Source organism: Eubacterium sp. 14-2 (assembly GCF_000403845.2).
Lineage (GTDB): Bacteria > Bacillota > Clostridia > Lachnospirales > Lachnospiraceae > Petralouisia.
The window spans coordinates 51,081-108,751 of the sequence record NZ_KE159567.1 but is presented as its reverse complement, the minus strand read 5'-3'; the positions used below and the strand labels follow the sequence as shown (position 1 = coordinate 108,751).

Annotated in this window: 62 protein-coding genes and 1 pseudogene (1 of these 63 only partly in view); 10 read left to right on the top strand and 53 right to left on the bottom strand. The window is 44.7% G+C overall.

From position 1 onward, the window contains the following. Positions 1–2,865, bottom strand: partial view of a glycoside hydrolase family 2 TIM barrel-domain containing protein gene (locus C805_RS07825; RefSeq protein WP_016213259.1) — the 5' portion only. It extends 174 nt beyond the left edge of the window; 2,865 of the gene's 3,039 nt are visible here — the first part of the coding sequence; it begins with the start codon at positions 2,863–2,865; the stop codon falls past the left edge of the window. Between the two features lie 199 nt (positions 2,866–3,064). Between C805_RS07825 and C805_RS07820 the strand changes: the two genes are divergently transcribed. Then, positions 3,065–3,928, top strand: coding sequence for an AraC family transcriptional regulator (locus C805_RS07820; RefSeq protein ID WP_016213258.1), 864 nt, complete (start codon positions 3,065–3,067; stop codon positions 3,926–3,928). Positions 3,929–4,018: 90 nt separating this feature from the next. Here C805_RS07820 and C805_RS07815 read toward each other — a convergent pair whose 3' ends face one another. From C805_RS07815 to C805_RS24950, 11 genes and pseudogenes are all read right to left on the bottom strand, one after another. Then, positions 4,019–4,915 (bottom strand): helix-turn-helix domain-containing protein, encoded by an 897-nt coding sequence (locus C805_RS07815; RefSeq protein WP_016213257.1) that lies wholly within the window; start codon positions 4,913–4,915, stop codon positions 4,019–4,021. Positions 4,916–5,065: 150 nt separating this feature from the next. Continuing rightward, positions 5,066–5,599 (bottom strand): DUF1284 domain-containing protein, encoded by a 534-nt coding sequence (locus C805_RS07810; protein ID WP_016213256.1) that lies wholly within the window; start codon positions 5,597–5,599, stop codon positions 5,066–5,068. 338 nt (positions 5,600–5,937) lie between these two features. Continuing rightward, positions 5,938–6,327 (bottom strand): DNA-directed RNA polymerase subunit alpha C-terminal domain-containing protein, encoded by a 390-nt coding sequence (locus C805_RS26890; RefSeq protein ID WP_004058743.1) that lies wholly within the window; start codon positions 6,325–6,327, stop codon positions 5,938–5,940. A gap of 20 nt (positions 6,328–6,347) precedes the next feature. After that, the gene (locus C805_RS07800; protein WP_004058741.1) at positions 6,348–6,872 is read right to left on the bottom strand and encodes an O-acetyl-ADP-ribose deacetylase; all 525 of its coding nucleotides are present in this window, start codon (positions 6,870–6,872) and stop codon (positions 6,348–6,350) included. 3 nt (positions 6,873–6,875) lie between these two features. Beyond that, entirely contained in the window at positions 6,876–7,094 is a 219-nt protein-coding gene (locus tag C805_RS07795; RefSeq protein WP_004058740.1) for a hypothetical protein, read from the bottom strand. Beyond that, positions 7,081–7,476 (bottom strand): annotated as a pseudogene (locus C805_RS07790) (DUF188 domain-containing protein); the annotation flags it as partial. The pseudogene C805_RS07790 and the gene C805_RS07795, both read right to left, overlap by 14 nt. Next, entirely contained in the window at positions 7,466–7,678 is a 213-nt protein-coding gene (locus C805_RS27440) for a DUF4186 family protein (protein WP_371197576.1), read from the bottom strand. The pseudogene C805_RS07790 and the gene C805_RS27440, both read right to left, overlap by 11 nt. 115 nt (positions 7,679–7,793) lie before the next feature. Then, positions 7,794–9,131: a radical SAM protein gene (locus C805_RS27435; RefSeq protein ID WP_016213254.1), complete on the bottom strand. Its 1,338-nt coding sequence runs from the start codon at positions 9,129–9,131 to the stop codon at positions 7,794–7,796. Beyond that, complete coding sequence (locus C805_RS07785) at positions 9,128–9,757, bottom strand: nitroreductase family protein (protein ID WP_016213253.1); 630 nt, start codon at positions 9,755–9,757, stop codon at positions 9,128–9,130. Before C805_RS07785 ends, C805_RS27435 begins: the two co-directional genes overlap by 4 nt. Further along, the gene (locus C805_RS07780) at positions 9,758–10,336 is read right to left on the bottom strand and encodes a MarR family winged helix-turn-helix transcriptional regulator (RefSeq protein WP_016213252.1); all 579 of its coding nucleotides are present in this window, start codon (positions 10,334–10,336) and stop codon (positions 9,758–9,760) included. Positions 10,337–10,490: 154 nt separating this feature from the next. Beyond that, on the bottom strand, positions 10,491–11,561 hold the full coding sequence (locus C805_RS24950) for a hypothetical protein (RefSeq protein ID WP_016213251.1): 1,071 nt from the start codon (positions 11,559–11,561) through the stop codon (positions 10,491–10,493). A 368-nt stretch (positions 11,562–11,929) separates the two neighbouring features. Here C805_RS24950 and C805_RS07775 point away from each other — a divergent pair, with 368 nt between their 5' ends. Beyond that, positions 11,930–12,376: a PH domain-containing protein gene (locus tag C805_RS07775; RefSeq protein WP_155957600.1), complete on the top strand. Its 447-nt coding sequence runs from the start codon at positions 11,930–11,932 to the stop codon at positions 12,374–12,376. 94 nt (positions 12,377–12,470) lie between these two features. On the opposite strand, the gene hydG is transcribed toward C805_RS07775, so the two are convergent. From hydG to C805_RS24945, 11 genes are all read right to left on the bottom strand, one after another. Continuing rightward, a complete protein-coding gene (hydG, locus tag C805_RS07770; RefSeq protein ID WP_016213249.1) occupies positions 12,471–13,889 on the bottom strand; it encodes a [FeFe] hydrogenase H-cluster radical SAM maturase HydG in 1,419 nt (472 codons plus the stop codon). An 18-nt stretch (positions 13,890–13,907) separates the two neighbouring features. Further along, positions 13,908–14,960 (bottom strand): [FeFe] hydrogenase H-cluster radical SAM maturase HydE, encoded by a 1,053-nt coding sequence (gene hydE / locus C805_RS07765; protein ID WP_016213248.1) that lies wholly within the window; start codon positions 14,958–14,960, stop codon positions 13,908–13,910. Positions 14,961–15,319: 359 nt separating this feature from the next. Further along, positions 15,320–17,275 (bottom strand): bifunctional metallophosphatase/5'-nucleotidase, encoded by a 1,956-nt coding sequence (locus tag C805_RS07760; protein WP_016213247.1) that lies wholly within the window; start codon positions 17,273–17,275, stop codon positions 15,320–15,322. Positions 17,276–17,295: 20 nt separating this feature from the next. Next, positions 17,296–18,411, bottom strand: a complete 1,116-nt coding sequence (locus C805_RS07755) for a DUF362 domain-containing protein (RefSeq protein WP_016213246.1) — start codon at positions 18,409–18,411, stop codon at positions 17,296–17,298. 491 nt (positions 18,412–18,902) lie between these two features. Further along, on the bottom strand, positions 18,903–20,075 hold the full coding sequence (locus tag C805_RS07750; RefSeq protein WP_016213245.1) for an amidohydrolase: 1,173 nt from the start codon (positions 20,073–20,075) through the stop codon (positions 18,903–18,905). A gap of 99 nt (positions 20,076–20,174) precedes the next feature. Then, the gene (bioD, locus tag C805_RS07745; RefSeq protein ID WP_016213244.1) at positions 20,175–20,861 is read right to left on the bottom strand and encodes a dethiobiotin synthase; all 687 of its coding nucleotides are present in this window, start codon (positions 20,859–20,861) and stop codon (positions 20,175–20,177) included. Beyond that, a complete protein-coding gene (gene bioB / locus C805_RS07740) occupies positions 20,858–21,826 on the bottom strand; it encodes a biotin synthase BioB (RefSeq protein WP_016213243.1) in 969 nt (322 codons plus the stop codon). Before bioB ends, bioD begins: the two co-directional genes overlap by 4 nt. Positions 21,827–21,875: 49 nt before the next feature. Next, positions 21,876–22,448, bottom strand: a complete 573-nt coding sequence (locus C805_RS07735; RefSeq protein WP_016213242.1) for a biotin transporter BioY — start codon at positions 22,446–22,448, stop codon at positions 21,876–21,878. A gap of 80 nt (positions 22,449–22,528) precedes the next feature. Further along, the gene (locus C805_RS07730; RefSeq protein WP_016213241.1) at positions 22,529–23,320 is read right to left on the bottom strand and encodes an anti-sigma-I factor RsgI family protein; all 792 of its coding nucleotides are present in this window, start codon (positions 23,318–23,320) and stop codon (positions 22,529–22,531) included. Beyond that, on the bottom strand, positions 23,313–23,795 hold the full coding sequence (locus C805_RS07725; RefSeq protein WP_016213240.1) for an RNA polymerase sigma factor: 483 nt from the start codon (positions 23,793–23,795) through the stop codon (positions 23,313–23,315). Before C805_RS07725 ends, C805_RS07730 begins: the two co-directional genes overlap by 8 nt. A 21-nt stretch (positions 23,796–23,816) precedes the next feature. Beyond that, the gene (locus C805_RS24945; RefSeq protein ID WP_016213239.1) at positions 23,817–24,503 is read right to left on the bottom strand and encodes a hypothetical protein; all 687 of its coding nucleotides are present in this window, start codon (positions 24,501–24,503) and stop codon (positions 23,817–23,819) included. Between the two features lie 332 nt (positions 24,504–24,835). Here C805_RS24945 and C805_RS07715 point away from each other — a divergent pair, with 332 nt between their 5' ends. Both C805_RS07715 and C805_RS07710 read left to right on the top strand, forming a co-directional pair. Further along, a complete protein-coding gene (locus C805_RS07715; protein WP_016213238.1) occupies positions 24,836–26,551 on the top strand; it encodes a hybrid sensor histidine kinase/response regulator in 1,716 nt (571 codons plus the stop codon). 47 nt (positions 26,552–26,598) lie between these two features. Then, the gene (locus C805_RS07710; protein ID WP_016213237.1) at positions 26,599–28,446 is read left to right on the top strand and encodes an HD-GYP domain-containing protein; all 1,848 of its coding nucleotides are present in this window, start codon (positions 26,599–26,601) and stop codon (positions 28,444–28,446) included. A gap of 140 nt (positions 28,447–28,586) precedes the next feature. On the opposite strand, the gene C805_RS07705 is transcribed toward C805_RS07710, so the two are convergent. The 25 genes from C805_RS07705 to C805_RS07580 form a co-directional block, all read right to left on the bottom strand. Then, positions 28,587–29,354 (bottom strand): hypothetical protein, encoded by a 768-nt coding sequence (locus C805_RS07705; protein WP_016213236.1) that lies wholly within the window; start codon positions 29,352–29,354, stop codon positions 28,587–28,589. A 315-nt stretch (positions 29,355–29,669) separates the two neighbouring features. Beyond that, positions 29,670–30,077 carry an ATP synthase F1 subunit epsilon gene (gene atpC, locus C805_RS07700; RefSeq protein WP_016213235.1) on the bottom strand — a complete coding sequence of 136 codons (408 nt, stop codon included), beginning with the start codon at positions 30,075–30,077 and terminating at the stop codon, positions 29,670–29,672. An 11-nt stretch (positions 30,078–30,088) separates the two neighbouring features. Next, entirely contained in the window at positions 30,089–31,480 is a 1,392-nt protein-coding gene (gene atpD / locus C805_RS07695) for a F0F1 ATP synthase subunit beta (protein ID WP_016213234.1), read from the bottom strand. Positions 31,481–31,874: 394 nt separating this feature from the next. Further along, positions 31,875–32,732, bottom strand: a complete 858-nt coding sequence (gene atpG / locus C805_RS07690; RefSeq protein WP_016213233.1) for an ATP synthase F1 subunit gamma — start codon at positions 32,730–32,732, stop codon at positions 31,875–31,877. 17 nt (positions 32,733–32,749) lie between these two features. Beyond that, complete coding sequence (atpA, locus tag C805_RS07685) at positions 32,750–34,255, bottom strand: F0F1 ATP synthase subunit alpha (protein WP_016213232.1); 1,506 nt, start codon at positions 34,253–34,255, stop codon at positions 32,750–32,752. Next, entirely contained in the window at positions 34,252–34,818 is a 567-nt protein-coding gene (gene atpH / locus C805_RS07680; RefSeq protein WP_016213231.1) for an ATP synthase F1 subunit delta, read from the bottom strand. The genes atpA and atpH overlap by 4 nt, the downstream gene beginning before the upstream one ends. Beyond that, entirely contained in the window at positions 34,806–35,321 is a 516-nt protein-coding gene (gene atpF, locus C805_RS07675; RefSeq protein WP_016213230.1) for a F0F1 ATP synthase subunit B, read from the bottom strand. The genes atpH and atpF overlap by 13 nt, the downstream gene beginning before the upstream one ends. Before the next feature lie 157 nt (positions 35,322–35,478). Beyond that, positions 35,479–35,736 (bottom strand): ATP synthase F0 subunit C, encoded by a 258-nt coding sequence (gene atpE, locus C805_RS07670; RefSeq protein WP_016213229.1) that lies wholly within the window; start codon positions 35,734–35,736, stop codon positions 35,479–35,481. 169 nt (positions 35,737–35,905) lie between these two features. Further along, positions 35,906–36,640, bottom strand: a complete 735-nt coding sequence (gene atpB / locus C805_RS07665; RefSeq protein WP_016213228.1) for a F0F1 ATP synthase subunit A — start codon at positions 36,638–36,640, stop codon at positions 35,906–35,908. 98 nt (positions 36,641–36,738) lie between these two features. Beyond that, entirely contained in the window at positions 36,739–37,164 is a 426-nt protein-coding gene (locus tag C805_RS07660; RefSeq protein ID WP_016213227.1) for a hypothetical protein, read from the bottom strand. Then, on the bottom strand, positions 37,148–37,441 hold the full coding sequence (locus tag C805_RS07655; RefSeq protein WP_016213226.1) for an AtpZ/AtpI family protein: 294 nt from the start codon (positions 37,439–37,441) through the stop codon (positions 37,148–37,150). The genes C805_RS07660 and C805_RS07655 overlap by 17 nt, the downstream gene beginning before the upstream one ends. A 92-nt stretch (positions 37,442–37,533) precedes the next feature. Further along, positions 37,534–38,019 (bottom strand): deoxycytidylate deaminase, encoded by a 486-nt coding sequence (locus tag C805_RS07650; RefSeq protein WP_016213225.1) that lies wholly within the window; start codon positions 38,017–38,019, stop codon positions 37,534–37,536. Positions 38,020–38,075: 56 nt separating this feature from the next. Next, positions 38,076–38,705, bottom strand: coding sequence for a uracil phosphoribosyltransferase (upp, locus tag C805_RS07645; RefSeq protein WP_016213224.1), 630 nt, complete (start codon positions 38,703–38,705; stop codon positions 38,076–38,078). Next, positions 38,662–39,168: an arsenate reductase/protein-tyrosine-phosphatase family protein gene (locus C805_RS07640; RefSeq protein WP_016213223.1), complete on the bottom strand. Its 507-nt coding sequence runs from the start codon at positions 39,166–39,168 to the stop codon at positions 38,662–38,664. Before C805_RS07640 ends, upp begins: the two co-directional genes overlap by 44 nt. A gap of 25 nt (positions 39,169–39,193) precedes the next feature. Beyond that, positions 39,194–40,255, bottom strand: coding sequence for an L-threonylcarbamoyladenylate synthase (locus C805_RS07635; RefSeq protein WP_016213222.1), 1,062 nt, complete (start codon positions 40,253–40,255; stop codon positions 39,194–39,196). Between the two features lie 152 nt (positions 40,256–40,407). After that, the gene (locus C805_RS07630) at positions 40,408–41,148 is read right to left on the bottom strand and encodes an N-acetylmuramoyl-L-alanine amidase (protein ID WP_016213221.1); all 741 of its coding nucleotides are present in this window, start codon (positions 41,146–41,148) and stop codon (positions 40,408–40,410) included. A gap of 83 nt (positions 41,149–41,231) precedes the next feature. Then, positions 41,232–41,669 (bottom strand): DUF3021 family protein, encoded by a 438-nt coding sequence (locus C805_RS07625; RefSeq protein WP_016213220.1) that lies wholly within the window; start codon positions 41,667–41,669, stop codon positions 41,232–41,234. A 12-nt stretch (positions 41,670–41,681) separates the two neighbouring features. Beyond that, complete coding sequence (locus C805_RS07620; protein WP_016213219.1) at positions 41,682–42,119, bottom strand: LytTR family DNA-binding domain-containing protein; 438 nt, start codon at positions 42,117–42,119, stop codon at positions 41,682–41,684. Positions 42,120–42,121: 2 nt separating this feature from the next. Continuing rightward, a complete protein-coding gene (locus tag C805_RS07615; RefSeq protein WP_016213218.1) occupies positions 42,122–43,036 on the bottom strand; it encodes an ABC transporter permease in 915 nt (304 codons plus the stop codon). Then, positions 43,033–43,989 carry an ABC transporter ATP-binding protein gene (locus C805_RS07610; protein ID WP_016213217.1) on the bottom strand — a complete coding sequence of 319 codons (957 nt, stop codon included), beginning with the start codon at positions 43,987–43,989 and terminating at the stop codon, positions 43,033–43,035. Before C805_RS07610 ends, C805_RS07615 begins: the two co-directional genes overlap by 4 nt. A gap of 160 nt (positions 43,990–44,149) precedes the next feature. After that, positions 44,150–44,800: a flagellar filament capping protein FliD gene (fliD, locus tag C805_RS07605; RefSeq protein WP_016213216.1), complete on the bottom strand. Its 651-nt coding sequence runs from the start codon at positions 44,798–44,800 to the stop codon at positions 44,150–44,152. A gap of 2 nt (positions 44,801–44,802) precedes the next feature. Next, on the bottom strand, positions 44,803–46,215 hold the full coding sequence (locus tag C805_RS07600; RefSeq protein ID WP_016213215.1) for a sensor histidine kinase: 1,413 nt from the start codon (positions 46,213–46,215) through the stop codon (positions 44,803–44,805). Beyond that, on the bottom strand, positions 46,212–46,955 hold the full coding sequence (locus C805_RS07595) for a LytR/AlgR family response regulator transcription factor (RefSeq protein ID WP_051135818.1): 744 nt from the start codon (positions 46,953–46,955) through the stop codon (positions 46,212–46,214). Before C805_RS07595 ends, C805_RS07600 begins: the two co-directional genes overlap by 4 nt. A gap of 356 nt (positions 46,956–47,311) precedes the next feature. Then, on the bottom strand, positions 47,312–49,183 hold the full coding sequence (locus C805_RS07585; RefSeq protein WP_016213212.1) for a glycosyl hydrolase family 18 protein: 1,872 nt from the start codon (positions 49,181–49,183) through the stop codon (positions 47,312–47,314). 51 nt (positions 49,184–49,234) lie between these two features. Beyond that, a complete protein-coding gene (locus C805_RS07580) occupies positions 49,235–50,023 on the bottom strand; it encodes an adaptor protein MecA (RefSeq protein WP_016213211.1) in 789 nt (262 codons plus the stop codon). Between the two features lie 548 nt (positions 50,024–50,571). On the opposite strand from C805_RS07580, the gene C805_RS0103970 reads away from it, so the two are divergent. Further along, on the top strand, positions 50,572–50,760 hold the full coding sequence (locus C805_RS0103970) for a hypothetical protein (protein WP_022750834.1): 189 nt from the start codon (positions 50,572–50,574) through the stop codon (positions 50,758–50,760). Between the two features lie 480 nt (positions 50,761–51,240). Here the strand turns inward: C805_RS0103970 and C805_RS07575 are convergent, their stop codons facing one another. The 4 genes from C805_RS07575 to C805_RS07560 all read right to left on the bottom strand — a co-directional run bounded on the left by C805_RS07575 (position 51,241) and on the right by C805_RS07560 (position 54,080). Next, the gene (locus C805_RS07575) at positions 51,241–51,441 is read right to left on the bottom strand and encodes a DUF1858 domain-containing protein (RefSeq protein WP_016213210.1); all 201 of its coding nucleotides are present in this window, start codon (positions 51,439–51,441) and stop codon (positions 51,241–51,243) included. A 210-nt stretch (positions 51,442–51,651) separates the two neighbouring features. Then, positions 51,652–52,800, bottom strand: a complete 1,149-nt coding sequence (gene fucO, locus C805_RS07570; RefSeq protein ID WP_016213209.1) for a lactaldehyde reductase — start codon at positions 52,798–52,800, stop codon at positions 51,652–51,654. Positions 52,801–52,904: 104 nt separating this feature from the next. Then, positions 52,905–53,357 (bottom strand): GNAT family N-acetyltransferase, encoded by a 453-nt coding sequence (locus C805_RS07565; protein ID WP_016213208.1) that lies wholly within the window; start codon positions 53,355–53,357, stop codon positions 52,905–52,907. A gap of 15 nt (positions 53,358–53,372) precedes the next feature. Next, entirely contained in the window at positions 53,373–54,080 is a 708-nt protein-coding gene (locus tag C805_RS07560) for a fibronectin type III domain-containing protein (protein WP_155957599.1), read from the bottom strand. Positions 54,081–54,304: 224 nt separating this feature from the next. On the opposite strand from C805_RS07560, the gene C805_RS07555 reads away from it, so the two are divergent. The 5 genes from C805_RS07555 to C805_RS07535 all read left to right on the top strand — a co-directional run bounded on the left by C805_RS07555 (position 54,305) and on the right by C805_RS07535 (position 56,718). Next, complete coding sequence (locus C805_RS07555; RefSeq protein WP_016213206.1) at positions 54,305–54,619, top strand: helix-turn-helix transcriptional regulator; 315 nt, start codon at positions 54,305–54,307, stop codon at positions 54,617–54,619. A gap of 451 nt (positions 54,620–55,070) precedes the next feature. Beyond that, complete coding sequence (locus C805_RS07550; RefSeq protein ID WP_016213205.1) at positions 55,071–55,541, top strand: hypothetical protein; 471 nt, start codon at positions 55,071–55,073, stop codon at positions 55,539–55,541. Positions 55,542–55,760: 219 nt separating this feature from the next. Then, positions 55,761–56,123, top strand: a complete 363-nt coding sequence (locus C805_RS07545; protein WP_016213204.1) for a hypothetical protein — start codon at positions 55,761–55,763, stop codon at positions 56,121–56,123. 1 nt (position 56,124) lies between these two features. Then, entirely contained in the window at positions 56,125–56,421 is a 297-nt protein-coding gene (locus C805_RS07540; RefSeq protein WP_016213203.1) for a hypothetical protein, read from the top strand. A gap of 15 nt (positions 56,422–56,436) precedes the next feature. Next, positions 56,437–56,718 (top strand): hypothetical protein, encoded by a 282-nt coding sequence (locus C805_RS07535; protein ID WP_016213202.1) that lies wholly within the window; start codon positions 56,437–56,439, stop codon positions 56,716–56,718. 32 nt (positions 56,719–56,750) lie between these two features. Here C805_RS07535 and C805_RS0103945 read toward each other — a convergent pair. After that, on the bottom strand, positions 56,751–57,671 hold a 921-nt coding region (locus tag C805_RS0103945), incomplete at its 5' end, for an N-acetylmuramoyl-L-alanine amidase (protein ID WP_016213201.1).

Sequence of the window (57,671 nt, the reverse complement as noted above, 5' to 3'; positions counted from 1 at the left end):
CTCAAGTTCTTCCTGTGTATAATAAGAAGCATTGAATGAAAATGCCTTTTCTGCGGATGCCACAATTCCATATCGGCTGTTGTTAAGCTCTACATATTCACAATCATAATGGCTTCCATTTTCCTGTGGACGGATATAGTCCTCATGTAAATCCCCTACATCTGCCCGGTACAAACCGTGGCTCGCAGCCTGATGTTTATCACAATAACTTTCCTGTGGTCCCATTCCAAAGTATCTTACAGCTGAAAGTTTTTTATCCAGGAACATCCTCACACCAAATCTCGGAAGATCCGGGAATTCATCGTCTTTTGTTACTGCAATATCTGCATCAATCTTTCCAGCAGCTTCTATTTTCCATGTAATCGTCACATCAAGAATCTTCTGTACTGTCTCTGCCACAACGGAAGCATGGCTTGTAATCTTCACACCATGTTTTCCCTGCACAACCTCTGTCGTATAGGCTCTTGTGTAAGCCTTATCATAGTGGGCTTTCTTCCATTCAGACTTGATGTACATATCGTTATCTGTTGGAGCTCTCCAAATATTTAATTCCATCGGATGGTTCAAGTATTCCCGCCCTGCGAATTTCATCTCTGTAAAGAGTGCAGTACGTTTGTCTATGGTATAAGCAAATTCACGCCCCTTGATATGAATCTGTGTATCATTTTCATTTACCTGTAATTCAGAGTCCACTACTGTTTTTGGTATCCATTTCTCTGCAAGTTTACATTTTGTATCCTCTTTACTTACCTCAATTTCATCAAATCCAAGAATATGGTCTTCATCCAACAGTGGCAATTCTTTTTTCAGATGGTAAATAAGTTTTAAATAACATTTCCCATTCTCTGGAACATTGATCTTCAGGTTTGTTTTTCCTTCCCCGTGTGGTGCCACAGAAAACTCCGGAAGTATGCCTTTGCTGATCACAAGACCATCCTGTGTCAGCTCATAACTAATCTTCACATAATCTTTCAAGTCATCAAAATCCATGTAGTTATGAAGCACCAGTTCTCCGCTTTCTTTGTTATAGGAAATAACTCTTGCCGGGCGATAAACATTCTTGTATTCGAAAAGTCCTGTATGTACCGTTCTGTCCGGATATACTAATCCATCCATACAGAAGTTGCCATCATGAATTTCTTCGCCATGGTCGCCCCCATAAGCATATATAGTCTTTCCATTCTCAGCAGTTCCATGAGCAATCGCATGGTCACACCATTCCCAGACAAAGCCGCCGCACATTTTATCATTATCCTGAATCATCTGGAAGTAATCTTCAAAATCTCCAGGTCCGTTTCCCATGCTGTGACAGTACTCTACCAAAAGGAAGGGTTTGCTTCCATCTTTATCCAGATATTCCTGAATTTCGGAAAGCGCTGGGTACATCCGGCTGTACACATCCAGATTGCTGTAATCATATGTTTCATCATAATTACGGTATCTTGCACTCTCATATTGTGTGATACGGTCTGGATCAAAATTCTTTGTCCATTCCAGTGCTTTTTCAAAGTTGCAGCCATAAGCACTCTCATTTCCCATTGACCACATAACAATACAGAAACGGTTTTTGTCACGTTCCACCATGAGTTTTACGCGATCAACGATTGCCTCTTCCCATACCGGATCATCTGCAATCTTCTCATTCCATCGTTTGAACCGATTGTAATCAGTGTCTTCTTTTCTGTAGATCATAAATGGACCATGAGCTTCAATATCTGCTTCATCTATTACCATGAATCCATACTTGTCACACATTTCATAGAAAAATGGTGCGTTCGGATAGTGGCTGGAACGGATCGCATTAAAATTATGCTGCTTCATTAACGTAAGATCGGTTGTAATCTGTTCCGGATTGATTGTAAATCCAGTAACCGGATCAGAATCATGTCGATTGACACCACGGAATTTAATCTTCTGTCCATTTAAATAAATAACCTGGTCTTTAATCTCTATCTTTCTTAATGCAATGTGATCTACAATTACTTCATTCTCTGTTTCAAGAATCAGTTTATATAGATATGGATTTTCTGTATTCCAAAGTTCCGGACTTGCGATTTCTAATACAGCTGTTCCTTCTTCAGCAATACTTCCTAGTGCTACAACTGCTCCGTTTCTATCTTCAATCGAAATTTTTACATTTAACGGAGAGTAGAATTTCATTTCAATTTCTACTTTCGCAAGCATATCCTCAATTCTTGTTTTAATATGATAATCACTGATTGCCTGTTTTGGGCGTTTCAAAATGTACACATCCCGGAAAATACCACTCATACGGAATTTGTCCTGATCTTCCAAATAGGAACCATCACACCACTTCATTACCAACACTGCCACCGTATTCGTTCCATCCTGAAGTACATCGGTAACATCAAACTCACTGGTCATATGCGAAACCTGGCTGTATCCTATGTAAGAGCCATTGATCCATACGTAAAAGCAACTGTCTACTCCTTCAAAGTTCAAAAAAGATTTTGGCGCTTTCTCATCTCTACTGTACTCAAAAGTATGTACATAGGCTCCACACGGAATGTCCTGTGGCATATATGGTGGATCAAACGGAAATGGATACCGGATGTTTGTATACTGGTGTGTATCATATCCAGCCATCTGCCATACACTTGGAACCTGAATCTCATCAAAATTTTCTGTATCATAATTCTTCTCAAAGAAAGAATCCTTAATGTCATAGATGCTGTTAAAATACTGGAATTTCCAAGTTCCATTCAATAACTGCATACGATCTGACTCTTCTCTGTGTTCCACCAAGTTATCCATTCTTCTGGATGCCGGAATATAATAGGCTCTGGCTGGCATTGTGTTTTCGTGCAGTACGCTTAGATTTTCATAATAACGTGGTACGATCATAAATAGCTCTCCTCCAATACATATACTTTTTTGTTCTTTGTTTTCCTAAAGCAAACCTTATACTTTACTTTTTGTTTACGTTCCTTAGTTATGCTATATATAGCTTATCCTAATTCGCAAAATATGTCTATGAATTGGATTAGACAAAATATGCACTAAATGATACAATGATAAAAAGTACGAAAAGAGGTGCTGTCCTATGCATTTGAACACCGGTTATTTGAACCACTCACATATGGATTTCAAAGACAAAAGTCGTCCGCTGATTGTCGGTAGCTGTGGTACTTACCGTCTTTCCAGACATCCCAAACTTCCGTCCTACCGTCCAAGGGGTCGTCTGGATTATCAGATTATATATATCACTGCTGGTTGTGGGCATTTTCATTTTGATAATGTAAATAATGAAACGATTGTTCCAGCCGGCAACATTGTACTGTACAGACCGAAAGAACTCCAAAAATATGAATATTACGGAGAAGATAAGACAGAAGTATACTGGATTCACTTCACAGGAAGCAATGTGAAAAATATCTTACGTCAATATGGGTTTCCGGATAAAGAACGTGTCTTTCAAGTGGGTACATCTAATGAATATGAACAAATTTTCAAACGTATCATTATCGAGCTCCAACGCTGTCAAGACAATTATGAGGAAATGCTTGTCCTTTTGCTACGTCATCTTCTGATCAGTTTCCACCGGGAACTGACAAGAGAGCACATATTAAAAAATGAATATCTTGATCATGAGATGGATAATGCTGTTACCTTTTTCAGTGAAAACTACAATCAAAATATCAATATTGATGATTATGCTGCCTCACGAGGCATGAGTGTCAGCTGGTTTATCCGAAATTTCAAAAAATATACCGGTTCTACACCAATGCAATTCATTGTGGGAATCCGTATCAACAATGCTCAGATGTTACTTGAAACAACAACTTATTCCATCAATGAGATTTCTAAGATTGTCGGATATGATAACCAGCTTTATTTCAGCCGGCTTTTTCACAAGCTGAAAGGATATTCGCCAAGAGAATACAGAAAAATAAGAAATAAGTTATGAAATCTATAATGCCCGTAAAAAACCAAATGCCAAAAAAGGATGCCACCGAATCAAAGCAGATTACGTGACATCCTCTTCTTTTTATTAGTGCTATTTTATGAATTCAACCGAATAGTAATACATGTACTCATTATCGGTATCTATATGCTCCCCTGTAATATCCTGTATTGGCAACGAACTTAACCCCTTTTCTCCATAAATCAGTGCCGCTAATCCTTGCTCTGTTCCATACTCTATCTTGCATTTGTTTTCAATAGACGTTGCTGATCTTCCATAATATTCCCTGTTTGTAACTCCCTCCAAAATTGGTATTTCTGTCATATATTTTGAATATTTATCTGCTGCGATGAGCTTTGCAGTAAAATTATCAAAATCCGGTGTAATGACAATCAATCCATTTGTGGAAGATTTCACATCTTCATAGGAAAGTTCCAAAACTTTTTTATGTGAAACTCGTTGTCCAAGCTGATATTCTGACAAATAAATAGATAACGTTTTAAATGTATCCCTTGAATTGTATCGAAACATCATTGTTCCATCAATTCCTGATAACAATTCAGCAGTTTTCATTCCTATACTATCTGAATCTACTGCTTCAATATAGTTTTGTGGTTGTCGCAATTTATTACATACGATGGATCCAAAAGTAACCATAGATATTCCCACTACAATAAGAAGCACTATAATGATTCTCTTTAAGTATCGTTGTTTGCGGCCACTGTCCTTTGTTATCTGTATCAATGTATCTTCTGATTTTTTTTCAATATTATCTATTTCAATATCTTCACCAGCCAAGAACTCATTAAGACTAATACCTAATATTCCGCATAATTCTAAGTATACTGATACATCCGGCAAACAGATTCCTCTCTCCCATTTAGAAACAGACTTATCACTCATACCTAATTTTTCTGCCAGTTGCTTTTGCGTCATCCCCAATGACTTTCTCTTACCTGCAATGTATTTTCCAATTTTGATAAGATCCATCCATCTACCTCCTTTTTTATATTGATCGTACTCTTTTTTAGAGAAAAAACATACCCCTCGAAGGTAGAATATGATTTTTAAGCCTGTCTAGTTTGCCAGATAAACGAAAGAGCTTATATAGCGGATTCATATATAACCTTACAGTTTTTATTACTGTATCCTATATATTCCATACACTGCAAGCAAGAAGCATCGAAGCTCGTCTCTGTCTGTAAATTCCTTTTGCACAAATCCTTCTTCTTGGTGGAAAGACAATATTTTATCTTGTTCATTAATCCAACATATTAGCTTTTTATTTTTTCTTTCATTTATGTAACAAATTTCGCTCCATTCACAATCACCACAAATTATTTCACACTTTTTACAAGACAAAATATTATCATGAATAGCTTGTTTAAATTCAGAATACGGAAGTAGCATTCCTTCTTTCCATCCACATAATTCAAGAATCTTTTGATCATATTCTCGAACCTTATCAGCAACACTACAGCTTCCATCTTGTAATCTACTGGAACATCCCTCACAAAAAATATCTAACTGCAATGTGACACAAACAATTGAAGTGTTTTCTAATTCAGCTATTATTTTCTTTATATATTCTTTATATTTTTCATTATACTTTTTCACTGAGAAAAAGGAGATACACAATCCGTGATGTGGACGAAGTTTGTACTGGTATTCCATTTTATTCTCCTTTATGCCAAATAGGCGTTTCTTCCTCCCAATCCTTTGAGGTGGTTAAAGTGAACAATCTGCTCAACGGGTAAATGCCACTCCTCTGAAGGAAGCCGGATGAGTTTTGTCTGCATATAATTAATCTCTGTTTTCTCGCTTATTATGAATCTTCCTTGATTTTGGATCAATAAAATTGGATTTATAGATTTTTATCCCTTTTCTTTTTTGCCATTACAAATCCAAACATTAAAATCAAATTTACAAACAGTACAACTATACTACCTTCAATTTTACAGTTGCCACCCGACAAAATTGAGTTTCCACTAATTATCATGTTAAACATAAGATTACCCCTGTATTGTTTTCAACTTCTTTAATCTTACAAACAACCTTTTATCCTTCGGGCACATATTTTCAAGTTCCTCAAGACTATATCTTCTCAAATCATCTTTGCTTTTTATCCCCATTCTAAACGCATCCATGCATAAAAAGTCATCAAATCTGACTCCATGCTCCATATCATTCAGATCTTCTATACTACGCAGTTTTATCCCCTGATTCTCACAAATCGTATACAGCTCCTGCAATGTTGTTGGTCCCATATTACGAAACTTTATAAAATGTTCCTTTGGATATTCTCCCAATCCTTCCAATGACTCAAATCCATTTCTTCTGAGAATATTCCGTAACCTGCTCGACATTTCAATATCATCATAATCTGTTTTTTCAGCGTACATAAAAGCTCCCTTTTGTCATTTTATTTATCGTATAATTTATCAACCTCAGCTTCATACACCGATTCAGTATGAGTATCAAATAGCACCCACTCCACCAGATCAAAACAATCCGGATTATCCTGCAAGAACCTATTTACTGTATGTATTGCAATCTTTGCTGCCAACTCAACCGGGAAACTATATACTCCCGTTGATATAGAAGGAAATGCAATAGACCTAATTCCATTATCCATTGCCAGTTGCATAGAATTAAAATAGCAGTTAGCAAGAAGTTCCTCTTCTCTATTCCTTCCTGCATTCCATATCGGTCCTACAGTATGTATCACATAATCACATGGCAGATTATAGGCTTTTGTTATCTTTGCTTCTCCAGTCTCACATCCGTTAAGTGTCCTGCACTCCGCCAGAAATTCCGATCCTGCTGCTCTGTGAATTGCACCATCTACACCGCCTCCACCAAGAAGTGAATTGTTAGCCGCATTTACGATTGTCTGCACATCTGTTACTTTTGTTATGTCACCTTTTATCGTCTTAATCAAATACATTGTTTAATATTCCTTCTCTATCTCTTCATCTATTGCATACATTTTCTTGAATGCATCAAGGTCTGCTTGATTTTTAATCAGCATGACCTCTTCTATCTTACCTGTATGAATGTCCTTAAAGCCTGCAACCTGCTCGCCATTACATATGCTCGCTTTGATTACTGGTTTCTTATTTTCTTTATCATATGTCTTTGTAACTATCTTTTTCTTAAATAGTCCCACTCTGAGCACCTTCTTTTGACTTTGCCATCAGTATGAGTTTTTCAAAGGACTGTGCAAAGCGTACATCATCATCTTCTGTACGCTTTCTCGGTCCTTTCATATGATTCTTATGAGAGCTGCGTCTTGCCTTCTTGTTAAGATGTCGCTCCATAAGCATCTGATCTATGTTCTCATTCGTGTACCACTTGCCTGATTGGTGAATAGCATATACACCTTTCCCAAGTGCCATAGCAGCGACACCATAATCCTGCGATACTACTACATCCCCTTTATGACAAATGCTGATCAGTTTATAATCTACTGCATCTGCATCTACAAATATCTGCACTAACCTCTCTCCATTTCTCGTTGAATCCATGTCATAATTACATCTACAAGATAATCCGCTGCACCTGACTTAGTTCCTTTCCCGGTTGCATTTTATGCCACTTTCGGATACACTCCCTACAGCATGTTGCCGTTGCATGTTGGGCAATAAATACCGGATGACCACGCATTGGTGTCTGTTTGCCTTCATTTGCTATATATGACGGAGCTTCTCTTTTTGTAATGAAATCCTTTGCATGTTGTCTGATTGTGTCCAACCCTTTTTCATTTATGTAATCAATATCTTTCTGCTTCAGATGGAAACTGCTTCAGAACTTGGAATTATCCAGCCGCTCAAATAACCGCCTGTACCATTCATCCTTAGTCATATCATCACCACAAATCATATAGTTTCATGGTTTCTGAATTTCGATATTCATGTTTCTCATAATATCCTATCAGCTTACCCTCGTCTCTGAGTGCCACCATGTAAACATCTTTATTCTGTTTCTCATTGTGAAAAATATAGACGATATTATGGCTTTCATCTGCTGCAAACCAGTCCACAACCTGCTGTATTTTATCCCTGGATTCTGGATTATGGCAATCTAACAGACTTCTTCCAATAAGTTTATCGCCACCTCTCTTTGCATAGCTGATAACAGCTGCCGGATTCATGTAAATAATCTCATGCTTGAGATTGCATATAACAACGGATGCCCTATCCTGATCAACAATGCTCTTATAAAAACTGACATAGGATTTAAACTTAATCACCTTTTCATTATCCAGCCTCTTTTGAAGTTGTGGTTTCTTTCTTCGATAATAATCGTATATTTCTCCATCAGGTATCCAGATTTGTGCCTCATTTATCTTATCAAGTACAGCTTCAACAATCTGTTCATCTGCCAGTAAATCAGGGGCTTTATCATGCTCTGTTACATACTTTTTGTATTCTTCATACACCCTGTCTTTTACTTGTGTAATCTCATACTTTCTGCCATCTTCCCATGTTATCTCTTTGGGAATGAGCAGTCCGTCCTTTGAAAACTCTGCAAGTACATCAACATATACCTTATTGCTCAATATAATCACCTTCCTCGTATAACTGCCACGGAGATTGAGGTTTTCCAGCCAAATCAAATTACAGTATTCTTTTGCCTGTCCAATAATCGCTTTTACATCAGTAATCATCGGGAAAACAGGCGAGATAAAACAGGTAGTACGAACACCGGCTCTGTGAAACGCTTTCATAGCAGCAAAACGACGTTCAACAGACACCGCCTTATCCATATCATCTTTGAAAGTTTCATCAAGTGTATTGATTGACCATGATACACGAACATCGGGAAAATCCTTTATCAAATCTAAATCACGCATAATCAGGTCTGATTTTGTTGCGATAGAGAGTTTTGCTCCGCTGCCTTTCAGTTCAGTCAGCAAAGTTCTTGTGCGCCCATAGACTTCTTCCTGGGGATTATATGGGTCTGTAACAGAGCCGATAAACAATTCCCTGCCCGCATACTTTTTCGGGTTTTTTATTTTATCCCAATACTTTACGTCAAGAAACTCGCCCCACGGTTCGGGATGGTTTGTAAAGCGTTTCATAAAAGAAGCATAACAGTATTTGCAAGCGTGAGTACAACCCACATAGGGGTTGACCGCATACTCACAGACGGGCAGATTTGATTTTGATATAATACTTTTTGCCGTAATTTCTTTTATAATCATTTCCATCTCCCAAAGCGGATTTGTTTCTCTATATCAGGATTATATTGCTCTAATTGCACTTCATCGGGATTTGCGTAGCCAATACCGATAAACACGGGTATCATATAGGTCGGCGGCACTTTCAGTTTTTTCTTAACAATATCGTGTTCTTTATTCAGCGGTATACGCATGGAGCAGGACAGTCCTTCTGCTGTTGCCGCTAAAAAGATATTTTCTATCACACACCAAATAGTAGCAAAAGGATTTAATTTGGAAACATACTCGCCATTCAATTCCTTTGACTTGAATAATGGTATAATCACATACGGTGCTTCTTTCAGCATGGTATATTGTTTGGGCATGGCATAACCGTACATTTTTTGCCCCAATGTAATCTGATAAGGTCTGGGCATATTCAGATACCTGTGGGCATCGAATTTATCCGCAATCGCTTTGGCTTCGGAAAAAGCATATTCTTTTTCTTCATCGGTTCTTAAAATGATAAACTGCCAGTTACGGTTATGATCCCAGGTGGGAGCTTTGTTTCCTGCTTCCAAAATTCTTTTAATGACCTCAAAATCAACTTCTGTATCTAAAAATTCCCTCGTCGTTTTCCTTCTGTTCATTGCTTCGTAAAGTTCCATCATTTAATCCTCCGTTTCCCGATTGATAAGTTCTGTCAGATTTTTTGTAAACGTCCGTGAAAGGTCAATTAATTGTTTTTGCTCCTCCTGTGTAAACATGGACATTGCCGTATCTTCTGCCCATGTGATGTGGCGGACGACTTTTTCACAGTAAGCCTTGCCCGCTTCGGTTATCCGCACTAATTTCTCCCGTTTATTTTCTTTTCGCTCTTCAACCGTTACATATGCCTCACTTAAAAGATTTCGTATAATCAGATTGACTGTCTGTTTAGACTGAAAGGTGCGCCTGCAAATCTCCGTCTGTGTTACGCCGCCCCTGCCATAGAAATCATCATAAAATAAAACATTAACTACTAACAGTGTTTTCATCAGCATTCCGTGACGTTTCGCGTACTCATCATACAATGCAAGCTGCTCATCCCGAAATTTGCAATACAGATATGCGTTTTTCCTGGTTTCCTTTGTTATACCATCCACCTCCTGTAAAGTCAATTGCAGTATAGTCAATTTATTGACTATTGTTAGCGTAACAAATCTTATGCTGCCTGTCAAGACTGCAAATCCATCAAATTTGAAGTTCATTTTCTGCTGCCCAAATTCAAAAAACTGGTTCTGATAATTATGTTTTTACAGGGATAATTACAGGGAGGCATGTGACTCATCGAGTCACATGCCTCCCTGTTCATGGCTGTCTGTTAGCCGACAGTCCCTGGCATTATACGGGTACTGCTCTTTTTCAGGACTTCCTTCCAAACAGAAAATGCCGCTCCTTTTTTTCCTGGGGCGGCTGTTCTTCCCCTGCCTTCCATTTAAAATACTCGGCGTCCAGATCCACATGTATTTCCGGCAGCAGCTGTTTCCCATCCGTCTCTCCTTCAGAAACAGATTCCGGTGTTTCTTCCGTTTTCTCCTGGGCCACGGCTGCTTTCAGCTCTTTCAGTTCTGCTTCTGCCAGTGCTGCCAGCCCGGCTCCCGCCTGGGCCAGAATGTCCTGTATGCCTGCCTCTTTCGAATCCCTGGCGTCCGTCCCGGAATCCGGCTCCTGAGACATATCTTCCACTTCCAGCCCTTTTTCCCGGCTTCTGGCTGCTCTGCGGCGCAGATTTTCTGCAAATTCTTTTCCGGTTATCCGTATCATGCTGTCAGAGGTATCTTTTTTGCTGTCGGATTCCTCCCGGTCCAAATCGTAAGTTTTGCCTGTACGCTCAAAATAGGCCTGGTTGATTTTGATTTCCGGTTTCACAGCGGAATAGGATTTTCCTTCATTCTGAATCCGTTTTTCCTTTTTCCCTTCCATTTCCCGGCGGTGTTCCCGCTCCAGCTCCTTATTTACTTCCTGAATCAGCTTTACATATTTATCCGTATCGGCAAAATCCCTGAGCTGCCCCGTAAGTTCCAGCTGATTGCGCCGCACCCGCTCCCGGTGTTCTTCCATCTCCGCGTTCATTTTATGATATATGTCCCGGACCGCATGGCTGGCATCGTCCATAATATAGCAGATTCGATTAATTGCATCGTCGGTATACATAATAGAAGCCGCATAAATATCATCTGCATGCCTGCTGGCCTTCTGAATAATTTCCTCACCGCGCTTCTCACAGCGCCGCTCTGCCAGCTCATGTTTCTGAGATGTGACCTCATACTGGTCCATGGCTTCATAAACAGCCAGATTCAGCTGCTCCAGCAAATCAAAAACCGCCTTTTTTTCCACAATTATTTTATCGCTGTTTTCTCCGTAGGAAGGGCTCTCTGAAAACAGCAGATGTATTTTTTTTAAAATATGTTCTAATTTATCCTGTACACTCATGATTTTATTCCCCTGTTCTGACTGATTAATTTTAACAGAATTCCTTTCCCGTTGCAAGAAATAATCTTATCCGGGCTGTAAATACCCCTGTTTCCGTCTGTGGTTCCCTTCTTCCTGACAGCTTTGCATTTTTTCTTACAGCAGCCTTACTTTCACCTTACAATCCGCTCCGGCCGCTTTTCTCCCTGCAGTAACTATGCTACACTTTTTCTGTGAAAACATCATTTGTTCCGGAATTTTCGCCGGTTTCAGAAAGGAGTATTATGGAATTTCAGTCATTACACAAAAAAGCCATGTGATTACTTATGTGTTTCAGATGATCCGGCACCTGTTGAATTTCTATCATTTTTCCGCCTTCCGTCAGGGCGATGATATTTACATTCACCATGTTTTTTTTTCGAAAGCAGGATTATATCATTCCCACCGCCCGGATTCAGGCCCTGCGTATTGTACAGCCTCCCATTGCCCGGCTCACCGGCCGCTGCGAAGCCCGGATTATCTGTGTGGGAATCGGAGACAACGGAGAAGAACTGGCCCAGCTTTCTCTGTGCCGGAAAAAAGAGGAGGTTTATGAATTCCTCCAGGTGCTTCTGCCGGAATTTTCCATATCCTCCATAAATTCTATGCGCCGGCCGCCGAAACATACCGGAAAGCTCTGTGCATGCGCCTGCCTGTTTCAGATATTTTCGGGCTGCCTTCCGGGTCATTCACTTGCTGTATGTGCTGACGCTTCCCTGTATGACAAAAAAGGACAGAGATTTCCTTGCAGAACGTATTGTTCCGAATTTGAGGTAAAAACCATTTCTCCCGGATAACGCCGCAGAAATAAAGAGTATTTCAGACAGCTAAAATAAAAGACAGGTGTTCTGCCTTCCGGGAACACCTGTCTTTTATTTTAGCTGTCATTTATCAGAATCTGAAATCACGCTGTCCGTTGTGAATGTTTTTCAGATAATCCACAACTTTCTCTTTCACCTTCGGATTGGTGATTACATCCAGTTCCTTTTCAATCAGTTTATCTCCGATTGCTTTTGTTTCTTCTGCCGCATAGTCTTCCAGATATTCTTTCAGCGTCATCAGCGCATTTGGATGGCAGCAGTTCACAATCTGACCGCTTTTTAACAACGTCATAAACCGGTCTCCGGTTCTGCCTTCCCGGTAACATGCCGTACAGAAACTGGGTACATAATCCATTTCCATCAGCCATTTTACCACCTGGTCCAGCGTGCGGTTATCGCTCACATCAAACTGAGCAGAATTTTCTTCTTCCGGTTCCGGCCCTGCATATCCGCCCACACTTGTTCTGGAACCGCCGCTTATCTGGGAAATACCCAGATGGAGCACTTTCTCCCGGCAGGACTGGCTTTCTCTGGTGGATACTATCATACCGGTATAGGGCACTGCAATCCGGATACATGCCACAATTCTGGCAAAAGTCTCGTCGGTAATTCCATTGTCAAATGCATCCGGGTCAATATCGTCTGCCCGGCGCAGCCTGGGTACGCTGATGGTATGGGGCCCCACTCCTTTATAAGCCTCCAGATGTTCCGCATGCATCAGAATTCCCGCAAAATCATAACGGTAATTATTCAGGCCGAACAGCACCCCCAGGCCTACATCGTCAATGCCGCCTTCCATGGCCCGGTCCATGGCTTCCGTATGGTATGCATAGTCATGCTTCGGCCCGGTGGGATGAAGTTTTTCATAGGATTCCCTGTGATAGGTTTCCTGAAACAGAATATAGGTACCGATGCCTGCTTCTTTTAATTTACGGTAATTTTCCACTGTGGTGGCGGCTATGTTCACATTAACCCGCCGGATAGCTCCGTTTTTGTGCCGGATGCCGTAGATGGTATGGATACATTCCAGAATATACTCAATGGGGTTGTGTACCGGATCTTCTCCGGCTTCCAGCGCCAGCCTTTTATGGCCCATATCCTGCAGCGCGGTAACTTCTTTTACAATCTCTTCCTGCGTCAGTTTCTTCCGGGCAATGTGTTTGTTTTTTGCATGATAGGGACAGTATTCGCATCCGTTGACACAGTAATTGGACAGATACAGCGGTGCAAACATAACGATGCGGTTTCCGTAAAAATCCTTTTTAATCTGTTCTGCGAGAGCAAATATTTCCTGTATTTTATCCTCCAGTTCACAGTCCAGCAGCACCATGGCTTCTCTGTGGGAAAGGCCTCTGCGCTCTCTGGCCTTTGCCAGTATTCTGTCAATCAGCTCCCGGTTCTCTTTATTTTTTTCACCGTATTCCAGAGAATCCAGAATTTCTTCATGGCTGATGAATTCTTCTGCTTTTGGCGACATGACATTATACATATTGTTCCTCCTTTGATCCTATAAATCACCGGGAAAATCTCCCCGGTCTGTTACCAGTTCATAACCAATAGATTTCATCCTTCGTTCCAGACATCCTCTGCACTCGGCTGCCTCCTCGCCGGTGCAGATTTTGTTGTCGTACAGATCGTATTTTTTCCGCACAGAGACAGGCGACAGATTGGGCATCACCACATTGGCTCCTGCCTGAATCCCTTTTTCCCGGCCCCTGGGGTCTATGGTCCCAAGGGATGTGGTGGCGGGCAGCAGCAATTTTGGCATCATGACCCGCAGCAGGCCTGTCAGGAACAGTGTCAGTTCCACGGTTCCTCCCTGTTCTCTGGCAAAAGGCGTGTCATGGTGGGGTACAAAAGGTCCAATCCCCACCATATGGGGTTCCAGCTCCCGGATAAACAGCATATCCTCCGCAAGCTGTTCCGGCGTCTGTCCGGGGCTTCCCACCATAAATCCGGTTCCTGTCTGATAACCGATTTCTTTCAGCTGGAACAGACACTTTTTCCGGTGCTCCAAAGACAGCTCCGGCGGGTGCAGTTTTTTGTAATGAGCCTCCTGTGCCGTTTCATGGCGCAGCAGATAACGGTCCGCTCCCGCCTGATACAGTCCCAGATAACTCTCGTAAGTACGTTCTCCCAGGGACAGGGTAACGGCACAGTCGGGCCAGTTCTGTTTCATGGTGCTTACAATGTCTTCCAGCATTTCCTGAGAGAAGCGGCTGTCCTCTCCGCCCTGGAGCACAAAAGTCCGAAATCCCAGTTCATATCCCTGATGACAGCATTCCAGTATCTGGTCTTTTGTCAGCCGGTATCGTCTGGCCGCACGGTTGCTTCTGCGAATGCCGCAGTAGTAACAGTCGTTTCTGCAGTAATTGGTAAATTCAATCAGTCCTCTGGTGTAAACTTTATTGCCGTAATATTTCTGCTGCCAGTATCTGGATTTTTCAAAAAGGTATTCTGCGGTTTCGGGGCTGCGGTCAGATATCAGCCAAATCCATTCTTCTTTTGTGAGATGTGATTCTGCTTCCAGTTTGTCAATCAGTTGTCCGGACTGTTTCATGGTTCCTCCTGTAAATGCAAAACTGCCCCCTCAGGGCCAGAATCACAGAACGGGGAAACTCTTTCTTCTGTGATTCTTTCCTGAGGAGACAGCGTCAGTCTGACGGCCTGCTTTCCCACAGGCCGGACAGAACGGTATAATATGGAAATTCTGTAATATTTCTTATTTTTGCTTCGCTGTACCTTCCCCTTCAGGAACCCCTTGTGGTCTGGTCTGCTTTTTTCTTTTCTTAATGCAGGAACAGATTTCCTGTGCTGTAATCAGGTTGCCGGTCAGAATCTCTTTCCGGTCACCTGTTTTTCCTATGGTACCATGGTTTTTCAAAAATTTCAACAGGATACATGATATTTCCAGCCCGGTCAGTACAGGCTGTCCCGCTTCCTTCTCCGTTTCTTAATGCTTCTCACAATCAGAACCGTCAGCAGAACCAGTAAAATCACAACGCCTGCTCCAATGCAGAAAACTGCAACGGCAATTTTATTGGGATTACTCAGTACCGCCCCTATGCTGCTGTCATCTCTGATGACTTTCCGGTTCTGAACCGTGCTGTAATATTCCGGTATTTCAGAGTCTCCGCCGTTTTTTTCAAAGGAGTCCAGATACTCAGCCACACAGACCCAGGCTTTCAGTTCCTTTCCGTTTATATATACAATATGGTCTTCCATCCTGTCCATGGGAATCTCATTTCCCTGAGCGTCCTTTGGCACAATAGACAGAATACCGTGAGACTGGTCTGTTACCGCTCCCAGCATCTGGCCGCTGTAAAGATCCGCCACCATCCGGTACAGCTTATCATCCTCCAGTTCCTGTACTTTTCCGGACATGTCCTGCAGCTCCACTTCTGTCACTCTGTTCATCATCATCCGGCTGGGATTGATGGTATAGGTAAGGCCGCTGCTGTAAAGCTGGGCCGTGGACATCATCGGAGAAATGGAAGCGTCCACTTCTGCCATTGTTTTCAGCTCTTCTCCGGTAAAATACGCACTGATCAGAGGATAGCCCGGCACTCCGTCCGGCCCGATTCCCAGTGAAAGTACCTGAAATGCATCTGACACTGTGATATCTTTATCTTTGTGAAAGGTATCCCGGATACAGCCGCTGGGAACCACTGCCACCACTGCCGGATTCTCGTCTCCCGTATCATTGCTGTTGACCATATACAGATAGGAATCTGCCAGAAGATTTCCCAGTGTCTCCTCCTGCAGTTTTTCCCCCAGACCATTTATTTCCGTAAATTCCCAGGGATTGTGCACCAGTATCTGCTCTCTGGTATAGCCAAATCCGGAGAGATATTCCGAATCAATGGTAAGCCCCAGTTCTTCCACTTTCTTCCCCGCATCCTCATGTTCCTTCCATGTCTCATCCATCAGCGTCAGCTGATAATCTTCCAGATTCCAGCGGCCGTCTTCTTTCTGAACCATACGCAGGAAACCCACGCGGGCGCCGTATTCTCCGGCAGACACAACAGCGGTATCTCCATGGATGATGGGCTCCTTAAGAATACTGTGGGTATGGCCGCTGATAATCAAATCCAGATCCGGTACGCCTTTTGCCAGCAGTTCATCCTCTGATTTCTTCTCTTCCTCCCAGGTGCCGCTGTGAGAAACGCATACAATCATGTCCACATTTTCCTGACTCTTTATTTCCTCCACCGTTTCCTTCACTGCTTCCACCGGGTCGCGGAAAGTCAGAGCACAGGTAGGTGCACAGGCCAGCGCATCTTTCCCGAATACTCCTGTTATGGCAATGTTGACGCCGCCTTTTTCCACTACAATATAGGGTTTTACTCCATAATTCTCAAAGGCTTCCTGCAGCAGTGCACCGTCTTCTGCCTGTTCTGCGGCCAGTGTTCCTTCCCAGTCAACATTGCAGACCACCAGAGGCGGCACCTCATCTCCGCTGTCTTTCGCCCTGTGGAGCATATCTGCAAGTCCCTGGCTGCGGTAATCGAACTCATGATTTCCAAAAGTGGCTGCGTCCGCTCCCAGATAACCCAGCATCCGAAGTTCCGCCGCCTGTGTGGCATATACAGTCTGATACAGGGTTCCCATGGAAAAATCTCCGCCGTCCAGATACAGCAGATTTTCGTTTTCCTGCCGCTGTTCTTCCAGATAACCCATGATTCTGGCGGCTCCTCCCACATTCTGTCCTTTTCCGTCTTCCTCCAGATAAAAGGATTCCAGATGGGAATGAAGATCATGGGTAAATACCACATTAATTTCTTTTGATTCTTCTGCCAGCACAGTCACTCCTGACACCCCAATCCCAATAAGAGACAACAGCAGCACATTCCACATTTTTTTTATTATTTTCATAGAACTGTTTCTCCGTGTCCTTAAATTTCAATCAGCTCATATTCCCGGCTGCCGATACCGATTTTTTCTGCGTGTTCCACACAGGATTTCCAGTTGGTATCCGGATGGGTAATGTGGAAATGATCATGGCTTTCATCATGGTCATGTTCCCTGTTTTCATGCAGAATGCTGCCGGAAATCACAGGCTGCCGGTTGCAGGCGTCCGCACATGCCACGTCCAGGGCCACCGGGTCAAAGGAAGCAAACATTCCCACGTCCGGAATAATGGGAATATCATTCTCCGCATGGCAGTCACAGTTGGGAGATACGTCGCACACAATGGAAATATGGAAATGGGGCCGTCCCTGAAGCACTGCTTTGCTGTATTCCGCCATTTTGCAGTTCAGCACATCATTGGATTTTCCAAAACTGGGCACAATGGCATCTTTGGGGCAGACCCCGATACACCGTCCGCAGCCCGCACATTTTTCATGGTCAATCGCTGCTTTTTTGTCGGTAACGGCAACTCCCTGATGGGCACAGACTCTGGTACACATGCCGCAGCCGATACAGTTGTCCTGATTCACATTGGGCTTGCCCTCGCTGTGCATTTCCATTTTTCCTGCTCTGGATCCGCAGCCCATGCCGATATTTTTCAGAGCTCCGCCGAATCCTGTCATTTCATGGCCCTTGAAATGGTTGAGGGAAATGAAAACGTCTGCGTCCATCACTGCCCGTCCGATTTTGGCTTCTTTTACATATTCTCCGTTTATCGGCACCAGCACTTCATCCGTTCCTTTCAGACCGTCCCCGATAATCACATGGCAGCCTGTGGAATATGGGGTAAATCCGTTTATACAGGCGGTATCCAGATGATCCAGTGCATTTTTCCGGCTTCCCACATACAATGTATTACAGTCTGTCAGAAATACTTTTCCGCCCAGCTCTTTCACCACATCCGCCACTGCTTTGGCATAATTCGGACGAAGAAATGCAAGATTGCCCAGTTCTCCGAAATGTATTTTTATGGCCGCATATTTATCGGTAAAATCAATGTCTCTGATGCCTGCCGTCAGAATCAGACGTTTTAATTTGTCCGGAATGTTTTCCGTAAATGAGGTTTTAAAGGTTGTAAAATATACTTTTGATTTTTCCATATGAAATTCTCCTTCTCTCATGATATGTATTTAAAATTCACCCGCTGTTCAGATACCCGCTGTGCTCACAGGGTATATCCTATTCTACATCACCCGTAGTTTTTTTTCAATTTATTTGTCCCGATATGTGCTTTATTTTTCCGCTGTTTATCCCTGTTTTTTTCCATGGCCAAATCCCTTTTTCCGCTAACGTTTTTTTTACTTTTTCTTCATAATTTCTTTCGAATTCTTTATGTTTCTTTTAGAAATTGTCCATAATTTGCACACATTTATATCTTATACTCAGTATATCAAATGAAGTTGATAGCTCAAACATGCGCGCACCGTTATCAGCTTCGACAAACAACAATATAACTTTATTTTCAGAAAGTTATCTTACATAAACCGGTGCCACCGCCCAAGATGTGGCACCCCATGAAACATTTCATAAATTTACTCCCCCAAAAAGCGTTGCCTCTGGCAACGCTTTCCTTCCGTCCTTTTACAGAAAACTATTTCTGTTCCTGATATGTGATGTTCCCGTCAATCAATACATATTTAATATTTGTGTCTGACACCATGGGATTGCCGTCTGCGATCACAAAATCTCCGTCCTTACCGATTTCCAGAGAACCTGTTCTTTCTTCCACACCGATATGTTTCGCCGCATTGATTGTAATTGCCTGCAGAGCGTCAAATTCATCCATGCCGGATTTCACTGCGAGCCCTGCACACAGGGCAAGATACTGCTGGGGAATCACCGGGGAATCTGTGATGACCGAAACCTGGCATCCTGCCCTTGCCAGGTCTCCCGGTGTGGCAAAGCTCTTATTTTTCAGTTCAAATTTGCTGGCATGGGTCAGCGTGGGGCCAACTGCCACAGGATACCCTTCTTTTGCCAGATCTTCGGCAATCAGAGAACCGTCCGTACAGTGGTCAATGGTAAGTTTCACCTGAAACTCTTTTGCAATACGGATGGCTGTGTAAATGTCATTCGCCTGATGGGCATGGGCCTTCAGAGGCATCTCTCCCTTCAGAACGGGAATCAGCGCCTCCAGTTTTGCGTCCCAGGCTGGCTGTTTCAGTACGTCATCTCCCGCCGCCTCTTTTCGTTTCATGTATTCTCTGGCTTTTTCCAGCATATTCCGGAGTATGGAGGCGGTAGTCATCCGGGAATAGATATCTTTGTCTTTATAACAGCGTTTGGGATTTTCTCCAAAGGCGCATTTCATGGCTGCTTTCTCTTTCACTATCATGTCGTCAATCCGCTTCCCTGTGGTTTTGAATACGGTAAAGGTTCCTCCCAGTACGTTAGAGCTTCCCGGCCCGGACGCCACGCAGGTTACGCCGCCTTCCATGGCAAGCCGGATACTCTCATCCTGCGGATTCAGTCCGTCTGTGGCGGACAGCTGCGGAGTTACGGAATCCGTCATTTCATTATAATCCGCACCCTCAAATCCGATGGCATAGCCGTCCAGCCCCAGATGACAGTGGGCTTCCACAAAACCGGGATATACCTGCAGTCCTGACGCCTCCAGCACCTGAATATTCGGAACGTTTTCCATTTCCAGGGTGGGTTCTATTCTGGCAATTTTCCCGTTTTCCACCAGAATATCGGCTGTATAAGGCTCTCTGTGAATTCCATCGTGAAGGGTTCCCTGTCTGATTAATATCGTGTGATTCATGTTATCATTCCTCCTGAAAGTTTTTATCTTATTATATCATAAATCACTGTGTATTACGCAGGTTTTCCTCACTCAGGATTCCTCACTGCAAATGCCGGTTCACTGATACAGCTCCATCAGTTTTTCCGCTGGTATATCCACTTCTTCTCCATAGTTCGGTATACATGCAAGAACCGGGACTTTTCCGCGCTGTTCTATCATGCTGCGGTTCTCCTGCTCCATTTCCAGTTCCGGATGAAAATGATTCAAAATCACGCCCCTGGCCTCAATTCCTCTCATCTTAAGATATTCCAGGGTCAGAATGGTATGGTTAATGGTGCCCAGGCCCGCCTCTGCAACTACCAGGCAGGGAAGCTGCAGCTCTCTGATAATATCTTCCAGCCACAGTTCCTTCCCTTCCTCCTGCCGCATAGGGCATAAAATCCCTCCGCTGCCTTCCATGGTGATATATTCGTATTCCTGACAAAGTTTCTCATACCCCTGACACACTACGGACAGTTCAACCGGATTCCCCTCCTTTCTGGCTGCCAGATGAGGGGAAACTGCCTGTTCATAAATATAGGGCACCATGGATTCCAGCGGCTGGGCAATCCCGGAAACAGCCCTGACCCAATCTGCATCTCCCGGTATAAGCCTCCCATGGACGTCCCGTTCATTTCCGCTGACCGCCGCCTTATAATATGCCGCTTTTACACCTGCTTTACGCAAAGTCCGCACCAGAAGAGCTGTTACATACGTTTTTCCCACATCGGTTCCTGTGCCGGTAACAAAAATTCCTCTGCTCATACTTTCACCACCTGATATCCCAGTTCCTTCAGCATTTCCATATCCCGTCTGATGGTAATTCCCGCTGTAGTCAGCATATCTCCGGTAATGGCCGCATTTGCACCGGAACGGAAACAGTTCCGTCCCTGATCTTCCATCAGTCCTCTGCCTCCTGCCAGGCGGATGAAAGATTTCGGCAGAATAAACCGGAACACTGCGATAATCCGGCGCATATCTTCCTCTGTCAGCTTCGGATTTTTTTCATATGGAGTACCTGGTATGGGATTCAGCATATTAATCGGAACAGAATTCACCCCCAGGTTCTGCAGAGTCAGCGCAAGGTCAATGCGGTCCTCCATCGTTTCTCCCAGACCCATTATGCCGCCGCTGCACACGCTCATTCCGGCGGCTCTGGCATTTTTCAGGGCTCTGATTTTATCCTGCCAGGTATGGGTGGTACATACCTTTGGAAAATAAACCTCTGAAGTTTCCAGATTGTTATGTACCCGTTCTGCTCCGGCTTCTTTTATTTTGCGGAAATCTTCCTCTTCCAGCAGACCGAAAGACACGCATACCGAAATATTTACTGATTTTTTTATCTGCCGGATACTTTCACAGACCTGTTCCACTTCTTCACTGTTCAGTTTTTTTCCGGATGTGACAATGGAATATCTGGGCACACCGCGCTGGCTGTTGTACTCCGCCTGTTGTACCAGTTCCTCTGTACCAAGCAGAGGATAACTCTCCACATGGGTCTGATAAAAAGAGGACTGTGCACAATATTTGCAGTTTTCAGAACATTTTCCACTTTTCCCGTTGATAATTGTACATAAATCGAAAGCATTTCCACAAAAGGCCCGGCGAATTTCATCGGCTGCCTTACATAATTCTTCCAGAGGCTGCTCTGCCAGAAAAAGGGCTTCTTTTTTATAAATCTGATATCCGTTCAGAACCTTTTCCTTCAGCATTTCAAGCCTGTTTTTCATGGTTTCCCTCCACCTTACTGTCATAAAGTCTTGATTCAGAGTTACACTTTTATTCCGCCAGGGTTCCCAGAATACTCCGGGAAGCCGGTACCAGCCGAACTGCCAGCCCGGCAGCCAGAAAACACAGAACCAGGTCACCTGGCATATCCAGCGGAAAACAATCTGCCAGTACCATGGCAAAGGCTGTTTTTTCCCCCACATAATAATTCAGCATCATATATTTGTATACCAGCCCGATTGCATAGGTAACTGTAAATCCCCCAAAGGCTGCGGTTAAATATTTTGCGTATCCCCGAATCCCGGACTTCTCCACAACCAGTCCCACCACAAAAGCTGCCAGGATAAAACCCACCAGATAGCCGAAACTGGGGCGGAAAATATAGGCGATTCCGCCGCCTGCGGCAAAAATCGGCAAGCCGCACAGCCCCAGCAGCACATACGCTCCTATACTGACTGCCCCCATTTTATATCCAAGTATCATTCCTGCCAGCAGCACAAATAAAAACTGCAGGGTAAAATAGTCCATTCCTGGTATGGGAACCTGAATAAAGGCTCCTGCCGCTACCAATGCTGTGAACAAACCCCCGCAGACAATTTCTTTCACTGTTAATTTTTTTCCCATAATGCCCTCCTGTGTATATTTTTCATTTATAAAAAATAATATACACAGAATCGCTCTTATTGTCAACTTAATTTCTTTAATCAGTTTACATTATGATGGCCTTTTCCATTGTGATGGCCTTTTTGGCTATGATGGCTGCCGCCATCATGACCGCAGCCCGTTTCCATTTCTCTCAGTTCCTCTTCTCCCACCGCTTCCTGCCTGCCGTTTTCATACTGGGCAAGAAGACGTCCCAGCTGGCACATGGGAATTGACTGGCATTCCTCTGCTGTCAGTTCAGCATTATACTGGGAAAGAAGCTGATACATCTGATATTTCCCCAGAGACATATCAATTTCATGAGCAGACCTCACCGTATCCATATCAGCGCTTCGGCACATACCATGATAGTGGGTGGTTATCTCGCTGTTTTCCAGTCCGGAGAGCAGTTCCTCCGCATTTGATGAAGCCACGGTAACCGTCAGTTCCGCATCTCCTGTGAGATATTTCTGCATGGCCTGACTTCCCACCAGCAGTTCCACCGCCTCCAGATAGTCTTTTCCCTCCAGCTCCAGATGTGCCAGAACAATCTCTCCTTCTTTATTCCGGCTCTCCGCAGCGGTCACACGATTCCTGCGGTTCAGCGTCAGTTCCACAGAAGGATTAACATCCACACTGACATAGGATACTGGCATTTCCTGGAAAAAATACCAGTTTCCGATTCCGACACAGAGCAGTAAAAGGGCGCAGGCTGACACCAGAGGGGCCAGACTGACCCGTATGGAGCTTTTTGCAGTTTTCCTTCTGTTCTGAGTCAGATGTTCCGACACGGACTGTTTCATCTGCTCAGTTGCACGAATCTGTCCAAATGCTTTCCGAATCTCATCATGCACTGCCGCCACCTCCTAACTTCTGTTTCAGTATATCCCGTCCCCGCGATAAAAGAGAATATATGGTATTTTCTTTCTTATGCAGCATAGTTCCTATTTCCCTGGCAGTATACCCTTCATAATAATGGAGATATATTACGTCTTTATACTTTGCCGGCAGACCAAGCACTGTCTCCAGTATTTCCATCTGCTCCGGCTCCACACTGGCAGCTTCTTCTGAAAGCACTTCCAGCGGCACTGTCCCGTGTCGAAACAGCTTTCTCTTCAGGTCTTTGCAGGCATTGAGTGTGACCCGGATAAGCCACGCTTTTTCATGCTCAGAATTTTCAAAGACCGCAGAATGGAGGACATACTTCAAAAACACCTCCTGAAGCACATCCTCCGTATCTTCATGGTTATTCAGATGTAAAAGGCAAATCCTCCGTATCATATCGGCATACGTCTTTATTGCCTGTTCAACCTCCTGTTCACCACGCATAAAATATCCCCTTTGTTCTTCCTACCAGTGACGTCCTCCATGGTGTCCGCCGCCATGGTGTCCGCCGCCACCGTTTCCATTACCGTAACCGTTCCAGTTGTCACAGTATCCGTCGCCGTTGGTATCTGAATAATTGCCGCAATGTCCGCTGCCGTTATGGGTACAGTAATCACAGATTCCATCTCCGTTGACATCCGTAAAGTTGTTGCCGCAGGCTCCGTTATGAGCACAATGGTCACAGTATCCGTCACCGTTCGCATCTGCATAGTAAGGACAGACTGCCGCTGTTGTGCCAGGATCTGTATTCTCTGTTACGTCTGCCGGTGCTTCTGTGTCTGTATTATCTTCCACCGGTGCCTCTGTGTCTGTATTATCCTCCGCCGGTGCTTCCGTATCCTGTGCTTCGTCGCTGTTATTCTCAGCAGGCGGTACTTCGCTGTTGTCTTCCGGCTCCTCTGTGGGTGTCACTACCGGCAGTATCACATCTTCCGGGTCAGTAACCTCTGCACCCTTTGTACTTACCGTCTGTACAGCCTGTTTCAGCATATCCTCCGCTCCGGACTGTCTCACCTCAGTCTTCTGTTCCACCTGTTCTTTTTTCAGCGGCGTTTCCTGATTCTGCAGACGGAAAGCTGCTGTGGGAACAGCAATCCCCAATACTACAAGACAGGCTAACCCTGCAACTAACATTTTCTTACCGTTTTTCATAATATAACCTCCTGATTTTCTCTGAATATATTGCTATTATTTTGTTTTCTACTTATAATACGATATATTCCGAAAAATCCTTGCATCCCGGCAACATATTTTTTTCTGTTTTTATCATAACATATAATGGACTCCTTTTCATTATAAAATATTATATAATTCAGAAACTTAACAGGTATGGAATTTTTATATTTTCTGTGGTATAATGCTGATATTATACCGCCCTCAGGGCCTGTACTGCACAGCAGTTATGACAGATTCATGGTTGCTGTTTACTTTTAATTAAGAAAGGAACAGTAACAATTCACAAACAGAAAGTGTAGAGAACTAATATGAGCGAAAACAAAGATTATCCTGTAACAAAATCAAATCAGAACAGAATATCAGATTCCGCCCGAAACCAGCAGAAGATTGCGGAACTGGAACAGCGTATCGCCTCTCTGGAAAAATCTTTGCAGGAAGCAGAAGAGGCCAACAGGGCAAAAAGCATTTTCCTGTCCAACATGTCTCATGATATCCGCACCCCCATGAATGCCATTATCGGAATGACCTCCATTGGGTTATCCCATATTGATGAAAAGGCAAGGGTGCAGGACTGTCTGCTTAAAATCAAAACGTCCTCCACTCACCTGATGAGTCTGGTCAATGATGTGCTGGATATGTCCCGTATTGACAGTGGACGTCTTTCCTTAAATGAAGAGGAATTTTCTCTGGCAGATCTGGTTCATGACATCGCTGTCATCATACGCCCGCAGGCGGCTCAGAAAAATCAGAACCTGCAGATTGAACTGGGTGTAATTCATGAGGAAAATCTCATTGGAGATCCCCTGCATCTGCGTCAGATTCTGGTGAATATTATTGGAAATGCAGTAAAATACACCCAGAAAGAAGGAGACATTCTGATTCGCATCTGCCAGCGCCCGGATGAACCCGATGATTCCGGACACCGGCAGGTATGGTTCGATTTTATGTGCAAAGACAACGGCATGGGAATGAGTCAGGAATTTCTGAAGAAAATCTTTCTGCCCTTTGAACGGGTGACTAACGCTGCCACCAGCAAGATTGAGGGAACCGGTCTGGGCATGTCTATTGTGAAAAACCTGGTAGACCGGATGGAAGGACAGATCCGCGCTGAAAGCCAGGAAGGGGAAGGCAGCACGTTTTATGTAACACTTCCTTTCAAAGTGGCTCTTCAGGAGCGGGAAGAACTGAACCTTCCAAAGGGACAGCAGATACTGGTGGCAGAAAGCATGGAAAGCAGGCTTCCGCCCATTCTGGAATATTTAAAAGACGGCGGGCTGGTTCCGGTACATATGAAACGGGGACTGGACGTGGTCACATGGCTGACGGAAGAACAGTACGAAAACCGTATGCCCTGTGCCATGCTGCTGGGGCAGGAACTGGACGACATGGCGGTACTGGAGCTGGCCACTCATGTGCGCCATCTGGCAGGACAGGATTTTCCAATTCTGCTGGTATCGGAATCAGACTGGGCACAGATGGAATATCAGGCCACCCGTACCGGCATCAACGCTTTCGTGCCATGTCCTCTCTTTAAAAGCAGACTGCTGGAAACCATTTCCGGTTTGATTAATCAGGAGGATATGGAAGATGACCCATATGCCAGTCCTGACATGGATTACAGCCAGTACCGGGTTCTGCTGGTAGAAGATGTGGAGCTGAATCAGGAGATTGCAGTGGAAATTTTCTCTCTTATCGGAGTTCAGACAGATGTGGCCGACAACGGCGCCCAGGCTGTGGAAAAATTCGCAGCATCTCCGGAAGGCTATTACGATGTTATTTTTATGGATATCCAAATGCCTGTTCTGAACGGATACGAAGCTACCAGAAAAATCAGGCAGCTTTCCAGAGCAGATGCGGAAAGTGTCTGGATTGTGGCCATGACTGCAAATGCTTTCGTGGAAGATATCCGCCTGTCACGGGAAGCCGGAATGAACGAACATTGTTCCAAACCTGTAGACCCGGAACGTCTGCAGGAAATTTTGCGCAATCGACTGAAATATAAACAGGGGTCAGGCTGTCAGTGATTTTACATTGATACCCTGATCAGATAACAGAAAAGAGTAGAAGGATTATGCAGCCATATCAGGAAGAATACATTGCCAGTTTAAAAGATATTTCTGCCCTCAGAACCCGTAAACATCCGGGAAACCTCTCTTTTGACGAATATCTGGAGGAAGTCTTTCGGGACCGTATGCAGGCAGAGCAGAAAATAAAGCGTAATATGGAATTACTGCGCGGAGAACTGTTTCCGGTTCTGGACCATATACACAACATCAGTGAAGATAAACTGCAGGAGCTGCGGGAATTTGCAGACGCACTTTTATATGAAAACGGCAGAGATGCGTTGGATGCAGGGCTGTTCTGTCAGATTCATAAAGCGCTGCTGACACTTTCCCGGCTAACCAGAGACCGAAATGCCATGATTCGGGAATTGTACTGGCTCGGCATGGCCCACAACAATCAGTGCAACAAACTGGTGGGGCTGGATCTCTCCATTACGGATAAATACACCTCCCAGATGCGTCTCTGTTTTACAGAAGCAGCCGCTTACCTGAAATATTATGATGAAATTGACGACACAGAAACACGGGGTTATATTCTGCGTTCCCGGGCAAATATGTCTCTGGGTAAATTCAGATCTGCCAGTGAAAAAATCCATATGATCAAACGTTCCCTGGAAATTCTGCAGGATAAGGATTATCAGGAAAAGGCGCCGGATCTCCCCTGGGACAAATATATTTATCTGACCCATCAGCAGATGGCAGCCAGCATTTCCCACAGCAGGGAAACTACCATGACTTCTGCAGATGTGACTGATATCATGGAATCTGTCTATATTGTCCACGAACGGAGGTTCCAGGAGGCAGACGCCCGAAATGAACATCCGCCCATCCGTCCGCGGTTTGCCTATTATGCCATAGAATATTACTGCGGACTGAACAGCCTGGACGGTCTTCTGAACAAAATGGAACTTTTAATGGATAAAGCAGATCTCACAGATTTTTCCACGGACAGCATGTACGGCATTATCTCTCTGCCGGCTTTTTACTGTCAGTATTTAAATGATTACCCGGAGCGAATTCCGAAACGGACAGAATATCTGGAAAGCCTCTATCACCGGATTTTAAAATACATGGACTCTGTTCCGGATGACTCTCAGAACGAGACGCTGTTCCTCTATCTGCGGCAGCTTTCCTCCACCTTTCTGGAAACGGAAAACAGTATTTCCTACAAGGAATTCCTGATAAAAGTACAAATGCGCTTTGCTCCGGAGATTTTTGTACATTCCTGGGCTGTGGGAAAAGGCGCTGTGACTCTCTGCCGCATTATTCTGGAGGAAGAACCTGAATTTTTTGATGATGCCGCCATGTTCCGGGCGATTTCTGACCCCACGGAAAAGAAACAGTGCATTCTGAATTATGCCATGGAAGCCGGTATGCTGCACGATATCGGCAAAGTGAATTTTATCAATCTGTATTCCCAGGCAGGGCGTCAGTGGTTTGAGGAAGAATATGAAATGGCCCATCTTCACACCCTGGCAGGGGAAGCTGCTCTGTCTGCCAGAAATTCCACCCGGCCTTATGCTGCCATTGCCCATGGACATCATTCCTGGTATGACTGTACCCATGGCTATCCGGATTCCTATCACCGTCTGGAATGCCAGTACCGTCAGATGACAGATCTTATCGGCCTGATTGACTGGCTCCATGACATAACTGACATGCAGCGTCTGTACATGGGCTTTGAAAAAACCTTTGAGGAAGCCATTGAAGATGCCATTGCACTGGGAGGCAAACGCTTTTCTCCCCTTCTGACTGTCCGGCTGCAGGATGAAAGAACTATATTGCAGCTTAAGACTGCTTTCACAGAAGGATGCCGTGAGGCATACCGCCAGATTTATGATGGAATGAAATCATAAAAGGCCGCTGCAGCCGGCAGGAAACAGCAGCAGATAACTATTTGCATGGTAATCTCTGTATACTTCCTGCCGGCTGCGGCAGCCTTTTTTTAACAGCCAGAATTTTTCCATTGGATTTTCCGTCTTCGAACAGTCTTTTCCTAAAACCATTTTCCGGCATAAAATGCAATTGTCTGATACAGCAATGCTTCATCCGTACTCAGATCTTTATATCCTGTTTTCTTATTTTCATTCTTTAAAATGCCTGCGATACCGGCATATATGGTATTTTTATCCCACTGGTTTTTTATACCGTTTTTTATGATCTGCAGATATTCCTCACTGATTCCTGCAATTTCCCGAATAGTCAGATCCGGAACTTTATGCCGCAGCATATTTCGGACCATATTTATCTTCTCTTTTTCCAGTAAACTGCTGTACAGCGTATTTATGGCTGTAAAAAACTCCTGCATCCTGGAATTGCTCTGATTTCTGCAGGTTTGCGGAATATCATGTTCCAGACAGAATGTTTCTTTTCTGTCCTGCTCCGTATCTTCCATCTGATACAGCAGATTCAGCACAAATCCGTACTTTGCAAGAAGTTCCTGAGAGGCAAAGGCCTGAACTATGGATGCTGTCTTACCGTATTCTCCGGTGTGAATGCAGCGAATCATCCGCTCCATCACCAGCAGCTGGAGTAATTCCTCCTCTGACAGTTCTCTGTCTCTGATTATTTTTGCCTTTTCATATTCCAACGCTATCTGTATGGCGTCTTCTGAAAAACCTGCATCCATAAAGCGGAGTCCCTGTTCCCATAAAATACCGTATGGTTTTTCTGAATTGCAGACATTTTCTTCTGCTTTTTTACCGGACAGATTCCTGTACAGATATTCCAAAACATCCTGAAACAGTATGTCTGTATCTTTCATAATTATAATCCGCCTTTCTGCTTTCACACCTTAGTGTGGTAAGGGCTTTGTTATTCTATGGAAAGATGTTTCATACCTTAATGCGGTGAGAGCTTTTCATAGAATATCCTGTAACATTAACTGAATCCTGCCTTGCTGGATTCTCCGCCTGCGGCGGGTCCCTCTGGGACTTATTTCTTATCCGCCGCAGTGCGATATGAGCTTTGTTATTCTATGGAAAGATACTTTCACATCTTAATGTGGTGAGAGCGTTCCATAGAATAACAAAGCACCGCGGATACCAGATTTCCCCGGTATCTGCAATGCCTTGTATGTTTACTGTTTCACATCAATACGCACCAGTGCTTTTTTCAGCGCAATCTCTGCACGGGCCACGTCTACCTCGGCACTGTGATTGCGAAGGCGCTCCTCTGCACGGGCTTTGGCTGCCTGCGCGCGGTTTACATCAATCTCATCCGGCCATTCGGCAATTTCTGCAAGAAATGTCACTTTATCTCCAAGAATCTGCACAAAACCTGCGTGAACTGCTGCTTCCTTTTTACCGTCTGCTTCTGTAACAGTTACAATTCCAGGAGCAAGTACGGTGGTCAGAGGGATATGGTGTTTATAGACACCCATCTCTCCGTCCACGGAAGTAAATTCCACCATGGAAGCCTCTCCTCTGTAAAATACACGGTCCGGCGTGATAATTTCCAACTGAAAGTATTTGTTTTCCTCTGCCATATGCTCACCCCCTACTTCATGCGGGCGCGAACTTCATCAATTGATCCTGCATTCAGGAAATGGCTTTCCGGAACATCGTCATGTTTACCTTCCAGAATTTCCTTAAATCCTCTGAGTGTTTCTGCAATGGGCACATATTTTCCATCCAGTCCGGTAAACTGAGTTGCCACAAAGAATGGCTGGGACAGGAATCTCTGTACCTTTCTTGCACGGTTTACCACCAGCTTATCATCTTCTGACAGCTCATCCATACCAAGAATTGCAATAATATCCTGCAGTTCTTTGTATCTCTGTAAAATTTCCTGTACGCCGCGGGCCACTTCAAAATGCTCCTGGCCTACCACACGGGGATCCAGAATACGGGAAGTGGAATCCAGCGGGTCTACTGCCGGATAAATACCAAGTTCCGCAATGGAACGGGACAGTGTGGTGGTTGCATCCAGATGAGCAAATGTGGTTGCGGGAGCCGGGTCTGTCAGGTCGTCTGCCGGCACATAAACTGCCTGTACGGAAGTAATGGAACCGTTCTTTGTAGATGTAATACGCTCCTGCAAAGCACCCATTTCTGTCTGCAGCGTAGGCTGATAACCTACGGCGGAAGGCATACGTCCCAACAGTGCGGACACCTCAGAACCTGCCTGTGTAAAACGGAAAATATTGTCAATAAACAGCAGCACGTCTTTTCCGCCTTTATCACGGAAATACTCTGCCATGGTAAGTCCGGTAAGTCCCACTCGCATACGTGCTCCGGGGGGCTCATTCATCTGTCCGAACACCATACAGGTCTTGTCAATAACTCCGGATTCTTTCATTTCATAGTAAAGGTCATTTCCTTCACGGGTTCTCTCACCTACGCCGGTAAATACGGAATATCCGTCATGCTCTGTGGCAATGTTATGGATTAATTCCTGAATCAGCACGGTTTTTCCTACGCCGGCTCCTCCGAACAGACCGATTTTTCCACCTTTCTGGTAAGGACAGAGCAGGTCAACGACTTTGATACCGGTTTCCAGCATTTCTGTGGAAGTAGCCTGTTCTTCAAATGTCGGAGCCTTTCTGTGAATCGGCATATATTCCACATTTTTCGGCGGTGCCACTTCATCAATAGGTTCACCCAGCACGTTGAACATACGTCCCAGCGTCTGCTCTCCAACCGGAATGGTAATAGATGCCCCTGTTGCTTCTGCATCCATTCCGCGGACTAATCCGTCCGTAGAACCCATGGCAATACACCTTACCGTATCATCACCCAGATGCTGGGAAACCTCCACAACCAGACGTTTTCCGCCTTCCAGCGGAATGTTGATTGCTTCGTTGATTTCCGGCAGGCTGCCTTCGGAAAACTTAATATCCAAAACAGCCCCGATAATCTGAGTGATTTTACCTATATTCTTATCTGCCATAATTTCACTCCTTAAAATTGTTGATGACTGAAAATGTTCAGCCTGTTTCTGTTTCAGAAGGGCCTTTTCGGCTCTTCTGCGCGGACGGGCCCCTGCCTCAGGCAGCTTTTTCCTCTGGCCCGCCCTGCGATTAATCTCAGACTTTTTGTTTCTCAGCCTGTTTCTCTTTCAGAAGGGCCTTTTTGGCTCTTCTGCGCGGACGGGCCGCTGCCTCTGGCAGCTTTTTCCTCTGGCCCGCCCTGCGATTAATCTCAGACTCCTCTTTCTCTCAGCCTGTTTCTGCTTCAGAAGGGCCTTTTCGGCTCTTCTGCGCGGACGGGCCGCTGCCTCTGGCAGCTTTTTCCTCTGGCCCGCCCTGCGATAAACGGGCCATGTTCTTAAAGCGCAAAGCGCTTTAAGATATGGCCTCAGCGCCGGCAATAATCTCTGTCAGCTCCTGGGTAATGGAGCCCTGGCGCGCTCTGTTATATTTCAATGTCAAATCACTGATCATTTCTTCTGCATTGCTTGTTGCGGAATCCATGGCCTGCATTCTGGCGCCGTTCTCACTGGCAACCGCCTCCACCAGAGCGCCATAGAAAAGGCTTGTCATATACTTGGGTATAATTAAATCCAGGGCCTCTTCCTCGTTTGGCTCATAATTCATCAGCACATTGCTGTCTGCCTCTTTCAGTTCTGCTTCATCAAATTCCACCGGAAGCAGCTTCATCAGAGTGGGCTCATGGCTGACGGTATTTTTAAAGTGGGTATATGCAAGGTAAATTTCCCCGATTTCCCCTCTGGTAAAAGCGCCCAGAACCTCCTTACAGATTGCGGCAGCATCCTCATAAGTGGGACCTTCGATTACATCTGAATAGTCCCCTTTCATTTCGTAGCCTTTCCGCTGCAGGGATTCCCTGGCTTTACGTCCGATAATGTAAATCTGGACTTCTTCTCTGGGAATACCGCTGTCGGTAACCAGCTTCACAATATTGGAATTGTATCCGCCGGCAAGTCCGCGGTTAGAAGCAATGGTAATGATTGCTTTCTTCTGAGAATTTCCCGCTTTCAGGTAGGGATGATTCATATTTCCTGACCTTGCAAGCATTGAAGTTACCGTCTGGTACATATAATTAAAATATGGATTGGACTGTTCCGCACGATTTTTCGCTTTCTGCAGTTTAACGGTAGAAACGAGCTTCATGGCTTTTGTGATTTGCTGCGTACTTTGTATGCTGCCTTTTCTTCTTTTTATGTCCCTCATGGACGCCATAAACATTCACCACCCGTCTACTTAAATTGTGCCTTACATTCCTCAATGGCTTTCACAAGTCTGGTTTCCGTTTCTTCTTTGATTTCCCTGTCATTGCGGATTGCTTCCGGAATCTCCGGATATTTGGTATCCACAAATTCAAACAGTTCCTGCTCAAATCTGAGAATTGCTTCTACCGGAACATCCAGAAGATATTTCTTCGTAGCCGCATAAATAATCATAACCTGGTATTCCACCGGCATGGGCCTGTACTGCGGCTGTTTTAACATTTCACGGATTCTTTCACCCTGTGCCAGCTTCTCCGTGGTATCTGCATCCAGTTCAGAACCGAACTGTGCAAATGCTGCCAGCTCACGGTACTGAGCCAGCTCCACACGGATAGGCGCCGCAATTTTCTTCATAGCCTTAATCTGAGCAGAGCCTCCCACTCGTGATACGGAAAGGCCTGCGTTGATTGCCGGACGGAAACCTGCATTGAACATTTCTGTTTCCAGATAAATCTGACCGTCTGTTATGGAAATTACATTCGTCGGAATGTATGCGGAAACGTCTCCTGCCTGCGTCTCAATAATTGGCAGCGCTGTCAGGGAACCGCCCCCTAACTGATCAGATAATCTCGCCGCACGTTCCAGCAGTCTGGAATGCAGGTAAAATACGTCTCCGGGATATGCCTCACGTCCTGGCGGACGACGCAGCAACAGAGAAAGTGTACGGTATGCGGTGGCATGTTTGCTCAGGTCATCATAGACAACCAGCACGTCTTCCCCTTTTTCCATCCACTCTTCACCAATAGCACATCCTGCATATGGTGCAATATACTGTAAGGGCGCCAGCTCGCTGGCAGTGGAAGCCACGACGGTGGTATAATCCATGGCACCGAACTCCTCGAATGTTTTTACAATGGTTGCAACGGTAGAAGCCTTCTGACCGATAGCAACGTAAATACATTTTACGCCCTGTCCTTTCTGGTTAATAATGGTATCCACTGCAATTGCTGTTTTTCCTGTCTGGCGGTCACCGATAATCAGCTCACGCTGTCCTCTTCCGATGGGCACCATGGAGTCAATAGCTTTGATACCTGTCTGTAATGGTGTATCTACGGATTTTCTGGAGATAACACCGGATGCCACTCTTTCTATCTGTCTGAATTTTGTGGTTTCAATGGGCCCTTTTCCGTCGATAGGCTGTCCCAGCGCGTTTACCACACGTCCGGTCATGGCGTCGCCTACCGGTACCTCAACCACTCTTCCCGTTGTCTTAACGGTATCCCCTTCATTGATATTTTTATGGTCGCCCAACAATACGGCACCCACATTATCTTCTTCCAGGTTCAATACCATTCCATAGACTTCTCCGGGAAATTCCAATAACTCGCCCTGCATGGCATTTTCAAGGCCGTGAATACGGGCAATTCCATCCGCCACCTGAATTACCGTACCGATGTCCGATACTTCAAGCTGAGACGCATACCGTTTCACCTGCTCTTTTATAACTGAACTTATTTCCTCCGGTTTTAAATTCATGGAGCGCATTCACCTACTTTCAACTGTATTTTTGATAATTCCCTGGTAAGGCTCTGCAATTTATGTTTCACACTGCTGTCCACTACTCTGTCACCAATTCGAATTACCATGCCGCCGATTAAACTTTCATCCACATCGTAATGAATTTCAAATTCCACATAACGGGTGGTTTCCAGTAATTTATTCTTTATCTGCTCTTTCTGACTGTCTGCAAGCGGCATGGGTGCAGTCACATAAGCAGTGCCGATGTTTTTATATTCCTTTACCTGGTCAATGAAATATGTGAATACAGATTCCATTTCACCATAGTGACCCTTGGAAACAAGCATACGCATAAGCCCTGTAATTTCATCATGGACCCTGCCCTTAAAAATCCGTTCCAGAATCTCTATTTTTTCTTCTTTTACGATTTTCGGGTGATTCATCAGTTTGGAAAGCTCGTTGTCTTTTCGAAGAATCTGCTGAATGCTTCTTGCTTCTTCCAACATTTCATCCACCTGACCAGATTCCACAGCAAGCTCAAACAGTGCATCCCCATATGTTTTGGATACTAGCTTTGCCATGTACTCTCACCTATTTCCTTCAATGTTTCCTCCACCAGTGCGTCCTGAATGGATGTATCAATGGAGGCTGTCACTACCTTGCCTGCCATCATGGAGGCAATGGCAATCATTTCCTGTTTCGCCTCGTCCATAATACGTTTTTTCTCCAACAGCGCTTCTTCGTTGGCACGTTTTATGATACGGGCTGCCTCTTCCTTCGCCTCATCTACAATCCTGCTTTCATTTTTCAGGGCTTTCTGGCGGGCCTCACTTAAGATCTCCTCAGCTTCTTTTTCGATTCCTCTGATTTTCTCATCATACTCTGCTTTAACAGCAGCAGCTTCTTCTCTGTCTTTTCTGGCAGTATCTATATCATTTTTAATACGGTCCTGTCTGTCCTTTAACATCTTTTTTGCCGGATTAAACAGCAGATAAGACATTAATGTAAACAGAAACAGAATGGCGAGAATCGAGAGAACCGCGTCATGCAAAAGCTGTGGATTTAAGCCAAATAACTGTTCCAAGGCCTGTCCTCCTTTCATTGATATTGTGCCGCTTTTCGCACATCAAGGTATGCCTGAAAGGCGCTTCTTTGATATTGTGCCGCTTTCTGCACATAAGGGTATGCCTGAAAGGCGCTTCTTTGATATTGCGCTGCTTTCCGCACATTAAGTAATCCCCTTATTTTAATGGCTGCACAAACATCAGAAGGATTGCAACCAGCAAACCATACAGACCTGTTGTTTCTGCTACCGCCTGTCCCAAAAGCATGGTAGATGTAATGTCTGATTTTGCTCCCGGATTTCTTCCTACTGCGGATGCCGCATGTCCTGCTGCGATACCCTGTCCAATACCAGGTCCGATACCTGCGATAACCGCAAGACCTGCACCGATTGCTGAACAAGCTCTGATTAATTCTGCTCCTGTAATGTTATCCATAAGATTTTTCCTCCTTGAGTTTTCTTATAATTATTTTTTAAATTAAATTGAACTCTTTTTTCGCTGCGCAAGGTTCCTCTTCCACAGCTTACACATATCCGCCGTAGGCAGCCAAAAAGCGGCCTTTCTTACGTCGGTTTTCCATAACCGGGGTTCTTCCTTAACAGCGTTACTCTTCCTCCCCGATTGCATTGCTGATGTATGTCATCGTCAGCATACAGAACACATACGTCTGGATACAGCCTGAAAATACATCAAAATACGCATGTAATACGCCTGGCCAGAAATATGCAACTTTTGACAGCAAAGCATAGATCAGCGCCATAATAATGGTTCCTGACAATACGTTTGCAAATAAACGCAGAGACAGGGAAATCGGCACCGCGATTTCACTGATCAGGTTAATCGGAAACCAGATTGGCAGCCAGGGCGGCAGCGGGGAACACATATCTGTCCATATTGCCTTTGGCGTCTGATACTTAAACTGATTAAAATGAATCAGAATAAAACTCAGAAGGGCCAGCGGAAAGGTTACGCCATAGTCTGCTGTGGGCGGCCGCAGCCCAAACAGCCCGGAAAGGTTGGATACCAGAATAAAGATAAAGATGGTTCCCACATAGTTGACAAATTTTCCGCCGCTTTTACCCATAACGCCGCAAACCATGCCGTCCAGTTTTTCCACAATCAGTTCCACCACATTCTGAAAGCCTCCCGGTACATCTGCCGCATGTTTCATGGCTCGGTTAGCTGCAAGAGAAAACCCGATCAGGACTATCATAACGATTAAAATACTCACATGAGTTGTGGTAATCCAGAATGTATGTCCAAACAGCTCATAGGAAAACAGACCATGTACCATAATGTCAATGTCTGCCCCGGAAGACAGTAAAATTGAACTCTGCACTCTCTCACCTCCTTATATTGTTTCTTTATAAAATTTTCATCATGTCTCATCTGCCATGGGGCAGAATCCATAACATTCCTGCTGTCAGTTCGAAGCCATCACCTCTTTTTATTTTCATGGCTGCGGGAATTTTTCCCCCGCATGGTAACAATAAATTTATGTGTAATGGGCTGTAAATAAGCAGCTATCTTCAGCCCCATCACCCCTGCAAACATAACAATCACGTTGCCCAGTTCAAAATACCAGACAACGACAAATGCAAAAACCACTGCCAGATAGCGCAGCACCGCATACAGTGCAGCTTTCCGGTAATATCTTTTCTCTGCCATGGCGTCCACTGTATCGAGAATCACCACCGCCATATTGACTGCCATCCCCATGGCCAGAATAATGCCCGCCCAGAGTCCCGTGGTATATCGTACCTTATCCTCTGCAAACCATATGCCGGCAGCCTGAATCAGCGCTCCGTATATTATAATACCACATAACAGTTCCGGAAGTACCTGATTAATCCTTCTTAACATGAACGGTATCCTTTTCTTTCTGACTGCACTGCTCCCCGGAACCACCATGACGCCGGGAAGAAGTATCATCGGAATAAATTTTCCTGGCCATAATAAAAATATTGCGGAATCCGGCCAGCGCTCCCACTGCAAACAGCGGAATGGTAATCCAGTCCATGGAAAATTTTTTCCCGATATAAACACCTGCCAGTACACATAAAAAAATCGGCACCAGCATGTTGATTCCAAACTGCGTAATTAATGTGAGAGAACGATATACGCTTTTTTTGTATTTCACATGGGTACCTCCGCTGTCATACAGTAATTTCCATACATATGAAATTATTATATCCATTTTTCATACAAATGTCTATTCATTTCTTTCATTTTTCACAGAACCATCTTTACCTCTCGGTTTGTACGGGTATACTGGTAATACTTAACACCTGCCGCATCCAGCATCCGCCTGGAAGCAATCACAGAAGGAGTATCTTTATATTTGTCACTGTCGTACACTATGGTTCTGATGCCTGCCTGAATAATTGCCTTGGCGCACTCATTACACGGAAACAGAGAAACATAAAGTTTCGCCCCTTCCAGACTGCCGCCCCGGTAATTCAGAATAGCGTTTAATTCGCTGTGGGTCGTATAAAAATACTTGTTGTCCAGAGGCTCTCCTTCCCGGTTCCATGGAAATTCATCATCGGAACACCCCATGGGAAACCCATTGTAGCCCATGGACAGAATTTTATTGTCCGGACTGACAATACAGGCTCCCACCTGCGTTCCGGGATCTTTGGAACGCATGGCGGAAAGCATTGCAACTCCCATAAAATATTCATCCCAGGTGAGATAATCCTGTCTTTTACTGCTCATTTTACACCTCATCTATTCCTCAAAACATTCCGTTCCTGAAGTTGGCCTGCCGCAGGCTACTTCGTACCGAAAATCCGGTCCCCCGCATCTCCCAGCCCCGGTACAATATAGCTGTGCTCGTTCAGACCTTTATCCAGCGCTCCAATATACAAATCCACATCCGGATGTATCTGCTTCATGGCCTCCACTCCCTCCGGAGCCGCAATGATACACAGAAAATGTATATTCCGAACGCCTTTGTCCTTCAGCATCTGAATGGCTGCCACTGCCGAGCCTCCTGTGGCCAGCATGGGATCCACCACAAACACTTCCCGTTCCGGACAGTCTTCCGGCAGCTTGCAGTAATATTCCACAGGCTCCAGTGTATCCGGATCCCGGTACAGGCCGATATGCCCCACTTTTGCCGCCGGAATCATGGCCAGCATACCGTCCACCATGCCAAGTCCCGCCCGCAGAATAGGAACTACCGCCAGTTTCTTCCCTTTTAATTCTTTTACCGTAGCGGTGCAGATTGGGGTCTCGATTTCAATATCCGTTAATTCCAGATTCCTGGTGGCCTCATAACACATCAGCATGGCGATTTCTCCTACCATTCCCCGAAAATCTCTGGAGCCGGTAGAACTCCTGCGCAGCCAGCCGATTTTATGCTGAATCAGCGGATGTTCCATAATTGTTACTTTTCCCATATGCTTCTTCTCCTTCGTTTATAAGATTTACCAGCTTTCGGATGGTTTTGTTCAATGTTTCATAACAGATTCCATAGGACTGAAGAGTCCCTCCATAAGGATTGAGAATCTCCAGTTCATCTCCTGTCAAATCCGTCAGAACCTCCACATCCACACCGGAAATGTCCCTGTGCTCTTCCAGTATTTTCTGTTTCTGAGCGGCTTCCATGGTAATAATCAGATTTTCCGGAAGCAGATCTTCTCCGGAAAGCTGTTTCGACATCTGATTTTCCACATTGATACCGTTGCTGATCAGCACTGCCTCCACTTTCTGATTCAGAGGCTCCGGAAAAAGCACCACCATTCCCCGGCTTTCTATTTCCATCGGAAATTTCAGGATATATTCTTTCATAATCGCCTCTGCCATGGGTGCACGCGCTGTTCCGCTGTTACATACGAAAATAATCCTGTCATATCTTTTCATATCCGCCGCCTTTCCGGTTTCCCCTCTATACCTCTATAATCTGATGACCGGCCGCTTTCAGCAGACGGTTCATGATGGCCTGTCCGATTCCGGCTGTGGAAAAGCTCTCAGAATATATGATATCCACATCCAGCTCATCAAATTCCCTTAAAATTCCATACAGACGCCGGGCTATGGTATCCTCATCCGCTCTGGTTCCGATACTTTTCACCAGGCCGTACCGGTATTCCCCTCTGGTCTCATCGGTCCCTATAATCCCTGCAGCTCTGCCTTCCTCGCCGGCTTTCCGGGCCAGTTCATTGATTTTCTCCCGAACCTTTTCCCCGGCCCCGGACACCAGAATCAGCTCACCTTTCGGGGCATAATGCCTGTATTTCATTCCGGGCGCTCTGGGGCGGACCCTGGGATTCTCCGTTTTAAGGCCGGGATCTGTCCTGAGCGTTCCAATTACATTCCGTATCATTTCTTCCGTAAGATAGCCCGGTCTTAAAATCATGGGGATTTCCTCAGAAAAATCCACAATGGTAGACTCAATGCCGATGCCCACCGGGCCTCCGTCCAGAATCATGGGGATACGCCCCTTAAGGTCCTGCGCCACATGCTTTGCTGTGGTAGGGCTGGGCCTGCCGGAAAGATTTGCGCTGGGGGCCGCAATAAATCCGCCGCCCGCCTCTGTCAGTGCCAGGGCTGTGGGATGGCCGGGCATACGCACTGCCACCGTCTCCAGTCCCCCTGTGGTTTCCAGAGGAACAAGTTCCTTTTTTTCAAAAATCATGGTCAGAGGGCCCGGCCAGAATTTCTCTGCCAGCTTCCTGGCCTGTTCCGGCACCCTTTCGGCAATTTTTTCCAGAGCTTCCATACTGGAAATATGTACAATCAGCGGATTGTCCGAGGGACGTCCCTTGGCCTCATATATTCTGCGGGAAGCCTGAGGGTTCAGGGCGTCTGCTCCCAGTCCGTATACCGTTTCTGTGGGAAACGCCACCAGGCCTCCCTGTTTTATAATCCGGCCTGCTGCAAGTATCTTTTCTCTGATCTGCTCACTGTCCTGATTATCATCCGTAACATTTACAATTACTGTTTCCATACGATTACCTGTCGTTTCTGTCCTGCCTGTTTTCTTCTGAATCATATTATCCCATAATCAGGTAATCTTCGCAACCACTACATCCTGTAGGAAAAGAACCATTTCCACACTATTGTAAAAATGGTTCTCTCAGATGGCTGCCCTATATGATTTTACATCTCTGTCTGTTTCTCCCCTTCCGGACTGCTTTCTCCTTCCGGCCCGCTGGCGTTCCGGCCCAGATACTCCAGTATACCTGCTTTCACCGCTTCCGCCACTTTCTTCTGATATTCCTCTGTTGCCAGAAGCGAGGCTTCCTGGGAATTGCTCAGAAAGCCGCATTCCACAATTACCGTGGGTGTGGGCGTCTTTTTCAGAAGATAATAGCTTTCATTGGCCTTTGCCTGCCTGTGATTCTGGGGGTCCAGCCCGGCTACCATGGCCTTCTGCAGAGTTTCCGCCAGTTTTTTCCCTTCTGCTGACTGCCCGTAATAGAACACCTGTGCGCCTTTGACCGATTCTTCCGGATAACTGTTCTGATGGATACTCACGGTAAATACCGGCTTTGTTTCCGTAATAATCTCACAGCGTTTCCTCATATCTTCTACTTTTTTGTTATTGGAAGACTGCCGGTAAAGGCCGTTTTCATCTGTCCGGGTCATGACAATTTTAATTCCCTCTTTTTCCAGCTGCTTTTGCAGTTCCCTGGCAATTTTCAGGTTAATATCCTTTTCCTTTTCTTTGTTAATACCGATTTTTCCGGGATCATCGCCTCCATGCCCGGCGTCAATCACAATACAGATTTCCCCTTTCTGAGCCCGCATATTTTCCACCATATGGGCTCCCTCTCTGGCAAAAAAATAAGCTCCCACCAGCAATACCAGGGCCATCACAACTTCTATTCTTTTCTTCATATCCGATTCACCTGATTATCTTTATAAATAAGGTATGACGGAACATAAAAGACTAGTACAGCATTGTGTAAAAATACCATTTCTTATTTTACAGCTTTTCTTCCCTCCAGCTTTCGGTTGATCCGCTCTGCCTCCCGGTATTCCTTCCAGAAAGAGAGAAGCATCACTCCAATGTATACAAAAGCAATGGCTGCCACCATTCCAAGCACCTGTTTCAGGCTGTCAAAGGAAAACCAGCCAAACCGGAAACCGCTGAACAGCACCACCAGATTGACATAAACATAATAAAGCAGAATACATGCCAGCATGGATTTCCCGGACAGCTCCCGTTCTGTTTCCTCAGGCATTACCAGGCTGCCCAGAGCACAGGCGAAAGAAAGCCCCAGAATCTGCCAGAGAATATCCACTTTAAGTTCCAGTTCCCATCCATAAAATACGGTAATGTACAAAGCTGTCACAAAAAGTATTCCTGTCGTAATTTTTACATAAAGGAACAGCATTGTCTCCAGTCGCTTTGCCATAATTTTCCCTCCTCACACACCCAGCTTTTCTTTCAGCAGCGCTACATACTGTCTGGAAATAATCACTCTTTCCCCGTTTTCCAGAAGGGCCTCGTAGCGCCCGCCGAATGCCGGGGCCAGCCTCCGGATTTTATTCAGATTCAGAATGGAAGATTTGGACACCCGCAGGAACTCCCGGCCCGGCAGTTCTTCCAACAGCTCATAAAGCCGGCTTTTTACCTGATATACCTCCGAGCTGCAGTATGCAAATACTTTCTGGTCCACTGCCTCAAAATAAAACACATCCTCCGGTTCCACAAAAAACATGCCGTTGTCCTGATATACCGTAAGTTTGTTCCCGCCCTGTTTCAGCCGGTTAATCAGCTTCACCAGGTCTTCATTCAGAGAACTGCAGCGGATGATAATCTCGTCTTCCTCCTCCGGCCCCGTATCTAAAATAGTCACTTTCATAATTAGCGGTCACTGATATCCTTTCTTTTCTGCATCAGTACAGTCAATATAAATGCAATTATACCACAGCCTGCCAGAAATAACACCTGAAAAAGGGAATCCACTGTTTCTCCTCCCATTTCCACCGTAATTCCCATGTGTTCCTGATATTCTGTCAGCAATTCTGCCGGGGTACCTGCAAAAGTGGTTTCCAGCGCCTGCCCGCAGCAGACACTGCGCATCAGGGAAGCTCCGTGGAGTATGGGAATATATTTCAGCACCCCGGCCACCCCTTTTGGAAGATTGCCCATGGGCAGATAGATAGCTCCCACAAATCCCACCAGCGTGCCCACTACTGTGCCAATGCCGGACCAGGCGCTGCTGCTCTTTACAAACAATGTAAGGAAATACATGATGACCGCAAATACGCAGGTGTTCAGCACAATCAGGCCCACAATCTGAATCAGGGCGCCAAAACTCAGCCATTCTCCTCCGGTGGCTGTAATATAGCAAAGGGCAATTCCCAGTGTCAGCATACACATGAAAATTCCTGCCAGTACAGCAGAAGCCATATAGGAGAGGGCAACCACACTCCGGTTTACCGGAGCAGAATACAGACTGGCCAGCCTGTGCTCAGACAAATCTGCCACCCGGTTTCCAAGAACGGTCAGGGTAACGGTTACTGCATTTACAATCAGAATTCCTGCCAGCGTCCAGTATTGCACCAGTTCTTTCGCATGGGCCTGGTCTTTGGCCCCATCTCGAAGGCCGCCATACTCTTCCAGCAGGTTCACCACACCTTCTTCATTCATATTCCCCAGGAATACACCCATCAGCATCAACACAATCAACATGGACAGCAGAGAAAAGAATACCGCGCCCCGGTCTCTCAGAAATATCAGACAGTTCCTCCTGGTCAGACTTAAGAATTTTTTCATAATGCACCCCCTCCTGCAGTGTTTCCCGCAGCCTCGCTTTTTTCCTGCATCTCCGTAACATTCAGAAATACGTCGTCCATGGTGCCCTGCAGCACCTCAAATCCGGCGATTTTCTGCTCCAGGGATTTCACCAGGGGAATGGCGGACAGCGTATCGTTTATCCGCACCAGAATCCGTTCTTCCCGCAGGGACCAGTTCAGGTTCCGGACTTCCAGTTCTTTCTGAATCTCCTGATAATATTCTTTTTTCGGCACCAGGTACAGTTTGTCTTTTGCATATTTTTCCTTCAGGAAAAAGGGTGTTCCATATTCCACAAAATGGCCCCGGTGCATAATCCCGATATGATCTGCCTTTGCCGCTTCCTCCATATAATGAGTCGTCAGAAATACCGTCATATTCATATTTTTCCTGAGGCTGTGTATGGTTTCCCACATGGTTTTCCTGGTGGCCGGGTCAAGTCCCGTGGCAGGTTCATCCAGAAACAGGATATCCGGCGTATGCATTAAAGCTCTGGCAATCTCACATTTCCGTTTCTGTCCGCCGGACAGTTTTCCAAAGGGGCGTTTCAGCACATCCCCAAGTCCCAGAATTTCCGTTACATGGGTGAGATTTTTCTTTAATTTTCCAGTGTCTTTCTCATACAGGCTTCCGCGGATCAGCAGATTCTCCTTTACGGTCAGGAATTTATCCAGACAGTTATTCTGATATACCACGCCGATATGGCTCCTGATTTTTTCATTATCTTTTCCAAGCTCAAGCCCCTGAATCACAGCTTTCCCGGCTGTGGGCTCCTGCAGGGTGCACAGCATATTGATGGTGGTGGACTTTCCCGCGCCGTTCACGCCCAGAAATCCAAACAGTTCTCCCTGTTCCACAGAAAAACTGATATCGTCCACCGCCTTTACGTCTCCATAATATTTTTTCAGATGTTCTGCGGTTATGGCTGCTTTCATTTCTGTCTCCCTCCTTTTTCACTCACTTTACCAGATTGCAGCAGGAATGCAACAGGCAAGAGGGTAACATGCAAAAGGAGCAGGTCAACCTGCAAAAATACAGGGTGACATACAAAAAACAGGACTGCCTTATGAAAGAAGTCCTGTTTTTGCTTATTCTCTATGCCCAAAATTCATATTTGTTTCCCGGAAGTCCATAACTGTTTCCACTGGAATTGTATTTGCCGGAATAGCTCAGGCCATTGGCTCTGGCACTGTCCGCAATCTGTTCTCCAAGAAAAGCAACTTTATCAGAAAAGGTTCCGGAAGGGCCGAACAGTTTCTCCAGACTGTCCAGATCCGCTTCCTTTAATTTGTCTTTATCCAGACTTAAGGTTCCGTCTTTCTTTATGGTAATTCCTGCCGTCTTTAAGGCTTCGCTGTTTTCTCCCGCCACATCCTGAAGCATCTTACGATAATAGTAATCCATGGAAGAATCGCCGGATTTTAAATTTTTCATGGTACTGTTATAATGCTCCAGCAGTTTTTCCACCTGTTTTTGTATTTCCTCACTGCTGCCGCTTTCTTTTGCTCTGGCAAACATGGAATCCTGTCCTTCTTCCAGAAATGCCTGGACGTTCTGTGCCAGTTCCTCCGCTGCTTTTTCCAGCTTCTCGCAGTTCTTTTTCCCAACCGGATTTACGGTTTTGTCTTCCCCAAATATATCTTCCAGACTGTTACTGTTTTTGTTCAGATAATCTACCAGAGACATATTTACCGGAACCCCGGCTCTCCTTGCTGTTGCATTCAAAATCTGGTCTGTCACCCGCATCTTTATACCTCCGTTTCTGCCTCCTGCTGCAGCATTACTGTAACTTTAAATGTGTCACCGTTTATTTTGATATCCATACTTCCAAGATAGCGCTCTGCAATCTCTTTTACATTTTTCAGGCCGATTCCATGCTCCATCCGGCCGGAAGGCCCTTCTGCTTTTCTGGTGGAGGGAAGTTCGCAGCCCTCCTGCCAGTTTACTGCCCCGTCAAAGCTGTTTTCCACTTCAAGCAGTAAAAACTGCTGTTTCCGTCTCAGAGAAAGGTTTATCCGGCGCTTATGCTCCTCTTCCAGCCTTTCACTGGCTTCTATGGCGTTATCCAGCAGATTGTTCAGAAGAATCCCCAGGTCAAATACCGGGATGGTATCCTCTGGCCTGTAATAAAATTTCACCTGAAAATCAATTCCAAGGGCGGCGGCTTTTTGATATTTGTCATTGATTACCACATCTGTCACCGGATTTCCCGTGGCAAACCGATAGTCCAGATTCTCCATGGTTTCCTCCAGTTTTTCCATGTACTGCCTGGCCTCCTGATAATTCCCGCCCATTGCCAGCCCTTTGATACTGGTCATATGATTCTTCATTTCATGCCGGACCTTACGGATATTTCCGTAAAAATGTTCTGCTTCCTCCAGCCGCTGTTTCAGCAGCTTCATCTGCTGTTCTTCCACAAAATGTTTCTGCCGCTCCTGCTGCAGATTTTCATACTGCTGAAAAATACAGATGGCTGTCACTTCTCCTACCCAGAGCAGCAGTGCAATCACGGGAATCCTCCACCGCATATCTCTTTTTTCATCAAACAGAAAAAACATGCCCTGTTCCGTTTTTATCATGGACAAATCCAGTACCATCCGCATCAGCATGGCTCCTGCAATGTTGAAGGCAGACAGAAAAACCACATCCTGCCACTTCATATCTGAGAACTCTTTTATTATTTTTCCCAGGATTTTTGTCATAACCAGAAACATCAGACCGTAGGCAAACACCAGAATCATCTGGCTGAAAGCCGCATTCCGGTAAAGCAGACTCATATAATCCGGGGAGGAAGGATCCAGGGAATCAAAAACTTTCTCACTGTCGTACTGGAATATGCTGTTGGTAATAAGGAAACTAAGCCCGTGGAAATTATAAAACAGCAGCAATACAAATACCGGTTTTTCCAGACGCCTCTGACACCGCACAAAAGCACAGGTCAGAATCAGAACTGCTGACAAAGCATACCGTACCCATCCGGGCAGTCCCGGCCAAAGGCCTGCCAGAAGATTCACACAGGCCAGCATTCCCGCCATGACAACATCCAAAACATTTCTTTCCGGGTAAAAAACATGCCACATCACCAGAAAACACAGCATCTGCACTGTAATGTGCAGAATGCCGGAAAGGCTGAGCAGCCATTCATAATTCGCCTGACTCAATGAGATTCCTCCGAAATATAGTTCAGGTATGCTTTCACAAACTCCTGATATTTGTATTTTGAAATTAACAATGTATCCCCGTTTTTCATCCGCACCTCTGTCCGGCTGTATCGCTCCACATACTTCATGTTAATAAGATACCCTCTGTGCACCCGGAAAAAACTTTCCGGAAGTTCTTCTTCCAGCCGGCTGATTCTGTCATAAGATATGATTTTTTCGTTATTCAGGCAGAGAATTACCTTACGGTTGCAGCTTTCCACATAATAAATATCTTCTGCTGACACTTTTCTTGTGATATTTCCAATCCGAATCAGCAATTCTTCCGGTTCTTTGGATTTTCTGTCTGTAAGGCAGCGGTATTCCCGGACTGCCTGTGCAAACACTGCTGCAAATTCCTGTTCTTTCACAGGTTTCACCAGAAACTGAAACGCCTGCACAGAAAAGGCTTCCATGGCATATTCCGGATAACCTGTTACAAAAATCATCAGCGGCAGGCTTCCCCATGCGCCTTCGCCCTGTTCTCCGGCCCGAATCCGAAATTTCCTGGCCACTTCCATTCCATCTGCTCCTTCCATGGAAATGTCAAGGAACAGGATATCCGGAATTTCCTTCTCCAGATGTGTCAGCAGCTCCTTTCCAGATGAAAATTCCGTTATCCTGCAGCCAGACTGCTGTTTTTCTGTCAGACCGCGCAGATAACTGCGCACATACGCTTCGTCATCACAGATTGCTATGTTCAATTTCTTCCACCTCATGACTTTCCGGGAGCTCTGGATTCCGGTCATTTATGTTATCGACACTTTTTCCCCGGAATTTCTGAAAATGCAGTGACTGGACACCTCCATGTTGTGACTGGCTCCCTTTCAGTCAGAAGCAATGGGAAACATGTGTCTGCCATAGTACCCCTTTGGCACTTCATAACTTTCAGTGGTTCCGGACTTATTCTTTTTTTCGGCTTTTTGGGACTCTTTTATGAAGGGAAAATACTGGATACTTTCAGGAACGAGAGATTTGCAGATGTATCCGCAGAGGATTTTCTGCACCATAAAAACCGCCCCATCCATGATTTTCCTCATGAATGGGGCGGTTTTATGAGCTAATTCACATATTTTATAATGGTATCCCACGCAGATGGCCGCTCCAGTCCCAGTTTCCAGTAAGCTGCCCCCGCCAGATTATTCTGTTTCATGACCTTCAGCTTTTCCTCCAGAGAAGCCTCATTCTCAATCCACATTTTGTAAGTCTTTCCTCCGTTTTCATACTCTGCAATATACTGTCCGTCCTCCTCTGACCACACAGGCTGGGCTCCGTTGGTGGTATAACGGTTCTCTACGGTCTGCATACCCTCTTCTGTGCAGGTAAAGGTATAAGGCAGATAATCCTCAGAAGCAGATTCCACATCCTCTCCGGCTCCGTCTTTGGGCGTCAGCTCCCAGATTCTGCTATAGAAGGGCATACCCAGAATGGTCTGTTCCGGCGGCACCTCTTTCAGGGTATTCTCCACGCCATCCCGTACAAAACCGATGGAGGCCACAGAGCCAATATCTTCAGAGCCGCTGTAATGCTCATCATACCCCATAATAATCACATAATCTGCAAACACTGCCTGTTCTGCCCGGTTATAAAAAGCAGTATAATCCGTGGGCACATAATTATCCACAGAAAGCACCAGGTTATTATTCTCACATTTCAGAGACAGTTCCCGGATAAACTGAATATAGGCATCCCCCACTTCACCGCTTAAAGCCTCAAAATCCAGATTAATACCGTCCAGGTCATATTCGATGGCTGCTGCAATAATCTGGCTGGTAAGATAATCCCTGACAGAACTGTGAGTCAGCACATAGGTGCTGTCAGCGTCAGGATTTTCCAGATTACTGATTAACCCCCAGACTTCCACATTATTCTGATGGCAGTAATTGACGTAATCCCGGCTGGCCAGAGAATAAATATTACCGTCATTGTCATTCAGGTAAAACCAGGTGGGAGAAATTACATTCACGCCTTTGGTGGACTGCAGGATATTGGAAATCCTTCCGTTTGCCTCCTGGCTGGTCACCTGATGCCATCCGAGGCTTACCGGACCCTCTTTCAGTAAATGGGAAAATACCGGCTCATCAAACTCCCTTGCCAGCGTTTCCGTACCTGTCTCACCCAGTCTTTTATTTTTCAGCCACCCTATCATACCGTCCTGCGTGCAGACCCTGCTCCAGTCTTCTCCCGTATCCAGAATGGTTACTGTACTGTCTTTTTCCAAATCCGCCACAATGGGACTTTTAATACCGCCTTTTACACGGATTTCCGTTTTTTTCCGAATGGGCGCAGTCTGAATCTCACCCCAGGCTGCAGTAATTTTCACCCGATTGGGATTCTGATACATGGCAAAATCAATATTTGTATATTGCTGCACAAAATCCAGTGCCAGGTACATATGCTCTCCGTCCACCCGGACAATTACATAATCCGTGCTTTCATTTTTCTTTGTGACCGCATATTCCATAGCGCCTGCATTTACGGAAATAATATCCGTACTGGTCACATACCGCAGGATATTTTCATTGGAATCCCAGTAAAACCGCTGGTTCAGGTACTGCTGTACCAGTTTATAGTCCATATATACATGACCGTCCCAGTATTTTGCCTGTTCCTCCAGAAGCTGGTTATCCAGAACCACAGCCAGGTCTTCTTCACCCTGAACATTATAGTATTCATTCAAATCCGCACGTTCTTTACTGGGACTGTATTTCTTAATCACCACACTGAGCAGCGCCAGCAGAACCACCACTGTAATAAAAATAACTGCTGCCAGCACCGGCGTCATTCTGCTGCGGCGCCTCCGCCGGTTCCTCCTGGAAGCTCTCCGCGGCCTCTGCCTGTCGGATCCCCGCCCTCTCCTGCTTTCTGTATTTTCTGATTTCCCTTCGTTTCTCCCCGCCATTTCTTCCGGCGTCCTGTCTGTTTCTGACATTTCATCCTCCTATGTAGAAAACCCCTCATGTAAAAACACAAGGGGTCATTCTCAAATTTTACTCAGTATCTGCAATGCGTCCTCTTTCAAAATCAGCTCATAATGTTCTTCACAGTACGCTCTGATTGCAGATGAATATTTTTCCTGATGTGCATATTCCGCCAAAATATTACATACCTTGTTGAATTCCTCCGGTGTATGCTGACTTTTACTGATAATCAGGTAATACTTCCGGTTCAGTTTATTTTTATACAGCACGTTGCAGCCGTTATAAAATCCTTTCAGCACCCGTGCCAGCCGATTTACTTCATCCAGCTCATCAAACACAAACAGTTTGGTGATATCCACCACAAGGGGTTCCTTTGTTTCCTGCTTCTGCCGGATGGCTTTTTCAAGAGGAATAAAGTCGTTGTCGCAGTTGGCTGTCTCCGCTCCCTTGCTCTGCTCCTGCAGTTTACGGACCAGATCCAGAATGTCATCTGCTCCCGCTGTCTCAAACACCCTGTCGCTTTCCTCTCCTGTGTATTCCTCTTTCGTATCGTCTTCCGGCTCTCCCGGTGCAAACTGGGAAAACCGGGTATCCAGTTCTTCCGGATACTCCACTTTTGTAATAATCAGTATAATTGTATCTGCTGACAGAGGAATCGCTTCAATCATTAACGGGATATCCTCTGCTTCAAATCCACATTCATAAGCTGCCTGCTGCATCATATCCCGGAAAAGCATTTTGGCCTTCTCGGTCCCATATGCAAGCTCGCTTAACTTGAGCTGCCGATCCGCCAGATCTTCTCTGGTAAGCGTACAGCGAATCTGGTTCTCATTTACCTTCTCAATTTTCATGTAATCCCTTCCTTCTTCTAAATGGCCACATCGGGAATCTCTATATAAATACAACAAAGAACAAAATAAATTATGCAAAAATCCTGTTATTTTACTGCTTTTTATGGTACTCAAAGTATATTACATATTCTTGTATTTCGTCAAGTCGTACTCCCCCCGTTTTTCTAAAAAAAGTATTAATTTTCTAAACATTTTTCAAAAACTATTGCATTTGCTAATATTTGTATGCTATAAATGTTTCAGAGATGTCAGTTCGGTTCCGACAGAAAGGAGCCCGCAATATTTTTCCATCCTGCAGCTGCTTTTCCTTTCTTATTATAACACTTTTATTTTGAAAAGTAACCTGCTGCGGGGTCGGGAACTTATGGCAGAATCTTTCCAGATGATGGTTCTGCCCGTCTGCAAGGTCTTAATGACACATTTCAGTAAACGTATCTCTTCATGTATTTCCCCGTTTCTGTATCATCTTATTCCCGTACCAATGCCCTGTGAATGTTCAGGTTCAGCCAATATACCTTACGGAGCATGAGCAGTTCAATAAATATAGTATGTGGAAATCCGATAAAATTAACCCGGAAACAGGCAGCCATCTGACTGCTGATATTCAGATACATTTCATAAAACGTCGGTATTCCGGACTTTGTTCCGCCCTGTGGGGCGCCATGGAACTTCTTACTTTACATCTCGGCAGAAAGACCTTTTCAGACAAGTCAGATTCTCTGGAAAATCCTCTGTGATCTGCGGTAAACGCAGGGCGAAAGGTTTCCTTATCGCCATTACAAAAAATTGCTGTGCTGGCAGTTGTGGAATATTCCATTCCATACTTTGGGAAAAGAAAAAAGAACCAGGATTTCCAGGGATTCTGTTTATTCCGGAATATTCCGGAGCGTATCTGTGTGGGACAGCCCGTACCGCTGTTCCATCTGAAAACTTTGTTATATCACGAAATAACTTCATCGTCATGAAGAAACAAAAGGGGGGAATCGTTCAGGTATTTTAAATTTTGCATAAGAAGAGAATTCTTATTCACGAATCATATATGAACCGGACTGTTTCAAGGTATACGGGAACTGTCCGCTGGTTTTGAACAAAAGAAAAGGCGGGGTAATCACATAATTGAACAAATGTGATTACTCCGTTCCTTTGTATCATTCCGTCACTGTGAACTGCCGCAGCGGGAATCTAATCCTGCCGCCGCAGCCTGGCCGGAATAATGATTATTTTGCCAGAAAATCATTAATTTTATTTACCAGTGCATCCGGTTCTATTCCATGTACCATTGCTGCTTCTGCAATGGTCTCCATCTGAGATGAAGGGCATCCAAGGCAATGCATACCGATTTCCAGTAAAATCGGCGCGATATTTTCATCAATCTGAAGCAGTTCTCCAATCATGGTTTCTTTTGTCACCTGAGCCATTTTTCTTACCTCCTTATGTTTCACATACATCTTACAGTACATGCATTTCTATATTATAATACCATTCTTCCTATTATGCAATGTTTTATTCAAAGGGTTTTTCAATGAATCTGAAAAGAGGTTTTCGTGTGCCCTTCAGCGTGACAGGGTCTTTCCTATAGAAGAATAAAAGAGGCATCCCAAACGGAATGCCCCTCATGTTTTATTCTTTTAAATTAAAGATTCATACAGTTTCGTAATATCTTCCACACTGGTTTCTTTTGGATTTCCAGGTCTGCATGCGTCATCATAAGCTGACTGTGCCAGGAACGGAATATCTTCTTTCTTTACGATTTCCTTCAAATCCTGAGGAATTCCAACATCCTGAGAAAGTTTCTTTACTGCGTCTACTGCGGCTTTGCGGTATTCCTCCTGACTCATGGAGTCTACGCCTTCCACACCCATTGCTCTGGCAATTTCACGGTATTTTTCTCCCGTTGATTCTGCATTGTATTCCATAACAGTGGGAAGAATAATTGCGTTGGCCACACCATGAGGCGTATCGTACAGTGCACCCAAAGGATGTGCCATGGAATGTACGATTCCAAGTCCCACATTGGAAAATCCCATTCCGGCCACATACTGTCCAAGGGCCATTCCTTCTCTTCCTTCCGGTGTATTTTCCACTGCACCGCGAAGATGTTTTGCAATAATTTCAATGGCTTTAATGTGGAACATATCGGATAATTCCCATGCGCCTGCTGTAATATAACCTTCAATAGCGTGGGTCAGGGCATCCATACCGGTAGCTGCTGTCAGTCCTTTTGGCATGGTGGTCATCATATCGGAATCCACAAAAGCCACAACCGGAATATCTTTGGGGTCTACACACACCATTTTGCGATTCTTTGCGGCATCGGTAATCACATAATTAATAGTAACCTCTGCTGCAGTTCCTGCTGTGGTAGGTACTGCAAAAATCGGAACAGATTTATTCTTTGTGGGAGCAACTCCCTCCAGACTTACCACATCTGCAAAATCCGGATTATTGATAATGATACCGATGGCTTTTGCAGTATCCATGGAAGAACCGCCGCCGATGGCAATCAGGTAATCCGCCCCTGATTTCTTACATGCTTCCACACCTGTCTGTACATTCTCGATGGTGGGATTTGCCTTGATGTTGGAATATAATTCATATACCAGCCCGGCTTTGTCCAATACATCCAATACTTTTTTTGTTACCCCAAATTTTACAAGATCCGGATCTGAGCACACAAATGCTTTCTGGAATCCCCTTCCTTTTGCCTCTGTTGCAATTTCCTGAATTGCACCTGCTCCATGATACGATGTCTCGTTTAATACAAATCTGTTTGCCATTTTCCTTCTCCTTTCTGGTCATACAGCTCCGTAATTGAAACTGTATTTCTATTATCTCTGAAATCTTCTGAAATTTCAATAGCTCTTTTCCATTTTTCGCACATTTAAAATCTGTACATCAGGTTGCAGGAACCCGGCGCATCTTCATCCACATAGCCTGTATCATGAAAACCTGCTTTTTCGTATACATGGAAGGCTGCTTTTGCCTCTTTTTTCACACATACTTCCACACAGGAATATTTTCCTTCTTCTCCCAGAACTTTTAAAATTTTCTCCAGAGCTTCCGTTCCATATCCTTTTCCCTGAAATTTTTCATCTATCATAAACTGCTGTAAATCGTAACAGGCCGGTTCTTCATCCAGATCCCGGACCATGGCAAGTCCCACCAGTTCATTTCCGTCAGATATGGCAAATACCCTTGCTCTGTCCTCTCGATACACATATCCTCTTGCCAGAATCCCTATAGATTGGGCCACAAAAAATTTCTGTTCTTCTGCCACTTTTAACTGTGCCGCCTGGAGCCAGTTATTTTCATCAATTTCTTTTAATTCTGTCATTTCTCCTCCATTTTCTCAGTTTTTTCTGATTACAATTGTTTCTGTGTAAGAATTTTGTCCATATACAAAAGTGCCATCCTCATACACGGTATATGGGCATACTCTGATATAGTAACGTTCTCCCTTTTTCAGATTTTTAAGGGTTTTCACTCTGGTTGACGAACAGACTGTCTTAACCCCCTCCCTCAACCGCTCATCCGTTGCATACTGAATCCGGTAACCGATGGCATATTCCGCTTTTTCACAGATTACTGTAAGTTCTCCTTCCGTTGGGCTTTCCAGAGAACGGATCACACCTCTGTTCAATTTTATCTCTTTTTCCGCCTGAATGCAAAAAGAAAATTTATATTTCTGCCAGCTCCATTTTCCATGATTCCTGATTTCCAGATAATAAGTACCCGGAACAAGAATCCTTGACAGGCTTGCGGAAGACCAGCCTGTGAAATAATCTGTCTTATATTCCAAATCGGCTTTTTTCATCATCTCACTGCCTGTCTTATTATAAACGGCTCCTTCACAGCCCTTCCCGCTGCGCTCCAGATACAGGGTAACCCGGGATCTTTCCGGTATCACAAAGCGAAAATACCGTACCCCTTCGTCAAAAGTCAGTTTTCCCTGGAAAACAGTTCCCAGTTCATATTCTTCCGCTTCCTCCATTCTGGCCGCATTTACCGTAGAGGCTCTAAATAAAAAAACAAAACTAAAGCATAATAATAACATCATCAGGTTTTCTGCTGTCCGTTTCCGCATTTCTGTACTCCACGCCTTTCGTTTATGCCATTATCATTTTATAAATGTTTTTCTTTTACATATTTTTCTTTTTATCATTTTCTATCATATAATAACATTTTAAAATATATGTTTCAAGGAATTATAACATTTTTACATAGAATATTGTCGTTTTTTTGTCCTTTATAATATGTATACAGGCAGGAGGGGAGATAGAAATGGATGAATTTGTCAGAAATCGGATTACGCAGCTTCGTATCAGAAAAGGTGTTTCAGAATATCAGATGAGTTATGATTTAGGGCACAGCCGGGGATACATCAACAATATTTCCTCCGGTAAGTCCCTTCCTTCTTTAAATGAATTTTTCTCCATATGTGACTATTTCCAGATAACGCCTGCTGAATTTTTTGACCGGCAGCAGCAAAATCCGGAGCTTGTCAATAAAGCTCTGTCCAAATTTAAGCTGCTGAATGACAGTGATATGATTCTGGTGCTAAGTTTGCTCAACCGGCTTTGTGAAGAACAGGGATAGCAGGAGGCAAAAAGATGCTATCTGATTTCAGCCTAAACAAACAACAAAGCGGACAGGTTCGCTTCAACTCCCTGGATCCCTCATTCATGAGGGACCTGGACAGTTTGCTGCGCCGAGCGCGGTCGCTTTAGCGACATCTTCTATAGTGTGACAAGGTATTTCCTGTAAGATAAAAAAGCACCCCGGCAATCGGAGTGCTTTCTTTCTGAAAACGCCTGTTTTAAAGGCTTTCAGTAATGAGACATCGGGGATTCGAACCCCGGACAACTTGATTAAAAGTCAAAGTATCTTTTCCTTATTTAAAGTGGTTTTATCATCTTTTGCGTACATTCTGCGGACATTTCACTTTTTTTTAAATCCTTATATTTTTTCAAAAACTTTTAATTCATGTCTTGACAATACTACGTTAGCGTAGTATAATAAAATCATCAAAGGAACGGAGGAAAAGAAAATGAAAAAGGCAGAGATAAAAAAGATTATGAAAAGAGCATGGGAAATTAAAAGAGAAGATTCCAGAAACATCTTCTCACTCTGCCTTAAAATGGCCTGGGCAGAGTTTAAAAGCCCGGCAAAGAAGAAAGGAAGGCGTAAAATGAATGTGCAAAACATAAAGAAGGGGTTCTACACGGACGGAAACCGGATTTTCTCCTGCTACTGGGGAAAAACAGTTATCTGGACACCTGTAAGAGAAGAATCTGATTGCTTCTTAAAAAGTGGGAACGAAATGGCGAGGTTTCATGAAGACCTTGACGTTTCAAAAGTAAAGCCGGGAATGGAGTTTTGCCAGGGACAGATAAAAGTCCTTGACAAGAACACCATTGAGATTTTAAAAATCTCTCCGGTAAACCCGGTTTATAATAAAAAGGGCTGCTGTGTGAGCCACGAAGGCTACACAGAACAAAGAGTAACTGTAACAGCTTAAAAAATAAAGCTGACTTATCGGCATAACGGGGAGAATGGAGATATTAAGACAGAAAGAGAAATAAATAAATACAGAAAATTCATGGAGAATATAGAAAATGAGTACAATTGCGATTCCTGCCCCCACAATGAGGGAGACTTCCCGAATGCTGACCTGCCTTGCGGACAGCAGAATTGCTGGGTAACCTGTCACTGCAGAGGAATGGAGGAGTGATAGAAAATGAAGATAATTAAAATCGGGGCAGAAGATCTCCGGATAACTGTAGAAGTTTTAAATTTCTACGCAACTCATAACCACTTCGGATTCTCAGAATCCGAAGTGGAGGCTATTAAAGAAGTTGCTTCCGTAATGGCTTCTGAATATGAGCATGGGTTAGACCAGGAGGCTCATTCAGAAGTGACGATTGAGGCAGAGGAGGGTCGGGAGATCCCGCTTGCAGAGTGGGCAAGAAGGAACGGTATAACACCGGATTCTGCAAGACAGAAAGCCCTGAGAGGTGGCTTTGAAACAGCCAGAAAATCTGGAAGAGACTGGCTGATAAGTGAAAATGAGAAATACAGAGATAACAGGAGGAGAAAATAAGATGGACAGAAATAGAATTTTAGAAGAAATTTTGTTCAAGAAAACAGGGCGCACTTTCTCCGGGAGTTCCATCTGGGAAGAAATTGAGCGTGCCGCTGGAGAAGCTGAGGAAGGAAGCCGATGGATTGCCGGGCAGGATAATACTCTTGAAAAATGGGAGTATTACATTGAAATCAGCAGAACATATGACCCGGATTTTGACCAGTGGGAGACTTCCATTTCACTGGAAGAAATAAAAATAACAGATAAAAAAACCGGACGCGTAACATATGTACAGGTATTCGGTGCAGAATTATAAAAAATGGAGGAAAATATGAGCAGAGAATATTTTAAAAATTTAAACAAAAACGCTGAAAGCCTGAATCCGGAAAGCCTTGAGTTTGTGATTCCGGAAGGGTTTCATAAAAAATTAAACAGTATTGAGCTGGACATGCTGCTTAATGACCAGCTTCTGGACTCCGGTTTGCAGCTTGGGGACTATATCATGGGAAGCCGGAAAATAGTCCCGGCAAACAAAGGGGCTCAGCATATAGAGAAGGATTTTCAGCTTTCCAAAAGGCTCCGGGAGTACCTTGAAAAATTTAATAATATGTGAATTTAAGCCCCGGATAAAACCGGGGCTCTTTCTTAAATCATCCCAAGCAGGGACTTCCACATTTTTTTTCTTGCGGTAATCTCGCCATCCGTTTTCTGATACTTCAGTACTATTTTTTGATATTCACTGACTGCCGATTCCATCCCCTTTCCAAAACAGGGCGGCTCCCCTCTGTCCGCTTCCACTTCCCCGGTATAATATCCCAGAGCTTTCAGTCTCCGCTCCAGAGGAGTCACCACCGCATGGTATTTATGACTGCTTCTGGAAACTGTCACGGTATTTCCAAGTGTTTCATCCCCGGCAATACCATCCTGCCCGGAACCGGTAGCCTTCTGCACATCCAGAACGAACTGCCGCTGAGTATAACCTGCAACAGAGCCCTGAGCGGATGTATTTCCTCCTGTGGACCCGCCTGCTGTATCCTTTCCGGAATAAATGATTTTTCCGTTTTCGTCATAGACATTCTGGCCCGGTTTACAGTCCGCAATGGCAAAATCCTTATTATGATAAGCCCCTGTCTGTTTCTGGCAGATACCGCCTTTCCAGCCGGAACCCACCCGGTACCAGATTTCTTTCTCATTTTCCACAGGTTTTTCCGGCTTTTTGTCTTCCGGCTGCACCGCTTCCTCTCCGGCTCCGTCCTGTCCGGAAATCTGCTTTTTGAAATCTTCCCACAACTCCGTCCTGTCCATCATCTTCCGGGGGCAGTATTTCCCTTTGGCGTCATAATGACGAATGACCCGGTCTGCAGGAATCCCGGTTTCCTCCATCAGATATTTCACCAGTGCAATGGCATTTGCACGGGCTGTTTCATAATCCCCGTCGCTGTTTACACAGATTTCGATGTTAATGGTATTTCGGTTATTTGCGTCACGGACAGCATGATTACCGCCATATTCGATTCCGATGGAATACGTCCCGTCCGTATGTTCCGCTGCCTGATAAATACCGTC

Excerpts from the sequence above, each read along its gene's own strand:
- C805_RS07580 (WP_016213211.1), bottom strand. The coding sequence starts at position 50,023 with ATGAAAATTGAGAAGGTAAATGAGAACCAGATTCGCTGTACGCTTACC.
- atpE (WP_016213229.1), bottom strand. The coding sequence starts at position 35,736 with ATGGATAACATTACAGGAGCAGAATTAATCAGAGCTTGTTCAGCAATC.
- C805_RS07750 (WP_016213245.1), bottom strand. The coding sequence starts at position 20,075 with ATGAATCACACGATATTAATCAGACAGGGAACCCTTCACGATGGAATT.
- C805_RS07555 (WP_016213206.1), top strand. The coding sequence starts at position 54,305 with ATGGATGAATTTGTCAGAAATCGGATTACGCAGCTTCGTATCAGAAAA.
- C805_RS24950 (WP_016213251.1), bottom strand. The coding sequence starts at position 11,561 with ATGAGTGTACAGGATAAATTAGAACATATTTTAAAAAAAATACATCTG.
- C805_RS24945 (WP_016213239.1), bottom strand. The coding sequence starts at position 24,503 with ATGAAAAACGGTAAGAAAATGTTAGTTGCAGGGTTAGCCTGTCTTGTA.
- C805_RS07710 (WP_016213237.1), top strand. The coding sequence starts at position 26,599 with ATGCAGCCATATCAGGAAGAATACATTGCCAGTTTAAAAGATATTTCT.
- C805_RS07705 (WP_016213236.1), bottom strand. The coding sequence starts at position 29,354 with ATGAAAGATACAGACATACTGTTTCAGGATGTTTTGGAATATCTGTAC.
- C805_RS07565 (WP_016213208.1), bottom strand. The coding sequence starts at position 53,357 with ATGACAGAATTAAAAGAAATTGATGAAAATAACTGGCTCCAGGCGGCA.
- C805_RS07545 (WP_016213204.1), top strand. The coding sequence starts at position 55,761 with ATGAAGATAATTAAAATCGGGGCAGAAGATCTCCGGATAACTGTAGAA.
- C805_RS07585 (WP_016213212.1), bottom strand. The coding sequence starts at position 49,183 with ATGTCAGAAACAGACAGGACGCCGGAAGAAATGGCGGGGAGAAACGAA.
- C805_RS26890 (WP_004058743.1), bottom strand. The coding sequence starts at position 6,327 with ATGTACGCTGAAAAAACAGATTATGATGATATTGAAATGTCGAGCAGG.
- C805_RS07775 (WP_155957600.1), top strand. The coding sequence starts at position 11,930 with ATGATATTTACATTCACCATGTTTTTTTTTCGAAAGCAGGATTATATC.
- C805_RS07575 (WP_016213210.1), bottom strand. The coding sequence starts at position 51,441 with ATGGCTCAGGTGACAAAAGAAACCATGATTGGAGAACTGCTTCAGATT.
- C805_RS27435 (WP_016213254.1), bottom strand. The coding sequence starts at position 9,131 with ATGATTATAAAAGAAATTACGGCAAAAAGTATTATATCAAAATCAAAT.
- bioD (WP_016213244.1), bottom strand. The coding sequence starts at position 20,861 with ATGAGCAGAGGAATTTTTGTTACCGGCACAGGAACCGATGTGGGAAAA.
- C805_RS07760 (WP_016213247.1), bottom strand. The coding sequence starts at position 17,275 with ATGAAAATAATAAAAAAAATGTGGAATGTGCTGCTGTTGTCTCTTATT.
- C805_RS07715 (WP_016213238.1), top strand. The coding sequence starts at position 24,836 with ATGAGCGAAAACAAAGATTATCCTGTAACAAAATCAAATCAGAACAGA.
- atpA (WP_016213232.1), bottom strand. The coding sequence starts at position 34,255 with ATGAATTTAAAACCGGAGGAAATAAGTTCAGTTATAAAAGAGCAGGTG.
- C805_RS07810 (WP_016213256.1), bottom strand. The coding sequence starts at position 5,599 with ATGGAATACCAGTACAAACTTCGTCCACATCACGGATTGTGTATCTCC.
- C805_RS07535 (WP_016213202.1), top strand. The coding sequence starts at position 56,437 with ATGAGCAGAGAATATTTTAAAAATTTAAACAAAAACGCTGAAAGCCTG.
- C805_RS07820 (WP_016213258.1), top strand. The coding sequence starts at position 3,065 with ATGCATTTGAACACCGGTTATTTGAACCACTCACATATGGATTTCAAA.
- hydE (WP_016213248.1), bottom strand. The coding sequence starts at position 14,960 with ATGAAACAGTCCGGACAACTGATTGACAAACTGGAAGCAGAATCACAT.
- C805_RS07625 (WP_016213220.1), bottom strand. The coding sequence starts at position 41,669 with ATGGCAAAGCGACTGGAGACAATGCTGTTCCTTTATGTAAAAATTACG.
- bioB (WP_016213243.1), bottom strand. The coding sequence starts at position 21,826 with ATGAAAAACAGGCTTGAAATGCTGAAGGAAAAGGTTCTGAACGGATAT.
- atpH (WP_016213231.1), bottom strand. The coding sequence starts at position 34,818 with ATGGCAAAGCTAGTATCCAAAACATATGGGGATGCACTGTTTGAGCTT.
- C805_RS07755 (WP_016213246.1), bottom strand. The coding sequence starts at position 18,411 with ATGGAAAAATCAAAAGTATATTTTACAACCTTTAAAACCTCATTTACG.
- C805_RS07800 (WP_004058741.1), bottom strand. The coding sequence starts at position 6,872 with ATGTATTTGATTAAGACGATAAAAGGTGACATAACAAAAGTAACAGAT.
- C805_RS07635 (WP_016213222.1), bottom strand. The coding sequence starts at position 40,255 with ATGGAAACAGTAATTGTAAATGTTACGGATGATAATCAGGACAGTGAG.
- C805_RS07785 (WP_016213253.1), bottom strand. The coding sequence starts at position 9,757 with ATGATGGAACTTTACGAAGCAATGAACAGAAGGAAAACGACGAGGGAA.
- C805_RS07640 (WP_016213223.1), bottom strand. The coding sequence starts at position 39,168 with ATGAAAAGATATGACAGGATTATTTTCGTATGTAACAGCGGAACAGCG.
- atpC (WP_016213235.1), bottom strand. The coding sequence starts at position 30,077 with ATGGCAGAGGAAAACAAATACTTTCAGTTGGAAATTATCACGCCGGAC.
- C805_RS07660 (WP_016213227.1), bottom strand. The coding sequence starts at position 37,164 with ATGTTAAGAAGGATTAATCAGGTACTTCCGGAACTGTTATGTGGTATT.
- fucO (WP_016213209.1), bottom strand. The coding sequence starts at position 52,800 with ATGGCAAACAGATTTGTATTAAACGAGACATCGTATCATGGAGCAGGT.
- hydG (WP_016213249.1), bottom strand. The coding sequence starts at position 13,889 with ATGTATAATGTCATGTCGCCAAAAGCAGAAGAATTCATCAGCCATGAA.
- C805_RS07815 (WP_016213257.1), bottom strand. The coding sequence starts at position 4,915 with ATGGATCTTATCAAAATTGGAAAATACATTGCAGGTAAGAGAAAGTCA.
- upp (WP_016213224.1), bottom strand. The coding sequence starts at position 38,705 with ATGGGAAAAGTAACAATTATGGAACATCCGCTGATTCAGCATAAAATC.
- C805_RS0103970 (WP_022750834.1), top strand. The coding sequence starts at position 50,572 with ATGTGGAAATCCGATAAAATTAACCCGGAAACAGGCAGCCATCTGACT.
- fliD (WP_016213216.1), bottom strand. The coding sequence starts at position 44,800 with ATGCGGGTGACAGACCAGATTTTGAATGCAACAGCAAGGAGAGCCGGG.
- C805_RS07540 (WP_016213203.1), top strand. The coding sequence starts at position 56,125 with ATGGACAGAAATAGAATTTTAGAAGAAATTTTGTTCAAGAAAACAGGG.
- C805_RS07610 (WP_016213217.1), bottom strand. The coding sequence starts at position 43,989 with ATGAAAGCAGCCATAACCGCAGAACATCTGAAAAAATATTATGGAGAC.
- C805_RS07560 (WP_155957599.1), bottom strand. The coding sequence starts at position 54,080 with ATGATGTTATTATTATGCTTTAGTTTTGTTTTTTTATTTAGAGCCTCT.
- C805_RS07620 (WP_016213219.1), bottom strand. The coding sequence starts at position 42,119 with ATGAAAGTGACTATTTTAGATACGGGGCCGGAGGAGGAAGACGAGATT.
- atpD (WP_016213234.1), bottom strand. The coding sequence starts at position 31,480 with ATGGCAGATAAGAATATAGGTAAAATCACTCAGATTATCGGGGCTGTT.
- C805_RS07550 (WP_016213205.1), top strand. The coding sequence starts at position 55,071 with ATGAAAAAGGCAGAGATAAAAAAGATTATGAAAAGAGCATGGGAAATT.
- C805_RS07615 (WP_016213218.1), bottom strand. The coding sequence starts at position 43,036 with ATGAAAAAATTCTTAAGTCTGACCAGGAGGAACTGTCTGATATTTCTG.
- C805_RS07725 (WP_016213240.1), bottom strand. The coding sequence starts at position 23,795 with ATGCGTGGTGAACAGGAGGTTGAACAGGCAATAAAGACGTATGCCGAT.
- C805_RS07630 (WP_016213221.1), bottom strand. The coding sequence starts at position 41,148 with ATGAAGAAAAGAATAGAAGTTGTGATGGCCCTGGTATTGCTGGTGGGA.
- C805_RS07780 (WP_016213252.1), bottom strand. The coding sequence starts at position 10,336 with ATGAACTTCAAATTTGATGGATTTGCAGTCTTGACAGGCAGCATAAGA.
- C805_RS07650 (WP_016213225.1), bottom strand. The coding sequence starts at position 38,019 with ATGAGCAGTAAAAGACAGGATTATCTCACCTGGGATGAATATTTTATG.
- C805_RS07735 (WP_016213242.1), bottom strand. The coding sequence starts at position 22,448 with ATGGGAAAAAAATTAACAGTGAAAGAAATTGTCTGCGGGGGTTTGTTC.
- atpG (WP_016213233.1), bottom strand. The coding sequence starts at position 32,732 with ATGGCGTCCATGAGGGACATAAAAAGAAGAAAAGGCAGCATACAAAGT.